Origin of the sequence: Providencia heimbachae ATCC 35613, from assembly GCF_001655055.1 — a bacterium.
Lineage (GTDB): Bacteria > Pseudomonadota > Gammaproteobacteria > Enterobacterales > Enterobacteriaceae > Providencia > Providencia heimbachae.
On record NZ_LXEW01000048.1, the window covers coordinates 1 to 57,671 of the forward strand.

The 57,671-nt window shown below is 37.6% G+C and carries 49 protein-coding genes and 3 pseudogenes (1 of these 52 running past the window's edge); 23 read left to right on the forward strand and 29 right to left on the reverse strand.

Annotation, left to right across the window (positions count from 1 at the left end; all coding sequences use genetic code 11):
* Positions 1 to 1,035: FKBP-type peptidyl-prolyl cis-trans isomerase (locus M998_RS19830; RefSeq protein ID WP_248846449.1), on the forward strand; the 1,035-nt coding region annotated here is incomplete at its 5' end.
* 229 nt (positions 1,036 to 1,264) lie between these two features.
* On the opposite strand, the gene M998_RS16860 is transcribed toward M998_RS19830, so the two are convergent.
* The 3 genes from M998_RS16860 to M998_RS16870 all read right to left on the reverse strand — a co-directional run bounded on the left by M998_RS16860 (position 1,265) and on the right by M998_RS16870 (position 3,817).
* Complete coding sequence (locus tag M998_RS16860) at positions 1,265 to 2,086, reverse strand: helix-turn-helix transcriptional regulator (protein ID WP_068909929.1); 822 nt, start codon at positions 2,084 to 2,086, stop codon at positions 1,265 to 1,267.
* Positions 2,087 to 2,982: 896 nt separating this feature from the next.
* Entirely contained in the window at positions 2,983 to 3,348 is a 366-nt protein-coding gene (locus M998_RS16865; protein ID WP_068445576.1) for a nitrous oxide-stimulated promoter family protein, read from the reverse strand.
* 256 nt (positions 3,349 to 3,604) lie between these two features.
* Positions 3,605 to 3,817 carry an HP1242/YdcH family protein gene (locus M998_RS16870; protein WP_068445574.1) on the reverse strand — a complete coding sequence of 71 codons (213 nt, stop codon included), beginning with the start codon at positions 3,815 to 3,817 and terminating at the stop codon, positions 3,605 to 3,607.
* A 267-nt stretch (positions 3,818 to 4,084) separates the two neighbouring features.
* Between M998_RS16870 and eco the strand changes: the two genes are divergently transcribed.
* Positions 4,085 to 4,561 (forward strand): serine protease inhibitor ecotin, encoded by a 477-nt coding sequence (eco, locus tag M998_RS16875; protein ID WP_068909930.1) that lies wholly within the window; start codon positions 4,085 to 4,087, stop codon positions 4,559 to 4,561.
* A 112-nt stretch (positions 4,562 to 4,673) separates the two neighbouring features.
* Here eco and M998_RS16880 read toward each other — a convergent pair whose 3' ends face one another.
* Positions 4,674 to 5,111, reverse strand: coding sequence for a universal stress protein (locus M998_RS16880; protein WP_068445568.1), 438 nt, complete (start codon positions 5,109 to 5,111; stop codon positions 4,674 to 4,676).
* Between the two features lie 311 nt (positions 5,112 to 5,422).
* Between M998_RS16880 and M998_RS16885 the strand changes: the two genes are divergently transcribed.
* From M998_RS16885 to M998_RS16925, 9 genes are all read left to right on the forward strand, one after another.
* Positions 5,423 to 6,352, forward strand: a complete 930-nt coding sequence (locus tag M998_RS16885; RefSeq protein WP_068445567.1) for a cation diffusion facilitator family transporter — start codon at positions 5,423 to 5,425, stop codon at positions 6,350 to 6,352.
* A 218-nt stretch (positions 6,353 to 6,570) separates the two neighbouring features.
* The gene (gene galE / locus M998_RS16890) at positions 6,571 to 7,596 is read left to right on the forward strand and encodes a UDP-glucose 4-epimerase GalE (protein WP_068909932.1); all 1,026 of its coding nucleotides are present in this window, start codon (positions 6,571 to 6,573) and stop codon (positions 7,594 to 7,596) included.
* A gap of 14 nt (positions 7,597 to 7,610) precedes the next feature.
* Positions 7,611 to 8,663: a UDP-glucose--hexose-1-phosphate uridylyltransferase gene (locus tag M998_RS16895; protein WP_068909934.1), complete on the forward strand. Its 1,053-nt coding sequence runs from the start codon at positions 7,611 to 7,613 to the stop codon at positions 8,661 to 8,663.
* Positions 8,664 to 8,735: 72 nt separating this feature from the next.
* Positions 8,736 to 9,896: a galactokinase gene (gene galK, locus M998_RS16900; protein WP_068909936.1), complete on the forward strand. Its 1,161-nt coding sequence runs from the start codon at positions 8,736 to 8,738 to the stop codon at positions 9,894 to 9,896.
* 153 nt (positions 9,897 to 10,049) lie between these two features.
* Complete coding sequence (locus M998_RS16905; RefSeq protein WP_068909938.1) at positions 10,050 to 11,090, forward strand: galactose-1-epimerase; 1,041 nt, start codon at positions 10,050 to 10,052, stop codon at positions 11,088 to 11,090.
* Positions 11,091 to 11,286: 196 nt separating this feature from the next.
* A complete protein-coding gene (locus M998_RS16910; RefSeq protein ID WP_068445556.1) occupies positions 11,287 to 12,285 on the forward strand; it encodes a substrate-binding domain-containing protein in 999 nt (332 codons plus the stop codon).
* A 245-nt stretch (positions 12,286 to 12,530) separates the two neighbouring features.
* Positions 12,531 to 14,162 (forward strand): sodium/sugar symporter, encoded by a 1,632-nt coding sequence (locus tag M998_RS16915; RefSeq protein WP_068909940.1) that lies wholly within the window; start codon positions 12,531 to 12,533, stop codon positions 14,160 to 14,162.
* Positions 14,163 to 14,474: 312 nt separating this feature from the next.
* Entirely contained in the window at positions 14,475 to 14,831 is a 357-nt protein-coding gene (locus tag M998_RS16920; RefSeq protein ID WP_068909942.1) for a type II toxin-antitoxin system RelE/ParE family toxin, read from the forward strand.
* Positions 14,831 to 15,130 (forward strand): helix-turn-helix domain-containing protein, encoded by a 300-nt coding sequence (locus M998_RS16925; protein WP_068909944.1) that lies wholly within the window; start codon positions 14,831 to 14,833, stop codon positions 15,128 to 15,130. The genes M998_RS16920 and M998_RS16925 overlap by 1 nt, the downstream gene beginning before the upstream one ends.
* Positions 15,131 to 15,212: 82 nt before the next feature.
* Here the strand turns inward: M998_RS16925 and M998_RS16930 are convergent, their stop codons facing one another.
* From M998_RS16930 to prpB, 3 genes are read right to left on the reverse strand one after another with little or no spacing between them, the layout of a single operon-like run.
* The gene (locus tag M998_RS16930) at positions 15,213 to 16,667 is read right to left on the reverse strand and encodes a bifunctional 2-methylcitrate dehydratase/aconitate hydratase (protein ID WP_068909946.1); all 1,455 of its coding nucleotides are present in this window, start codon (positions 16,665 to 16,667) and stop codon (positions 15,213 to 15,215) included.
* Positions 16,668 to 16,680: 13 nt separating this feature from the next.
* A complete protein-coding gene (prpC, locus tag M998_RS16935; RefSeq protein WP_068909947.1) occupies positions 16,681 to 17,844 on the reverse strand; it encodes a bifunctional 2-methylcitrate synthase/citrate synthase in 1,164 nt (387 codons plus the stop codon).
* Between the two features lie 55 nt (positions 17,845 to 17,899).
* Positions 17,900 to 18,790, reverse strand: a complete 891-nt coding sequence (prpB, locus tag M998_RS16940; RefSeq protein ID WP_068909949.1) for a methylisocitrate lyase — start codon at positions 18,788 to 18,790, stop codon at positions 17,900 to 17,902.
* A 297-nt stretch (positions 18,791 to 19,087) separates the two neighbouring features.
* On the opposite strand from prpB, the gene prpR reads away from it, so the two are divergent.
* Both prpR and M998_RS16950 read left to right on the forward strand, forming a co-directional pair.
* Positions 19,088 to 20,668: a propionate catabolism operon regulatory protein PrpR gene (prpR, locus tag M998_RS16945; protein WP_068909950.1), complete on the forward strand. Its 1,581-nt coding sequence runs from the start codon at positions 19,088 to 19,090 to the stop codon at positions 20,666 to 20,668.
* Positions 20,669 to 21,437: 769 nt separating this feature from the next.
* Positions 21,438 to 22,580 (forward strand): MFS transporter, encoded by a 1,143-nt coding sequence (locus M998_RS16950; RefSeq protein ID WP_068909952.1) that lies wholly within the window; start codon positions 21,438 to 21,440, stop codon positions 22,578 to 22,580.
* Positions 22,581 to 22,693: 113 nt separating this feature from the next.
* Here the strand turns inward: M998_RS16950 and M998_RS16955 are convergent, their stop codons facing one another.
* Positions 22,694 to 23,638, reverse strand: a complete 945-nt coding sequence (locus M998_RS16955; protein WP_068909954.1) for an ATP-grasp fold amidoligase family protein — start codon at positions 23,636 to 23,638, stop codon at positions 22,694 to 22,696.
* A 386-nt stretch (positions 23,639 to 24,024) separates the two neighbouring features.
* Here M998_RS16955 and M998_RS16960 point away from each other — a divergent pair, with 386 nt between their 5' ends.
* On the forward strand, positions 24,025 to 24,924 hold the full coding sequence (locus tag M998_RS16960) for a YncE family protein (protein WP_068445533.1): 900 nt from the start codon (positions 24,025 to 24,027) through the stop codon (positions 24,922 to 24,924).
* Position 24,925: 1 nt separating this feature from the next.
* Here the strand turns inward: M998_RS16960 and M998_RS16965 are convergent, their stop codons facing one another.
* On the reverse strand, positions 24,926 to 26,038 hold the full coding sequence (locus M998_RS16965; protein ID WP_231906742.1) for a fatty acid desaturase family protein: 1,113 nt from the start codon (positions 26,036 to 26,038) through the stop codon (positions 24,926 to 24,928).
* A 415-nt stretch (positions 26,039 to 26,453) separates the two neighbouring features.
* Here M998_RS16965 and M998_RS16970 point away from each other — a divergent pair, with 415 nt between their 5' ends.
* Entirely contained in the window at positions 26,454 to 26,780 is a 327-nt protein-coding gene (locus tag M998_RS16970) for a DUF1090 family protein (protein ID WP_068445529.1), read from the forward strand.
* A gap of 184 nt (positions 26,781 to 26,964) precedes the next feature.
* On the opposite strand, the pseudogene M998_RS16975 reads toward M998_RS16970, so the two are convergent.
* Positions 26,965 to 27,315, reverse strand: a pseudogene (locus M998_RS16975) (thiamine pyrophosphate-dependent enzyme); the annotation flags it as partial.
* A 112-nt stretch (positions 27,316 to 27,427) separates the two neighbouring features.
* Between M998_RS16975 and frmR the strand changes: the two are divergent.
* The 3 genes from frmR to fghA are packed head-to-tail and all read left to right on the forward strand — an operon-like array spanning position 27,428 to position 29,717.
* Positions 27,428 to 27,700, forward strand: a complete 273-nt coding sequence (gene frmR / locus M998_RS16980; protein ID WP_068445525.1) for a formaldehyde-responsive transcriptional repressor FrmR — start codon at positions 27,428 to 27,430, stop codon at positions 27,698 to 27,700.
* Positions 27,701 to 27,718: 18 nt separating this feature from the next.
* A complete protein-coding gene (locus tag M998_RS16985) occupies positions 27,719 to 28,831 on the forward strand; it encodes an S-(hydroxymethyl)glutathione dehydrogenase/class III alcohol dehydrogenase (protein ID WP_068445524.1) in 1,113 nt (370 codons plus the stop codon).
* Positions 28,832 to 28,886: 55 nt separating this feature from the next.
* Entirely contained in the window at positions 28,887 to 29,717 is an 831-nt protein-coding gene (gene fghA / locus M998_RS16990; RefSeq protein ID WP_068909957.1) for an S-formylglutathione hydrolase, read from the forward strand.
* A 37-nt stretch (positions 29,718 to 29,754) separates the two neighbouring features.
* On the opposite strand, the gene M998_RS16995 is transcribed toward fghA, so the two are convergent.
* From M998_RS16995 to hemP, 6 genes are all read right to left on the reverse strand, one after another.
* Positions 29,755 to 30,549, reverse strand: a complete 795-nt coding sequence (locus M998_RS16995) for a heme ABC transporter ATP-binding protein (protein ID WP_068909959.1) — start codon at positions 30,547 to 30,549, stop codon at positions 29,755 to 29,757.
* A 1-nt stretch (position 30,550) separates the two neighbouring features.
* Positions 30,551 to 31,552, reverse strand: coding sequence for a FecCD family ABC transporter permease (locus M998_RS17000; protein WP_068909961.1), 1,002 nt, complete (start codon positions 31,550 to 31,552; stop codon positions 30,551 to 30,553).
* The gene (locus M998_RS17005) at positions 31,549 to 32,370 is read right to left on the reverse strand and encodes a heme/hemin ABC transporter substrate-binding protein (protein ID WP_068909963.1); all 822 of its coding nucleotides are present in this window, start codon (positions 32,368 to 32,370) and stop codon (positions 31,549 to 31,551) included. The genes M998_RS17000 and M998_RS17005 overlap by 4 nt, the downstream gene beginning before the upstream one ends.
* A 15-nt stretch (positions 32,371 to 32,385) precedes the next feature.
* The gene (locus tag M998_RS17010; RefSeq protein ID WP_068909964.1) at positions 32,386 to 33,435 is read right to left on the reverse strand and encodes a hemin-degrading factor; all 1,050 of its coding nucleotides are present in this window, start codon (positions 33,433 to 33,435) and stop codon (positions 32,386 to 32,388) included.
* 25 nt (positions 33,436 to 33,460) lie between these two features.
* On the reverse strand, positions 33,461 to 35,479 hold the full coding sequence (locus tag M998_RS17015; protein ID WP_068909965.1) for a TonB-dependent hemoglobin/transferrin/lactoferrin family receptor: 2,019 nt from the start codon (positions 35,477 to 35,479) through the stop codon (positions 33,461 to 33,463).
* Positions 35,480 to 35,882: 403 nt separating this feature from the next.
* Entirely contained in the window at positions 35,883 to 36,023 is a 141-nt protein-coding gene (hemP, locus tag M998_RS19835; protein WP_231906756.1) for a hemin uptake protein HemP, read from the reverse strand.
* Between the two features lie 1,040 nt (positions 36,024 to 37,063).
* Here hemP and M998_RS17030 point away from each other — a divergent pair.
* The 4 genes from M998_RS17030 (at position 37,064) to M998_RS17045 (ending at position 41,453) form a co-directional block, all read left to right on the forward strand.
* A complete protein-coding gene (locus M998_RS17030) occupies positions 37,064 to 37,861 on the forward strand; it encodes a DUF3100 domain-containing protein (RefSeq protein WP_068909968.1) in 798 nt (265 codons plus the stop codon).
* A gap of 3 nt (positions 37,862 to 37,864) precedes the next feature.
* Positions 37,865 to 38,341: a hypothetical protein gene (locus tag M998_RS17035; protein ID WP_068909970.1), complete on the forward strand. Its 477-nt coding sequence runs from the start codon at positions 37,865 to 37,867 to the stop codon at positions 38,339 to 38,341.
* Positions 38,342 to 38,360: 19 nt separating this feature from the next.
* Entirely contained in the window at positions 38,361 to 39,686 is a 1,326-nt protein-coding gene (locus M998_RS17040) for an amidohydrolase (protein ID WP_068909972.1), read from the forward strand.
* 588 nt (positions 39,687 to 40,274) lie between these two features.
* Positions 40,275 to 41,453 (forward strand): M20 metallopeptidase family protein, encoded by a 1,179-nt coding sequence (locus M998_RS17045; RefSeq protein WP_068909974.1) that lies wholly within the window; start codon positions 40,275 to 40,277, stop codon positions 41,451 to 41,453.
* Between the two features lie 69 nt (positions 41,454 to 41,522).
* Here the strand turns inward: M998_RS17045 and M998_RS17050 are convergent, their stop codons facing one another.
* The 8 genes from M998_RS17050 to M998_RS17085 all read right to left on the reverse strand — a co-directional run bounded on the left by M998_RS17050 (position 41,523) and on the right by M998_RS17085 (position 49,914).
* Entirely contained in the window at positions 41,523 to 42,500 is a 978-nt protein-coding gene (locus M998_RS17050) for a LysR substrate-binding domain-containing protein (RefSeq protein ID WP_068909976.1), read from the reverse strand.
* Positions 42,501 to 42,908: 408 nt separating this feature from the next.
* Positions 42,909 to 43,898: an acetyltransferase gene (locus M998_RS17055; RefSeq protein ID WP_197713321.1), complete on the reverse strand. Its 990-nt coding sequence runs from the start codon at positions 43,896 to 43,898 to the stop codon at positions 42,909 to 42,911.
* Positions 43,899 to 44,002: 104 nt separating this feature from the next.
* A complete protein-coding gene (locus M998_RS20180; RefSeq protein WP_082787567.1) occupies positions 44,003 to 45,022 on the reverse strand; it encodes an FUSC family protein in 1,020 nt (339 codons plus the stop codon).
* A 357-nt stretch (positions 45,023 to 45,379) separates the two neighbouring features.
* Positions 45,380 to 45,808 (reverse strand): glutaredoxin-dependent arsenate reductase, encoded by a 429-nt coding sequence (gene arsC, locus M998_RS17065; protein ID WP_068909978.1) that lies wholly within the window; start codon positions 45,806 to 45,808, stop codon positions 45,380 to 45,382.
* Positions 45,809 to 45,882: 74 nt separating this feature from the next.
* On the reverse strand, positions 45,883 to 47,172 hold the full coding sequence (locus M998_RS17070) for an arsenic transporter (RefSeq protein ID WP_068909979.1): 1,290 nt from the start codon (positions 47,170 to 47,172) through the stop codon (positions 45,883 to 45,885).
* Between the two features lie 113 nt (positions 47,173 to 47,285).
* Positions 47,286 to 49,034, reverse strand: a complete 1,749-nt coding sequence (arsA, locus tag M998_RS17075; protein ID WP_068909981.1) for an arsenical pump-driving ATPase — start codon at positions 49,032 to 49,034, stop codon at positions 47,286 to 47,288.
* Between the two features lie 18 nt (positions 49,035 to 49,052).
* Positions 49,053 to 49,415: an arsenite efflux transporter metallochaperone ArsD gene (gene arsD / locus M998_RS20125; protein WP_068909982.1), complete on the reverse strand. Its 363-nt coding sequence runs from the start codon at positions 49,413 to 49,415 to the stop codon at positions 49,053 to 49,055.
* Positions 49,416 to 49,560: 145 nt separating this feature from the next.
* Positions 49,561 to 49,914: a metalloregulator ArsR/SmtB family transcription factor gene (locus M998_RS17085; RefSeq protein ID WP_068909984.1), complete on the reverse strand. Its 354-nt coding sequence runs from the start codon at positions 49,912 to 49,914 to the stop codon at positions 49,561 to 49,563.
* 246 nt (positions 49,915 to 50,160) lie between these two features.
* Here M998_RS17085 and M998_RS17090 point away from each other — a divergent pair.
* Positions 50,161 to 50,902, forward strand: a pseudogene (locus M998_RS17090) (DDE-type integrase/transposase/recombinase); the annotation flags it as partial.
* Between the two features lie 95 nt (positions 50,903 to 50,997).
* On the opposite strand, the gene M998_RS17095 reads toward M998_RS17090, so the two are convergent.
* From M998_RS17095 to M998_RS20220, 5 genes and pseudogenes are all read right to left on the reverse strand, one after another.
* Entirely contained in the window at positions 50,998 to 51,318 is a 321-nt protein-coding gene (locus tag M998_RS17095) for a RedY/HapK family protein (RefSeq protein ID WP_068909986.1), read from the reverse strand.
* A 993-nt stretch (positions 51,319 to 52,311) separates the two neighbouring features.
* Complete coding sequence (locus M998_RS17100) at positions 52,312 to 53,469, reverse strand: iron-containing alcohol dehydrogenase (protein WP_068445489.1); 1,158 nt, start codon at positions 53,467 to 53,469, stop codon at positions 52,312 to 52,314.
* Positions 53,470 to 54,721: 1,252 nt separating this feature from the next.
* A complete protein-coding gene (locus M998_RS17105) occupies positions 54,722 to 55,645 on the reverse strand; it encodes a nucleoside hydrolase (protein WP_068909987.1) in 924 nt (307 codons plus the stop codon).
* A 23-nt stretch (positions 55,646 to 55,668) separates the two neighbouring features.
* Entirely contained in the window at positions 55,669 to 56,856 is a 1,188-nt protein-coding gene (locus tag M998_RS17110; RefSeq protein WP_068909989.1) for a NupC/NupG family nucleoside CNT transporter, read from the reverse strand.
* Positions 56,857 to 57,593: 737 nt separating this feature from the next.
* Positions 57,594 to 57,671: pseudogene (locus tag M998_RS20220) on the reverse strand (hypothetical protein); its annotated part runs 93 nt beyond the window's last position; the annotation flags it as partial.

Sequence of the window (57,671 nt, forward strand, 5' to 3'; positions counted from 1 at the left end):
AGCGATACACAAGTTAAAACGTTAACTAATGATCTAACAAAGCAAATGGCGCTGCTCAAACAAAAAGAAACTGCATTATCTAAGTTAGACGCAGAGAAAAAAATGATTCAAGAGTCGTTAGCTGCTCAGAAATCTGATAAGCAACTACTGGAGTTAAAAAATACTCAGTTAGCTAAGCAAGCGGAAGAGCAGGAAAAAATCTTATCTAACCTTAAAAAAGATATTGCAATACAAACGAAAAAACAGTCTGAAGTTGAACAACAATTGGCTGAGGCAAATAAACAAATTAGCGCGTTAAAACTCAATACGGAGAAGCTGACCGTAGTGAGCACTAATTTTCAGACTCAAGCCTTAGAGCTTGAAAATTTGAAAAAACAGCTGAATGATAAAATTAACGCGGAATCAAAAACGCAAAAAGATCTGGCATTAGCGCAAGATAATTTGAAAAAATTGAAGGCTGAATTAGAGTCTAAGCCCGCTTTGCAGAATGATAATGCACTAAAATCTCAAATTATGGATTTGAATAAAACCATAGCGCGGCTTCAGCAGGAAAATGAAAGCTTAAAATCTAAACCAGCGAGTTCTAATAAAGGTTTAGCCGGCCGAGTTAATCCAAAAGCACCTTCAGCACAAGATTTAAAACAAATTGCTAATGAAAATAGTAAGCGCAATGAAAAAATTATCGAGCAAATTACGCAACAAAAATACAGTAAGCTTGATAGCAATACCTACTATAAAGTCTTACAAGCGGGCTCACCAATTACAAATGTGAAAAATAAAGATATCACCTTTATTATGAGGGAGCAGTTAACAGATGGTACCGTAACTGTAATGTACACGGATAAAAACCCAGTCACATTACCTTATAATGAATTACCGACACCACTTAATTCATTCATTGAAAAAGCCGGTGAGGGGGGGATGGTTAAAGTCTATATTAAACCAGAAGGTGGTTATGGTGTTCAGGGGATCCCTGGAGAAGTGCCTCCAAACTCAATGTCTATTATTGATTTGAAAATAATTAAAGCAAAGTAATTTAGATTCGAGTTAAAAAGGTCGTTTACTGAAAAGGTAAGCGGCTTTTTTTATACTTATAAATAGTGGTACTAGGGTAAACAGGAAGAGGTGAAGCTATTTTGAGTAAATGATTTTAACGCGGGTAAGGATTAAGATAGGATTTGTGGTTTTGCCTTTCTGCCAGTGTATAGAATTCTATAACTGACAGGGCATGTATTCTATATAAGCGATACAAACGATGTGGGGGTTAAGCGGCTACTCGCGATCTACTTGGAGTATAGCCAAATCGTTTTCGGTAACTCTGAGTAAAGTACGATTGGCTAGAGAAACCTGCTTCCATTGAAACCTCCACTATACTCATTGCGGTATTTATCAGTAATTGATGTGCATACATAATTCTTTTTTCACTAATCCATGAACGTGGAGAGGTTGAATAGACTGTATTAAACAATTCTTTAAAGGTTGTTAATCCCATTCCAAATGTTTTAGCAAATTCACTTAATTTCCATTCTTTTAGATAATTGTGTTCCATAAACGATTGTAAGCGCGCAGCTTGACGATTGCTTAATTGACGCAACTTAGCAAGTAACAAAGCACCTTGGTCGTTGTATGATAGTAATAACAATAGTTCTGAGATACGCAGTGATACGATAATATCAGGATAATTATTCGTCACGAATGATTTTAAACTTTTCTTGATATCATCCATTAAACAGCAAGGTACAAATTTAATTATGTCACCTTGATCTTGTTCTGCACGCTCAATTTCACTCAGTTGAGTACCGTGTTGATTAATGAACTCACGTAAAAAATCATCTTCTAATGGTAGCCAATAGAATTCACAGTCAGCAATATTATCCATAATTTTAAATGAGTATGATCCTTGCTTGTGATAGAGGATATCACCTTCATTTAATATTTCAGTTGCGGCTGGAGTTTCTAGTAGTAAAGAACCCTTTTCAATAATAATGATACCTTTTGACGGGAGGTCGAGAATTGAATGAGCGTTGTTTTTATCAATACGAATCTTCTTTATTACTTGGTTATTCAAACTGTTTTCATCTTGCATACTATCACCTTAATTAACTACACCATTATAAGTAAATTGATTAAATAATACTTAATATCACCTTATTGTTGCCTTTTGGTACAAAACGTCACTATGACTTGATGGTTGAAATTATATAAATCGATTACATTTGTGTCATAATTTAATTCAAAGTATTAATAAATGTTTCGAAATATACTTTTTACGTTGTTTTGGTATGTTTGTCGTGGTATTTCCGATGTTTTTAATGATTGCTTTTTTATAAAAAACCAAGTTCATCGATGTTTTGTGGTGTAATGAACTGGTTGTGTGTTTTTTTTTGGGTTTTAATATTTTAATAAAATTTACTTAAAATTAAGTTATTTTAATATTTCTAAGATAAGTCATCATTTTTGGTGAGTTAGGTACATTTATAGCTATGAAAATTATTGTTAATAAATTCGTTAAAAACACATATTATAAATATTATTTATGTATAAAGTGTTTAATAACGTCATCAATTTAAATTATTAATCTTATGGATTTATTTTATTGGTCAATTGGTGCAAAATTAGTGATAAATTGAGATGTAAATCTCATTTTTTAAACTATCAATAAAAATTATAGGTTTTGTAAATAAAATAAACATGGATTTTGGTAATTAGTTATATTGAGTTATTATTTTTTAGATATGTATAGATCCACAGGCTTAACCGTAACCTTATTGGCTTTTAGTCAAGAAAGGTTGGTTGGGCGCTAACTTTAGATCGATATTAGAAATTTTATAAATCAACAAGTTATCTGCTCAATATTAATAAGCCTATAATTGAGCATATAAACGAAGCCATGTTAAAGAACCTTAACAATGCTAATAGTGAGGTAATTGATATCTTGTATCGTCAGGGCTTGATTTTAAAAATATAATTATTTGTATTGATTTAGGGTGAGTCTTCAGTGCTAGGTATTTTCTTCCTAACTCTTGGTGGGAGTTCAGGTACCGGTTTTCTATCATCAAGTAAGTGGCGGATCGCGAGGATAGGATGGTGAATAAGCATTTTTGGGCCAGCCCAGCGCATGATAACCTTCATTTGCTCGCGCATCTTAGGTTGGTAACAATGAATTGGACATTGCTTACACGCGGGTTTCTGCTCGCCATAACGGCATTTCTCTAGTCGGTTAATGGCATAAGAATAGAGCTTTTGGTAATGATCGGGATTATCTATAGGTGCAGGATAGGCTTTTTCATAGATTTTTATCATTTTTTCGATAGTGATTATTTCTCGATGAATGCGTTTACCCGTCATACCTAGCCTTAATAAAGTAGCAAAACATATATTTAATATATATGTTTATTAAAACAATAGAAAGAGTGTGTTTATTCAAAAAGAGATATAAAACGTAAAATGGCATAAGAAAATACTTATGCCATGCTGAAAATTGGTCTAAATGTGCCTAAAATGAAAAAAATTAGATTTACAAGTACCTATAGAAGCACTAAGAGAGTGTGTAAAACAGTTGATAACATGCCTTGTATAGGTTGAAGCTTAGCTTGAATAATGGCTATTTACTCGCTTGCATTATTTTTTGCATTTCATCTTTTATATGCAGTTTTTCTTTTTTAAGCTTTGCAACATGTTCGTTATACCCAGCCCCAGATGGGCCTTCAAGCTTGCTAATTTCTTTATCTAACTGGTGGTGTTTTTCATATAGGGTTTGAAAACGGGGGTTTGTGGACATTAATTGTGAAACTAAATCTTGATCTGTAGATAACATACTACCTCCTCAGAATGTATTAAGCCTCAAAAACAGTATAACCACTGGAGACTCTAGATGCATTAAAATGGCGGGTAATTTACATAATTTTTATCAGATTTATGATCCTTATACTAAAATTAAGTATGATGCTGAAGTCTGAGGCTTAAAATCTATATTTTTGTAATTAAGAATCATCTGCAGTGAAAGTTATCGTGTAAATGACTTACTATGATATTAATAACCCGTGTTTTAATTGGATTTTTTTGAGTGATATAGGAATTTATAATGAAAAAAGCGATTTTATCTGTAATGGCTGCAGTATTAGTTTCATCATGCGCAGTAGCAACGGAAGGATTGGAAAAGATCGCACCCTATCCAAAAGCTGAAGAGGGTATGACTCGCCATGTAATTCAGTTGGCTAATCAACAAAATGAAAATGATTTTATGATTGAGCTTGTTATTGGCAAAACGATGAAAGCGGATTGTAACCGTCAATGGTTTATGGGCGATCTTGAGGCTAAAACCTTGGAAGGTTGGGGATACGATTTCTATAAATTAGAAGAGGTCAAAGGTCCTGCATCAACGATGATGGCTTGTTCAGAACCAGCTAAAGAGCGTTTTATCTCGACGCAATTAGGGGATGATGCTTTTATTCGTTACAACAGTAAGTTACCAATTGTTGTCTATACACCATCTGATATGGAAGTTAAATATCGTGTTTGGTCAACAAACGATAAGCTGGCTGATTCAATCAAAAAATAACTTTCTCTAGCGAGAATATTTAACAATAAAAATGCCGCAATATTATTTTTGAATTGCGGCATTTTTATTTGTATAAGTTGGCTTATATCGATATAAATTGAAACAGCAAGTTTTATCGAATAACAAATACTGAGGTTTTTGCGTGTCGGACAATCGCGGATGCAGTTGAGCCAAGAAGATAAGTTGAGGTACTTGGGTGATGTGAACCCACAACAATTAAATCAGCATCAATTTCTTGGGAATAACTTAATATCTCATCTTTAGCTGAACCAATACTTACTTTGCAGCTAATCCTATCATCCGCTATTTTTACATCCTTAATCACTTCTTCTAAGGCTCTCATTGCTAGAATTGAGCGTTCAGCAGAGTCTTTATTGCTTTCTGGTAACGCCGCTATTTCGATGCCAAAGAATAACTCCATACTTGGAATAACGGATATAAAGTGAATTTCTGAAGTACTGAGTTTTGCTATCTCTTCGACATGTTTGAGGATAACGAGGTTTAATTCATCTTCTAATAAATCAATAGGAACTAATATTTTTTTATACATAGCAGCCTCATTCATATGTGATTGATATTTATTATAGCTAGTAACTATTAATATACTATAAGTTATATTGGCTTCAATGGGGTATGAATGAATTAGCATTTATTGTTGTTTTTATAATGGTATAGTTAATTTAATCATATTAAGAGTAATGTTAAAAAGGGTAATTATTCTCAATCAAACTAATAATTTACAAATTATTATAAGACATTTAACAATGAATATGTCAAAGTGAATACTATTTGATTAACCTATTGATTTAAAAGCGTATGTTAAATGATAATTATTTTGTTTTTCATTAAAGAAAGCGGATTATGAATAAAAATAACCTCCCTAATCAAGGGCATCATGAATTTGAATTGCAGCAAGAAAAATTTGAGGCAGCGAAAAAAAGTACGCTGATTAGCGTCGCAGTAAATACGGTTTTATCCATTTGGCAAATAATCGTTGGTATTTTCTCGCACTCATCAGGGTTAATTGCTGATGGTATTCATACCTTATCTGATTTAATTGCTGATTTTGTTGTACTTATTGCTAATAAAAAAAGTCATAAAAAACCAGATGAAGATCATCCTTATGGCCATTTTCGTTATGAAAATGGGGCATCCTTAATTTTAGGGATTATTTTATTAATTGTTGGAGTGGGGATGGTGTGGTCTGCTATCCAAAAAATGTTACATCCTGAACTTATTCAGGAAGTTCATACTATCGCCTTAGTGGCAGCGCTCACGGCTCTAGTCGCCAAGGAAGGGTTGTTTCGTTATATGCTCCATGTAGCGAATAAAGTGAACTCAAGTATGTTGGTAGCCAATGCTTGGCATGCTCGCTCTGATGCGGCATCTTCTTTGGTTGTTGCCATTGGTATTATTGGAAGTCTATGCGGATTTCGTATTTTTGACCCGATAGCGGCATTAATCGTAGGTACTTTTGTTTTCAGGATGGGGTATAAGTTTACTTATCAGTCTATGCAAGATTTGATGGATAAAGGGGCGGATGAAGAAACCTTACAAGAAATTCGAGTTGTGCTTGATAGTATCAAAGAGATATCAGGTTATCATGATTTAAAAACGCGAAAATCGGGTGATTTTTATCTTGTTGATGTTCATTTAGAGTTAATAGGGAGTATGACTATTTTTGAAGGACATGATATCGCTGTTAATGTGCGTAAAAAATTGATGGAAAACCCTCAAATTCTTAATGTGATGACTCACTTAGATCCTTATGACAAAGATTGTCTTCATTAAAACCAATCGCTAAATTGATTAACCTAAATATTAAGTAGGGAAGCCTAAACTCGTGATAGTTTAGGTTTCCCTATTTACGCATCCCCCTTTTTAATTTTAGTGTAAACGTTTACACTAAGGCGAGTTTGATCACAGAACTATGCCTTAAGTCATTGCTATACTTCCTGTCATGATGATGAGTAACGGGAAAACGGGCTTAAAATAATTTAGGGGTGAATATGCGAAATGTTGAAGTGCTAGTCACAGGCGGACTTGGCTATATAGGCAGTCATACTTGCGTTCAAATGATAGCGGCAGGAATATCCCCCGTTATTCTGGATAATCTTTGTAATTCAAAGATGGAAGTATTGAATCGTATTGAAAAATTGGCTGGCTATCGCCCCACTTTTTATCATGGTGATGTTCGCGATGAGCAATGTTTAGCGACTATTTTTTCCGCACATCAAATTCAATCTGTTATTCACTTTGCAGGTTTGAAAGCGGTAGGGGAATCAGTTGAAAAACCAATTGAATATTATGATGTTAATGTCAACGGCACGCTTGTTTTAGTTCGATGTATGCAACAAGCAGGTGTAAAAAGCCTTATTTTTAGTTCTTCGGCGACGGTTTATGGTGAACCAGCAACCTTGCCTATCACTGAAGAATTTCCAACAGGGAATACTCAAAGCCCTTATGGAACCAGTAAATACATGGTTGAGCGTTGTTTATCAGACCTCTACCTAGCCGATAATTCATGGTCAATTTCATTACTACGCTATTTTAACCCTGTAGGGGCTCATTCGTCAGGCCTGATGGGTGAAGATCCCCAAGGTATTCCTAATAACCTGACCCCATACATTGCACAGGTTGCAGTAGGGCGGCGAGCAAAATTGGCGATATATGGAAACGATTACCCTACGATTGATGGAACCGGGGTACGTGATTATATCCATGTAATGGACTTGGCAGATGGCCATGTGCTCGCGCTTAATGTTGTTGGATTGCGCGCCGGGCTTCATGTCTATAATTTAGGCACAGGCAATGGAAGCAGTGTCTTACAAGTCCTTCAAGCATTTGAAAAAGCAACGAGTAAGCCAATTCCTTATGTATTTGAACCACGCCGGGCTGGCGATATCGCAGAGTATTGGTCAAGCCCTGAAAAAGCGGCTTCTGAGTTAGGATGGCGAGCGACTCGTTCAATAGAGGATATGGCCGTAGATACGTGGCGTTGGCAATTAAATAACCCAAATGGATATGAAAACTAAAGGAACTAAATGACATGAAAAAAATACAATTTAACCCATCTGATTGCCCTCATCGTCGCTATAACCCACTCACTGGTCAATGGGTACTGGTATCACCTCATCGTGCAAAACGTCCATGGAGTGGGCAGGATGAAAAAACTACGTTTTCAGCGTTGCCGCAATATGATGAGCATTGTTATTTATGTCCAACCAATAAGCGTGTTTCTGGCGAAGTAAATCCAGATTATCAGGGGACTTTTGTTTTTCAAAATGATTATTCGGCATTGTTACCTGAAGCTTGTGAACAACCAACAAATCAATCTGGTTTATTTCAAGCTCAAGCGGTTAGTGGCCTTAGCCGTGTGATTTGCTTTTCCCCTGATCACAGCAAAACACTTCCTGAATTATCATTATTGGAAATCGGGCAAGTGATTAACACTTGGCAGCAGCAAGTATCAGAGCTTAGCGAACGATTTTTATGGGTGCAAATATTTGAAAATAAAGGTGAGGCTATGGGGTGTTCACAACCGCATCCTCATGGGCAAATTTGGGCTAGTGATTTTTTACCTAATGAAATTGCGCGAAAAGACCATTTTTTAGCTGAATATTATCAGCAAAATGGCAGTAATTTATTGAATGATTATGTTAAGGCTGAAATGCAAGATGGCTCTCGCACCGTGGTTGAGACAGAGCATTGGATCGCCGTCGTACCTTACTGGGCAGCGTGGCCATTTGAAACCATGTTATTACCTAAACAGCATATTAAACGAATGGATGAGATGAATGAATCTATCCGTTCAGATCTTAGTGTGGCCCTAAAACAACTTACTTGTCGCTATGACAATCTATTTAATTGCGCATTTCCATACTCTATGGGATGGCATTTTGCACCTTTTTTCAATCAAAACAAAGATATTGAGCACTGGCAGCTCCATGCATTGTTTTATCCACCTTTATTGCGTTCGGCAACAGTGAAAAAATTTATGGTGGGGTATGAAATGCTCGCAGAAGTTCAGCGAGATTTGACGCCAGAGCAAGCAGCACAACGGTTACGTGATGTGAGTGATGTGCATTATAAGCAACAGTAATTTCGATAAAAAATTAATAATTACTCAATTTTTTATATTGCGAGAAGAATTTAAAATTTAGGGACGTATTAAATGGAAATCTTACAAAAGAGAGTGGCAAATGCTTTTCAACAAGCGTTTGGCTATCAAGCAAGTACTTATGTACAAGCCCCCGGACGCGTTAACCTTATTGGCGAACACACTGATTATAATGATGGTTTTGTATTGCCTTGTGCCATTGATTATCAAACGATGACAGCGGCAAAAAAACGTCATGACCGAATCATTAGAGTTGTTGCCGCAGATTATGATAATGACTGTGACGAATTTAGCTTGGATGAAGAAATTGTTTTTTTGCCGCAAAAAATGTGGGCGAATTATATTCGTGGCGTGATTAAATTTTTATTACAAAGAGGTTTTGAATTTGGTGGCTGTGATATCGCAGTGAGTGGTAATGTCCCACAAGGTGCAGGACTCAGCTCTTCCGCTTCTTTAGAGGTTGTGATTGGTCAAACGATTAAAGCGCTATATCAATTAGATATCAGTCAGCAAGATATTGCGCTGAATGGTCAGCAAGCTGAAAATCAATTTGTTGGGTGTAACTGCGGTATTATGGATCAACTGATTTCTGCAAGTGGTGATGAAGGGCATGCCTTGCTGATTGATTGTCGAAGTTTATCTGTTTTTCCAATCCCTGTACCTGATGATTTGGTTGTGATGATAATCAATTCAAATAAAAAACGAGGGTTGGTCGATAGCGAGTACAATACACGTCGTCAGCAGTGTGAAGCAGCGGCTAAGCTGTTTTCAGTTAAAGCGTTACGCGATATGACTTTTGAAGAGTTTAGTAAACAACAAAGTCGACTCGACACACTGGTTGCTAAGCGGGCGAAACATGTTATTACTGAAAATGAACGTACACTTGCCGCGGCTAAAGCCTTGACCGAAAATAACTTGATATTACTCAGTCAATTAATGGCTGAGTCGCATATTTCTATGCGAGATGATTTTGAAATTACGGTAAAAGAAATTGATATATTAGTCGATATCGTCAAATCTGTTTTAGGCAACCAAGGTGGTGTGCGTATGACGGGAGGCGGTTTTGGGGGTTGTGTTGTTGCGGTGATGAAGCAGCAGCTTGTTCAGTCTGTGATGGATGTGGTTGAGGCTCAGTACCAAGCGATGACAGGACTAAAGGCGGATATCTATGTGTGTCAGCCAAGCGCAGGGGCAGGCGTTATTATGCCAAATTAATCACTATGTTGTCCCCTTTATACTTTAAGTTGCATGGGGTTGGTTATGATTAGCGAGTTTAGTGTATCGTTTATTGACCCCCTACCTACATACAACTCGAGTTATCTTGGATATACATTATTAAAGGTCTATAACATCATTATTGGGAAGAATATGCAGTTTTCCAAAGCACAAAGTAACCCTTTGCGAACGCCGAAAGTGATTGCGCTCACAAATAAAAATGAGATGAAAATTATTTTGACAAGCCTAGGTGCTAGCTGGGTGAGCTGCATATTACCGCTCTCCACGGGTAAGCGGGATGTCATCTTAGGTGCACCAAATATGGCAACGCAAATGGAACAAGGCGTCTATTTAGGGGCAACCGTTGGTCGTGTCGCTAATCGTATCGCGAATGCTAAGTTCACTTTAGGTGACAAGGTGTATTCAGTGAGCAATAACCAAGGTGAGCATTGTTTGCACGGTGGAAAGGATAATTTTAGCTATCGAGTGTGGGCAATAAGCCAGCCTAATCCACAACAAGCTGTTTTTACTCTGGTTTCTTCAGATGGCGACCAAGGGTTTCCGGGCGAGCTAACGGTTGAAGTCCATTATGAATTAACGGATGATAATCAAGTTATTATTGATTATAAACATCAAGTTAATCAGCTATGTCCTGTAAATTTGACGAATCACACTTATTTTAATTTGGCTGGTGAAGAATCGGCGAGAACCGCATTAGAACATGATTTACAAATCCATGGGACACATTTTTTACCGACAAGTAAAGAGGGTATTCCAACGGGTGAATGGCGAGATGTGACGGACACTCATTTCGATTTTAGACAAAGTAAACGTATTGGTCGTGATTTTTTGCAAGATGAGGAACAACTGCAAGCGGGTGGTTATGATCATACATTAATATTTGATAAATCAGTGATTGATGGCCAGACCTCGGCAGCGTCGTTACTCTCTCCTGAGGGTGATGTACGGATGAATATCACCACGACAATGCCCTCAATGCAGTTGTATACCGGTAATTATCTTGTCGCCGTTCCGGGTAAAACAAAAGTATATACGCCTTTTTCCGGTGTTGCGTTTGAAACTCAGTTCCCGCCGGATGCGATTAATCATCCTGAATGGGGCGCGCAATACAGTGGTATTTCTCAACCGAATGAAATATATACCAGCCAAACTCGGTATCAATTTGTTTTTTAATTATTAATTTGTATATGGTTTATTGATTACCAAACACCGAAATATTACGGTGTTTGGTTTTTTTATATGTAGGAAAGGAAATCACAACAATTTAAATCTTGTTACTTGGATTTAATCCTCTATTTTTAGATTCTAACGCATTGTTTTTAAATGTGGTCTGTTGTTTAATAAGCCATCTTGGGTATTGGGGTACATAATGGCGACAATAAAAGATGTGGCAAGGGAAGCAGGGGTATCTGTTGCAACTGTTTCACGTGTGATTAATTTATCACCCAAAGCAAGCCAAGCTTCCATTGCATCCGTTCAAAAAGCGATGAATAAACTTGGTTACAGGCCAAATGCCGCAGCCCGAGCATTAGTTAACCAAAGCTCAAACACGATTGGCGTGCTAGTTAATGATGTTTCTGATCCTTTTTTTGGTGTAATGGTAAAAGCGGTTGATAGCGTCGCACATAAAAATGGTAAACATATTTTAATTTGTAATGGGTACCATAATGCGAAAGAAGAACGGCAATCGATTGAATTACTAATTAATAACCGTTGTGATGCCCTCGTTATTCATTCAAAAGCGTTGTCAGATGACGAATTAATTGCCTATGCAAAAGAAGTGCCTAGCATGGTGTTGATTAATCGACGTATTGAACAGATCGCTAATCGTTGTATTTCATTGAATAACTACAAGGGCGCTTACCTTGCGACGGAGCATCTTATTCGTCAAGGTCATACAAAAATTGCCTATATTTCCTCAAACCATGAAATTGAAGATGCGGTGCAGCGCTTATTAGGTTACCGAGATGCATTGAAAAATAATGGCATTGAGTTACCTGAGAGTTATGTGGAATATGGCATGCCTTATGGTGAAGGCGGCGAACAGGCTATGACCAAATTATTGATCAAATCATTGGATATCACCGCTGTTGTTGGTTACAACGATTTTATGGCCGCAGGTGCGATCGCAGTTTTAGATGAAAACGAAATCCATTCTCCAGAGCAGGTTTCTGTTATCGGTTTCGATGACGTCTTAATCGCTCGCTATATTCATCCTCGCTTAACAACAATTCGCTATCCAATTCAAATGATGGCAGAGCGTGCAACTCAGTTAGCACTGGCATTAGCGCGTAAAGAAAGTATACCCGATGAAAATTTAGTTTACTCACCTACACTGGTTCAGCGCAATTCGGTTCGTCCTCTATAGCTTTTTAATTGCCATGTAAACGTTATCATTATTTTGTGATGACGTTCAATTATTTGATAACTATTTTATAAGATCACGAAATATCGATATCCATTTTATCGGGATATAGTGAGGCTTTACCCTTTTTTGACCTATTTAATTAAAAAGTGTTAAATAATTAGTGGAAATATGTGATTCAAGTAACGGCTAAAGCTAGTGGTAACGTTTACACTAACGTCGTTATCATTTGGCGAAGGAATTTTATTATGCAGACAGAAGGTATTGGATTAAGCACGCTAGATTATGGGGTTTTTACCCTGTATGTGCTTATCATCATCACCGTCGGGCTTTGGGTATCCCGAGAAAAAAATGGGCAGAAAAAAGGGACGAAAGATTATTTCCTTGCAGGAAAAACCTTGCCTTGGTGGGCAATTGGTTCCTCATTAATTGCAGCGAATATTTCTGCTGAGCAATTTATTGGCATGTCAGGTTCCGGTTTTTCAATCGGGCTTGCTATCGCATCCTATGAATGGATGGCGGCACTCACATTGATAATCGTGGCAAAATATTTTATGCCAGTATTTATCGATAAAGGTATTTTTACTATTCCTGAATTTGTTGAAAAACGCTTTAACCGAACATTAAAAACAATTTTGGCGGTATTCTGGTTAGCATTATTTATTTTTGTTAACTTAACCTCTGTGTTGTATCTAGGGTCTCTTGCTCTGCAAACTATCCTTGGCATTCCAATGCATTATGCAATTTTTGGTTTGGCTTTGTTTGCCGTAGTATATTCCCTTTATGGGGGTCTATCTGCCGTAGCATGGACAGACGTTGTTCAAGTTTTCTTCTTAATACTTGGTGGCTTCTTAACCACTATCATGGCGGTGAGTTATATCGGCGGTGATGCAGGGCTTTTTGCAGGTATGTCTCGTATGGCGAGTGAGGCGCCAGCTCACTTCGAAATGATTTTAAGTCAGGATAATCCACAGTTTAATAACTTACCGGGTATTGCGGTATTAATCGGTGGCTTATGGGTAGCAAACCTCTATTATTGGGGTTTTAACCAATATATTATTCAACGCGCTCTTGCCGCTAAATCTATTGGTGAAGCACAAAAAGGGTTGGTTTTTGCTGCATTCTTGAAATTAATTGTGCCGATCCTTGTGGTTGTTCCGGGTATTGCCGCTTATGTTATCGTTTCTGACCCTGTGTTACTTGCTGGTTTAGGCTCTATGGCACATGAGCATATGCCAACATTAGCTCAGGCAGACAAAGCTTACCCTTGGCTAACGCAATTCTTACCTGTTGGCGCGAAAGGTATCGTATTTGCAGCCTTGGCGGCAGCTATCGTGTCTTCGCTGGCTTCGATGCTGAACTCCGTTGCAACTATTTTTACAATGGATATTTATAAAGAATATATTGCGCCTGCAACGGAAGATCATAAATTAGTTAATGTTGGTCGGATCAGTGCTGTTGTCGCCTTGATTGTGGCATGTTTTATCGCACCATTATTGGGTAATATCGGTCAGGCATTCCAATATATTCAAGAATATACAGGGCTCGTTAGCCCAGGTATCTTAGCGGTATTCTTGTTAGGGTTATTTTGGAAAAAAACCAATGCAAAAGGGGCGATTATCGGTGTGTTACTTTCCATCCCATTTGCACTATTCCTGAAAGTAATGCCTTTAGGCATGCCATTCCTTGATCAAATGATGTACACCTTCTTCTTTACCGCAGTTGTTATTGGTCTAATCAGCCTGACAACGGCGAAAGAAGATGATAGCAAAGGCGCAATCATTTTAACCGCAGAAACATTCAAAACGTCATCGGGGTTTAATATTGCATCCTATGCCATTATGGTCATTCTATGTGTGCTGTATGCCTTGCTGTGGTAATTAGTTAGTATGAATCAACCATAATTTAGAATGATAACAAAAGGCAGATATAGCAATATATCTGCCTTTACTGTCTATATAATCCTAATCGATTAATAGGCTAACTTGTTTATTTAATTAATCCTTTCGAAGCACTTCGCAAATAATAAATTTCAGTGATTACCTTTAATTTAACGTGGTTATGATGCCTGTCTGCAATAGACCGTTCTTCAAGGCTTAACGATGTGAATCGTTCATGTTTGAAGATTTAATTCATTTGATTTTATAACCTGTAGGTTATAAAGTGCATTATAACTTCGAGGTTATAATTTGTTGACATGGAAGATAACAACAAGGCCACTTTTTGAAGCTTGGTTTGAAGAACAAAACGAAGCCGTACAAGAGGAGACACTGTCCGTCTTGAATATTTTACGGGAGTACGGCCCTTATATTGGTCGTCCGCAAGTAGATACATTAAAGGACTCTAAGTATAGAAATATGAAGGAGTTAAGAATTCAGGTGGGTGGTCATCCGATACGAATTTGCTTTGTATTTGACCCTATGAGGAAGGGCGTAATATTGTGTGCGGGTAATAAAAAAGGTCATGATGAAAAACGATTTTATAGCAAACTAATTAGACTTGCAGATATGGAGTATTCGATTTATTTAAAGGGGATATATAAAATATAATGGGAACTTTAGAGGAACTACTGGCTAAACGCTCGCCTGAGAGCTTAAAGCGCATTGAAGCGCGAGTGGAAGAACTCCGTCGTGAGATAACGTTATCTAAAATGCGAGAAGAGTTAAATATCTCACAAGTACAATTGGCTGAATCACTTGGGATTAAGCAGCCCGCAGTGGTTAAGATGGAAAAATTGGGGAATGATCCCAAACTGTCGACGATTAAGCGTTACGTAAAGGCATTAGGGGGCGAATTATCACTTGATGTCACTCTATCAAATGGTAAAAAACTTGAGCTTCATCTATAAATTGGCGATGCGGAGTCTACTTGATAAATAATTCAGGAGGTAAATATCCTCCTGAATTATTTTATGTGTCTAGTTGATTAAATTAAATAACAAATAAATCCAAATATTCATTTACGGGTATATTTTCGAATAAAGGTTTGTCTAAAGAAGCACAAAGAATACGAATTTGTTGAGCCTCAGGGAACTGGCGCGCTAAATTGATCCTGAATTTTTTCAATAATAGGGGCATCCCTTCTTGACGACGTCGTTTATGGCCAACAGGGTATTCAATCACAACTTCATCAAGTACTTGACCATCTTTCAGCTTTATCGTCAGCCCGTTGCTAATTGAACGTTTTTCAGGGTCGTGGTAATCAAGGGTGAAATGAGTATCTTCATAGCAGTGCATTTTTGCACGTAGTACATCAATACGTTCATCATTGGCAATGTTGTCTTCATAATCTGCCGCAGTAAGACGCCCAAAAATAAGCGGAATAGCAACCATATATTGAATGCAGTGGTCACGATCAGCCGGGTTTTGCAATGGACCAGTTTTATCAATAATACGAATGCAGGCTTCATGGGTTCTAATCGAAATAGACTCAATATCCTCTGCACTCTTGCCCATGGATTGTAATTTTTCAAATAGCTGTAATGCCGCTTCAACGGCAGTTTGCGAGTGGAATTCGGCGGGAAATGAAATTTTAAACAGCACATTTTCCATCACATAAGCGCCATACGGCCGCTGAAATTGGAAAGCTTGACCATTAAATAAAGCGTCATAGAATCCCCATGTTTTAGCTGTCAATGCGGTGGGATAACCCATTTCTCCTTTTTGTGCCATCAATGCTAGCCTAACCGCTCGTGATGTAGCATCGCCCGCCGCCCATGATTTGCGAGAGCCTGTATTTGGCGTATGACGATAAGTCCGTAGGCTATGTCCATCAACCCAAGCCAGGGAGACAGCATTGAGAATTTGTTCTCTCTCTAACCCTAACATTTGTGCCACAACAGCCGTTGAGGCTACTTTCACCAATATTACATGGTCAAGGCCAACTTTATTAAACGCATTTTCGAGCGCGATACACCCTTGAATTTCATGGGCTTTGATCATAGCAGTGAGGACATCACGGATCACTAAGGGTTTTTTACCTTTCGCTAGGTTTTCACGAGAAAGCCAATCCGCAGTGGCTAAAATTCCCCCTAAATTATCAGATGGGTGCCCCCATTCTGCGGCAAGCCAAGTATCGTTGAAGTCGAGCCAGCGGCACATTGTGCCGATATTAAAGGCCGCTTGTACGGGATCTAATTGGAATTGAGTTCCCGGCACTTTGGCACCATTAGGGACAATCGTCCCTGTAACAATAGGGCCTAATAATTTTTTACAAGCAGGGTATTCTAATGATTCCATTCCACAACCAAGGGTATCAAGTAAACAATAATAGGCGGTGTCATAAGCGAGGTCTGAAACTATTGGGTATTGGGTAACATAATCAACGATATCGCTGATAACTTTGTCAAATTCAATACGCGGCGAATTAATGGTTTGAGTTGTCATTATTTTACCTTTATTAACGCTGTTCTAATGGGATAAACAGTTTATTTTCCGGGCCAATATAATTAGCGGATGGGCGAATAATTTTGTTATCTTGTCGTTGTTCAATGATATGTGCCGACCAACCTGCCGTTCGTGCCATAACAAATAACGGGGTAAACATGGCGGTAGGGATCCCCATCAAGTGATATGCCACCGCTGAAAACCAATCTAAATTTGGAAACAGACCTTTTTCGCGTTTCATCACGGATTCAATGCAATTAGCAACCGTATATAAATGACGGTTTGCACTTTGTTCTGAAAGTTGTAGTGCGACGGATTTAATGATTGGGTGACGAGGATCGGCGAGGGTATACACAGGGTGGCCAAAGCCAATAATGACCTCTGAATTTTTAACGCGGGAAATAATATCTTGTTCGGCTTCATCCATTGAGGCATAACGTTGTTGTATTTCTAAGGAAACCTCGTTAGCTCCCCCATGTTTAGGACCACGTAAAGCGGCAATTGCGCCGGTCATTGCTGAGTAAAAATCAGTGCCTGTACCAGCGATAACTCGGGCTGCGAAAGTTGACGCATTGAACTCATGTTCCGCATATAAAATAGCGGCGATATGCATAAACTTTTCCCATTGTGCTGGCGGCTTTTTGCCATGCAATAAGTGTAAAAAATGCGCGCCAATGGAGTCATCATCGGTCTGAGTTTCAATGCGGTTACCATGGTGACTGAAGTGATACCAGTACAGTAAGATAGAGCCAAGAGATGCGAGTAATCTGTCCGAAATTTCTTTAGCTCCTGACAAGGGATGGGCATCTTTTTCAGGTAAAACACAACCCATAATTGAAACGCCGGTGCGCAATACATCCATGGGGTGTGCATTAGCGGGGATAGATTCAAGAGTTTGTTTAACGTTGGCTGGTAAGCCACGTAATGATTTTAATTTTTCTTTATAAGCGCTTAATTCTGTTTGGGTAGGTAGCTTATCGTGAATAAGCAAGTGAGCAACTTCTTCATATTCACATTGTGTGGCGAGGTCATGAATATCATAGCCGCGATAATGAAGGTCATTACCGTTTTTCCCTACCGTACAGAGGGCGGAATTTCCTGCGGTTACACCGGATAGCGCTACTGATTTTTTGGGTTTAAATGGCGTTGATTCTGTACCTTTAAGTTGTTCATTCATCATAAGTTCCTTGTAGGGGAGAGGTGATTACAACTTGCTTTAATTTTTATGGGTATCACTTGTTTTTTTGTTGTGCAAATAGCGCATCAAGCTTTTGTTCGTAATCGTAATAATGGATGCTTTGATACAGTTCTTCGCGAGTTTGCATCAGTGACACAACGTTTTGCTGAGTACCATCTTGGCGAATAGCGTTATAGACTTGTTCAGCCGCTTTATTCATGGCGCGGAAGGCGGAGAGTGGGTAAAGCGCAATCGCGATACCCACACTGCGTAGTTCATCTAAGCTAAATAATGGAGTTTGACCAAATTCGGTTAAATTGGCGAGTACGGGAACGGGTGCATTGTTGGCAAAACGTTGGTACATCGCAAGTTCAGTAATCGCTTCAGGAAATAGCATATCAGCACCCGCTTCAATATAGGCATGGGCTCTTTTCAAAGCCGCATCGATACCTTCTACCGCTAATGCATCGGTTCGTGCCATGATGACAAAATTATCATCGGTTCTAGCATCGACAGCGGCTTTGATACGATCAACCATTTCTTGCGTTGAAATAATTGCTTTGTTTGGTCGATGACCACAACGTTTTGCGCCAACCTGATCTTCGAGGTGTAACCCTGCAGCACCTGCTTTGCTCATGGATTTAACAGTGCGTGCAATATTAAAAGCAGAAGGGCCAAAACCAATATCTGCATCAACCATCAAGGGTAAGTCGCATACATCGGTAATTCGGCGAATATCAATTAAGACATCCTCTAATGTAGAAATACCAAGATCGGGCAGACCAAGTGATCCCGCTGCAACACCGCCACCAGAAAGATATATCGCTTTGTATCCGGCTTGCTGGGCAAGTAGCGCATGATTGGCGTTGATCGTGCCGACGAGTTGCAGTGGTGATTCATTTTTTACTGCATCCCTAAATTTTTGCCCCGCTGTTATTTGTGGCATAACGCCTCCTCTATTTGTTACTCATATGTAGCGAATTATTTATAACTATGGTTAGCAATTGCCATGCCAGCCTGAATAGAAACGATAAATTAAAAATAAATCATTAAATATCAATTAAATATATTAAAAATAAAATTTGTGACGGAGAGGGCATTTTGCAACAAGTACGCTACACAGTTTCATTGAAACAAATTAATGTTAAGTGAAACGGTATTTGCAACGGAAGATGAAACGGCGTGATAGTGGGTGCAGGAAAAGGCGATAACACCAATTCGATTGAACTTGTTTGAGGTAAAGATGGAAAAACCGATAATTTGGACGGTCTCTGTATCGAGGCTATATACCCTTTTTCGGGATATTAGCCCTGAGTTTAGTGCGCAAGCGGAAATTACACCGCTGAATATTGGCTTTGAACAAGCTTCTGAAGAGGTGCGTCGCCGTCTCAAGGATGGGCATTGTGATGCTATTATCAGTGCAGGCTCCAATGGCGCATACTTAAAAAGTCATGTTTCAGTACCGGTTATTATCGTTAAAGTCAGTGGGTTCGATGTGATGCAAGCACTGGCTAAGGCGAGAGAAATAAGCAATAAAGTCGCTATTATTAATTATCAAAAAATCATCCCTTCATTAGCAGAATTTCAAAATAATTTTGGTTTGCGCATTGAACAGCGAAGTTATGTCACTGCAGAAGATGCCCGTGCCCAATTAAAAGCACTAAAAGCAATGGGAATTCATGTGGTTGTTGGTGCTGGGTTGATCACCGACTTAGCTGAAGAAATGGGCATGACGGGTATTTTTATTTATTCAACTGAGACCATTCGGCAGGCATTCTCCGATGCGATTGAGCTTAGCCGTATGTCCCACCATCAAAAAAATAATATTCAAGCGGCCTACCAGCCAGCTCATCCTGCTAAAGTTCGTCATACCATTAATGATTTAATTGGGATGTCTGCTGCAATGGAACGCGTACGTCAAACAATTATGCTATATGCGCGTTCTGATGCAACGGTCTTAATACAAGGGAATAGCGGAACAGGTAAAGAGATGGTGGCACAAGCGATCCACCATGAGTTTACCTTATTTAATCAACATAAACGCAGTAAACAGCAAATGCCATTTGTAGCAGTCAACTGCGGGGCTATCCCTGAAACATTATTGGAAGCTGAATTATTTGGTTATGAAGAAGGAGCTTTTACAGGATCACGAAGAGGTGGGCGAGCAGGGTTATTTGAAATGGCAAATGGCGGAACCCTATTTCTCGATGAAATAGGTGAAATGCCTATTGCATTACAAACCCGTTTATTAAGGGTATTAGAAGAGCGTTCTGTTGTTCGCATCGGTGGATATCGACCATTGCAAGTTAATGTCAGAGTTATTTGTGCAACGCATTGCGATCTCGACAACTGGGTAAAAGAAGGGCGTTTTCGTGCTGATTTATTTTACCGATTGGGTGTGCTCAGAATGCAAGTTCCCGCATTGCATGAGCGGGGGGATGATATTTTTATTTTAGCAGAACGATTACTTAAATTAGCGTTTTCTAGACTCGAACTGCCACTTCCAGCGTTTCGTGTTCAACAATTATTACAGTGTCGGCATTTTTTCAATCAGTATCAATGGCCAGGTAATGTCAGAGAACTCAGAAATTTGATGGAAAGGGTTGCCTTATTTTGTAGCGCATATACCGATAAAACCATCAGTGATGATATGCTAATGAACCTTTCTCCCGAAAGACAAAAAAACACCATAGATGATAATAAAGTAGAACAAATCGAAGAGCCTTTGGAAGAAATTATGGCGCGTTTTGGTGGTAATAAGCAAGCCGCTGCCCAATATTTAGGTGTTAGTAGGACTACGCTGTGGCGTCGCCTTAAAACATAATTCCCCGTCATACTTTGTGCTGTCGAGGGTGTTGGCTACGTTCGTCTCCCCGAGTCACATACTGATGTATGCTCCCCGGAGTCATCTCTCTTGCCGCCTACCGACAACACAAATTATTTAGGGGAATGAATTGAGTCTACTTTGTGCTGTCGGGGTGTTGGGTATGCTCGTCTTCCTGAGTCACATACTGATGTATGCTCCCCGTTGTCGCCTTACTTGCCGCCTACCGACAACACAAATTATTTAGGGGGGCTCCCAAACTATTTGAGGGCGTAATTACGTTATTAAATAATATTCAAATATAAAGAAATTTCCGAAATAAAATTTCAGATAAATTATTTTGTCATTAATTACTTTTGATTGAATTTAATCTAACTTAAGTTGTATCAAAAAGTAACGATGTTACAATTCCATTTAACTAGTCTAACAAATTGTTTTGTAATGATAATTTTATTTAAGTTGATCTTTTTTAATTTACGTTCCACACCGAAAATTATGTGATTTTTCTCACATAAATAAATTTGTTAGTCACCATTAGATTTTCTCATTTTAACTTCGTGAATGAAGGGGCTATATTGCGCTCCAATTAGCCTTATCTACATTTGTGACTTGAGCTATTTTAGGTATATATATTATTTTCCCACTGCACTAATCGCCGAAATGTATCCGTTTAAAGGGTGCAAGTTTGTCGCATTTTACGATGTAGTTGCAGCGCATATTATTTATTTTTTTAGTTGGAGAGTGGGACGTGAATCAGTCCACGACTATAATGCGCAAACGCGACAATACATTCGTTCCTGTTGCCGGTTTAACGCTATTTGCTATTGCATCGGGTTATTTGATGAGCTTAATCCCATTATCAATGGGAAGCTTTAATATTGATACTGGCTATGCGGGTTGGTTGGCGAGTGCCTACTATATTGGCTTATTAATTGGTTCTATGTTAATTGAACCGGTGATTGCTAAAATTGGCCACCGACTTGCCTTTATTGGTTTTTTATTAATGTTATCGGCAACGGTAGTCGTATTACCGTGGACACCAACTATTGAAGCATGGCTCCCAAATAGGCTTATCGCAGGTATTGCCGTTGCGGGTATTTTTGTGGTGGTTGAGTCATGGCTATTAATTGGTGACAACCAAAAAGAACGCGCCAAACGTCTTAGTTTCTATATGACATCTTTATATGGTGGAACCACACTAGGACAGCTCGCGATAGGCTTTATTGGTACTCAAGGCATCTATCCTTTTGTTGTCGTTTTAGGTTTACTGTTAATCGCAGTACTTCCGCCATTATTGTTTCGTGAAGGTCAGCCGGAAAGTGGAACGCATCAAAAGTTATCACTGAAAAAAATTGCACGCTTAAGCAAACCTGCAATGATTGGTTGTATGGTTTCCGGTATTTTAATGGGAACTATTTATGGATTAATGCCACTGTCATTAAAGAAAGATCAATTTTCAATTGATCAAGTCGGTGTTTTAATGGCATCCATTATTCTTGGTGGCATGATTATACAGCCTATTATTAGTAAATTATCTGTCATCATGAGCAAAACCTTATTGTTGGCAATGGTGTCTCTGCTTGGTGTTTTTGCGATGGGTATCATCTATATTTCAAGTGATTATTTAGTGATGATTGTTGCATTAGCCTTGTTGGGCATGTCTTCTTTTGCACTTTACCCAATCGCGATTACGTTAGCATGCGATAACCTTGATTCATCTTATATTGTTGCAGCAACTCAAGTGATGTTATTTAGTTATAGTGTGGGTTCAGCGATGGGACCATTAGCTGCGGGTACCTTCCTAACGCAACATAATGGGTTAGTGAATTTTTTCTTTATCGTGCTGATTGTCACTGCGATTTATATGCTTATTGCGAGCTTGCGCCGCAAAGCGAGTGTGCTGGCGAATTAGTTAAAAGATTCTAAGTTAGTCAATAAAATAAAGCCGACATATCACTGTTAGCGAAACAGAAATATGGCGGCTTTTTCATGCTTAATAAGGACTAAAGTGTCTTAATTTTTAAGCTATTTCTTTTTGTTAATCGATGCTGTTGCAAGTTTAGGCTTAATTTGCTTGATTGGCGCTGTACTTGTGATCCTTTGTTCCCATAGCTCACCCATTTTAAAGTCCCATGATAATGGTGAAATCACAGTACGACCTGCATTAGGAGCAAAGGTCAACTCACTAAAATAGAGCATGTTATCATCAGACATTAAAAAATCAGCCCGGCAATAGTCAAAAGGAGTGACCAATATTTGTGCTAAGCGCAGCATTTCTTGGAATAATGGGGGCTCTGGCACAGGGTCTAACATATTTGGATAGTCAAAGGTAACGGGTTGCAGCTGCCAGTTGGTATCATAGATATTGATAAACTCAGTACCTTTGTCATCAACATAATCAATCTCGATATAGACGGGCTTTCCTGAAAAACAGTGGATACGGCAGGTTTCTGGAACGTGCTTTCTATTTTTATGCGTAAATAAGTCTATATATTCTTCACAAATAATACGTGGCGGAATATCTTTATAGTGTCTTTCTCGTGTAATGAAATAAAGATTTTTTATTAAATGAGATGATAATTTGTCTTTAGCTTTTTGTAGATCAAAGTGCGATTTATTTAAACAAATAATACTGCTACCACTATCATGGCTACACTTTAATACGAAGCGTTGAGGCAGTTTATCAATATTGATTTCATTTGCGTTATTATAAGCGGCTAAAATTGGTACTAAATATTCATTGCCGATAGTTCTTGATACATAATCCCTCACGCTAATTTTATCAGCTAGCTGAGTATAAAGCGGATTTTTATCGTAGATCATTCTAAAATTAACTTTTTCATTAAAGCTTTTTGGTACATCAAAATTAGGTTTGTAGCCTAGTTTTTTTGTAAATTTATTAGATAGATAGAGTTTATCACTAATAACAAGTGCGCGTAGTTTTTTGAGAAAATACTCTAGTTTTTTCATGAGTTTAGAAACCATTCAAAGTAAATTATGAGTGCTTATTAGGATATAGTTATTATTGATAGATTATATTTCTACTATTTTAAATAAAAAGTAAATGAATATGCTTTATCAGATTAAATATTGTTTAACCTTTATTTAATTACAGACCATTTAATTAAACGAAAAGTAAACAGTAATTAAAATAAAAAAATAAATAAAAATATATCAATAATCTAATCAATTGTTTTATAAATTTGTTTATTAATGATAATTTAACTTAAAATATGCTTTCTATTTTATATTGCAATCGTAGCGTAAGGTCGGTATTTAAACCTTAATTAAATATTTAGCCAATGAGTTGCTCATAAACTATATTTAATAGTATGTAAATAAACTATGAGGCTGATATGACTAAAAACACTGCAACATCTTACCCTTACCTCTTGCTTCTTGACGTCATAAATCCCGCAATAACTCAGCTCAATAAAGCCAATTTTGCTACCGTCAATATTATTGATGACTTAGGCGGAACACCTGACGGTATCGCGGTAGATCACATTAATCATTTGATTTACTGGAGCAATATGGGAGATGACTTTGAGGCTGATGATGGCTCTATCAATGTGATGAGTTTTGAGGGGAGTGGCCGAAGGATGTTAATCGGTCATGGGCAAGTACGGACACCTAAGCAGCTTTTGTTAGATAGTGATAATGCCCGTTTATATTGGTGTGATCGAGAAGGGGGTAAGGTGTGTTCTTGTAGGACGGATGGTAGCGATCTACAAACGCATGTGGAAAGGCCGAGGGGCGGGGCTGATAGGGTTGATATCTCAAATCAATGTGTAGGAATAGCATTAGACGAAGATAAAAAGTGGTTATATTGGACGCAAAAAGGGCCATCCAAAGGAAATAAAGGTCAGTTATTTCGAGTACCTTTAGTTATGCCACCACATGAATTAGCCAGTGATCGTGAAGATATTCAATTATTACTCGATAAGCTACCTGAGCCAATTGACCTATTACTTGATCAAGATGCGCGTATTCTTTATTGGACGGATAGAGGCGCAGAGCCAAATGGTAATAGCTTGAACAGTGCATCTGTCGTGGATGATGGGCTGATTGATTACCGTGTTATTAGCCGAGGCTTCAAAGAAACCATAGGCTTAGATTATGATAAAACAGAAAATATCATGTATGTGGCTGATTTAAACGGTGGCATTTACCGAGTGACATTAATTGATGGTAAATGGAAAAAAATACACCAAGGTAAAGGCTATACCGGGATTGCATTATTTTCTGGTAGCTAAGCTAATGCTGCGCCGGTGGCTCTCCCATTTTTCGTAAGAAGCGAATTTGAGCTTTAACCAGTTCATTATAATTGATGCATCGATAGGGCATATTGTGCGCTTTGGCGAGTTGAGAAACAATCTTAGCGAGAGCGGGATAATGACGATGATGCCAATTTGGAAATAAGTGGTGGGTTAAATGATAGTTTAGCCCTCCCGTTAAGCGCCATAGAGAGTTGGGGGACGGTAGCCAATCACAAGCGGTGACAAAATTGTGATGATACCAACCGTGCTTGATTAATTTATCGTCAGGAGCGGTGAAAAATTCGGTTTCAGCCCAATGTGTGCCTAAGAGTAAATAAATAACAAATAATGACGCGACCATTTGGCTAATGATGTAAGTTAGAAAAATGGTCATGAAACTGATGCCATTTATATGAGCAATAATTAATGGCAGACCTAGCATCAATGTCAAATGACCTATTTTACTGGCCAGAAAGAGTCCCCAACCTAATTTGCCTGTGAGTATATTTTTTGTTTTTATGGGGGTTTTTCCTGTTCTATCTGACCAGTCAAAAACTAATGCAATCCACGTTAGTGATAATGAAGCGACAAATGGCCAATAGATATGTTGGAATTTCATGAATGGCCGCCATTTTTGGAACGGGGTTTGTCGGAAAATACCGTTTTCTTCCGTATCCAGATCATAATGCTCAATGTTGGCGTAGTGGTGGTGAAAATATACATGGCGGGCTCGCCAAAATTCCGGTTCTAACCCTAAAGGTAATGTGACGATCCGACCAAAAATCCGGTTTTTCCAACTGGCTTTAAATAACGTATTGTGACAGGCATCATGCTGACCAATAACGTTTAAAAACATAATGAGTAAAACAAAAGAGAAATAACTTAGGAAGTAAACAATGGTAGACGAGGTATAGAGTGTTGGTAGGTAACAAAAAATGGCAATGACAAATAGACTGATAATGACGGTCAAATCTAAAGTACTTGCATATACATGGTCTTGTTTTTTTTGAAGATAATCACGACTGGCTTGCTTGAGAGCAAGATGAAAGTTTTGCTCATTAGTATCAGCATATTGAAGTTCGTATTCGAGGGAACGCATATTTTTTCTCATCAGCGATAATCTTACAAATTAAGAGTGAAGATTATATCGATGAGTGTGCAATTAGCGCAAAATAATTAATGCTTGTTTGTTTTATTTAAACTTATTCTTAGGCTGGAAGGGATAATGATTTTACTCAAAACGCGTTATTTTTCATGAGAATTTTTATTGCCATGAAAAAGGTAAAGCAGAGATAACTCAAAAGTGATAGGTAACATCCATGTAAATCAATCCGTTAATTACAAGATAACAATTAAAATTGTTTCTGTCTGTAATAAATTATATATAAAAGTAATTACGCTTATAGGGGGTTATATAAACACATTTAATGTGTACATAAGCCAAATTAAGACCTTGCCTATAGTGTTGGCTATAATAAAATGATGGAATATAAAAATAATAAATTATTTTATATTAGGATTAATAAATGAAAAGTATTTTTTTTATGGTTTTAGCCATTATTATATTTCCATTATCTTCTCAAGCGGGATCAAAATATCAAGGTTGTGATAATAAAATCTACCAGCTAGAAAAACAACTGAGTTATGCTAAAAGATATGGTAATAAATACAGAGTAGCTGGTTTAGAGCGGGCTATTGCCAATGCTCAAGGGCACTGCTATGACCATTATTCAGGTGCAACAGGGGCAACAAGACTTAACAGTCATTATTATCTTGATGAAACAAAACAATTAGAGAAAGAAATTGATTTGCTTAAAGATGAAATTGAGCGCCTAAAAGATTTAAATAAATAGCCCAAATTTAAAATGTGAAAATAGGACATAGCTTACGATTAAATTTAGTTCGATCTAAATGAAAAATTATCGGTAATTTTTATATTGTTGAATGTTTTTATTAAAAATAAAAACATTAGGGACGAACTAAAGTAAAAACAAAAGTAGTGTGGCGTGTTAATAGCCGCACTACTTTATTTATTATTTAAAAAAGTTTTTTCTGTGGTGGTCCTGAAAAATTCATTTTTCCAATATTATCCATTAATACTTCCACCACAACAGGTTGTTTTAAAGCAATTGCTTGTTGAAGCGTAGATTTAAAATCAGAAGTTTTTGTGATTGTTAATGCGGTAATCCCCATGGATTGAGCAAGTTGGCTAAATGATGGGGTAAGTAACTCATTATAGTATTGGCGATCTGAAAAATATTTTTCTTGAATGCCTCGCATCACACCGTACCCTTTATCATTCATAATGATCAAAACAATGGGTAATTGTTCTTGTGCCATTGTTGCCAATTCTCCAATGCCTAGCATTAACCCTCCATCTCCAACTAACCGCATTGATCGTTCAAAGAAAAACCCGTATTTAGCGCTTAGTTAACTTGATTCTGTACAAAATATCTAACCAATACTATACTCACCCTATGTATACGAAAGAGGCTTTGCGATGCCACATTCACCGAAAGAAAAAAAAGCAGTATTAACTCGCGTCAGGAAATTAAAAGGGCAGCTTTTAGCCTTAGAAACCGCATTAGAAAATGAAGCAGAATGTGGGGCGGTATTGCAGCAGATTGCGGCTATTCGTGGGGCGGTTAATGGCTTAATGGCCGGTGTCCTCGAAAGTCATTTACGCGAAGGATTACAAGCCTCAGCGGATACACAAAACCAGAGAGATTCCGTTGATGATGCTATTTCTCTTATTCGAACCTATTTGCGTTAAACACGAAAAGGAACCAACATGAAATCACGTGCAGCCGTTGCATTTGGACCGGGTCAGCCACTCAAGATCGTTGAAATTGATGTTATGCCGCCTAAAGCCGGAGAAGTCTTGGTTAAAATCAGCCATACCGGTGTATGCCATACAGATGCCTTTACATTATCTGGGGATGATCCTGAAGGGTTATTTCCTGTTGTATTAGGACATGAAGGTGCAGGTGTGGTGGTTGAAGTTGGGGAAGGCGTGACCAGTGTTAGCGTTGGTGACCATGTGATCCCGCTATATACCGCAGAATGTGGCAAATGCGTATTTTGTGAATCCGGTAAAACTAACCTTTGTGTTTCTGTGCGTGCGACCCAAGGTAAAGGTGTCATGCCTGATGGTACAACCCGTTTCTCTTATAATGGTCAGCCAGTTTATCACTATATGGGCTGCTCAACTTTTAGTGAATATACCGTTGTTGCAGAAGTCTCATTGGCAAAAATCAATCCTGAAGCTAATCATGAAGAAGTTTGCTTATTAGGCTGTGGTGTAACAACCGGTATTGGCGCTGTTCATAATACCGCTAAAGTACAAGCCGGTGATTCTGTCGCTGTCTTTGGGCTTGGTGGTATTGGTCTTGCGGTGATCCAAGGCGCGAGACAAGCCAAAGCAGGGCGTATTATCGCAATTGATACTAATCCTTCTAAGTTTGAGCTAGCACGTCAATTTGGCGCAACAGAATGTTTGAATCCAAAAGATTTTGATAAACCGATTCAACAAGTGCTCATTGAAATGACGGAATGGGGTGTTGACCACACATTTGAGTGTATTGGTAATGTGAATGTCATGAGAGCTGCGCTAGAAAGTGCGCACCGTGGTTGGGGACAATCAATTATTATTGGTGTCGCAGGCGCCGGGCAAGAAATTTCAACGCGTCCATTCCAATTAGTCACCGGACGTTCATGGCGCGGTACGGCATTTGGCGGCGTGAAAGGGCGTAGCCAATTACCGGGTATGGTCGAAGATGCAATGAAAGGGGATATCGAATTAGCGCCATTTGTTACTCACACCTTACCACTGGATAGCATTAATGAAGCTTTTGATTTAATGCATGAAGGTAAATCGATTCGCACAGTTATTCATTACGAATAAATATCAAAGGCTTGCGATCGCAGGCCTTTATTCGCTTTTCGAATCAGGAGGTTAAATGGAAAGGATTGAACGCCATGCGTGTTTTAGCGGCTGGCAAGATGTGTATCAACATCAATCAGAGGTGTTAGGCTGTACAATGAAATTCGCTGCCTATTTACCACCTCAAGCAGAAAAAAATCATTGCCCAGTGATTTATTGGCTATCAGGATTAACCTGTAATGAGCAAAACTTCATCACTAAAGCAGGCGCGCAGCAATTTGCGGCTCAGCACGGTATTATTTTAATCGTGCCTGACACCAGTCCTCGTGGTGAGCAAGTTGCAGATGATGAAGCTTACGATCTTGGTCAGGGAGCCGGTTTTTACCTCAATGCAACTCAAGCACCGTGGAACCGCCATTATCATATGTATGATTATATCGTTTCTGAGCTGCCTAGCTTGGTCGAAGCCAATTTACCTGCGTCAAATAAGCGGGCAATTTCTGGGCATTCGATGGGTGGACACGGTGCTTTGATGATAGGACTGCGTAATGCTGCTCGCTATTGCAGTTTATCTGCTTTTGCACCCATTGTTGCCCCTTCTCAAGTACCTTGGGGGCAAAAAGCTTTCAGTGCATATTTAGGGGAAGAGACTGCAACGTGGCAGGAGTATGACTCGGTGCATTTACTCGATAACGCAACAGCAATCCCACCTATTTTAGTCGATGTTGGGACGGGCGATGCGTTTTATCACGATCAATTAAAACCCGAGTTACTTTCTGATGTGTGTGATAAGCAACAGCATAATTATACCTTAAATCTACGTGATGGATACGACCACAGTTATTATTTTATCAGTAGCTTTATTGGTGAGCACATTGCATTTCATGCACAGCATTTGAAAGGTTAGTGATGAAAATTCCCCCAAAACTGGGGGAATACTATAACTAGTGGCGTAAATAGACGTGAGGGGTATCGTTTTCGGGATGCTGGCTTACGGCTAAATCGGCTTTATACCAACGGGTTAAGTTCTCCGTTGTTAATACTTGCGCTGGGCTTCCATTTGCCACTAGTTTCCCTTCGTGGATCAAATACACACTATCTGCATATAACGCCGTAAGATTAAGATCGTGCAACACACAGCACACCCCTAATGGACGCTCGCGTGAAAGTTGATGCAGTAAACGTAAACTGTGTTGTTGATGATATAAATCGAGTGCGGACGTGGGTTCATCAAGGAATAAACACGCAGGGCTGATTTCAGGTTGCCATAATTGAGCCAATACTCGCGCTAATTGCACCCGTTGTTGTTCCCCTCCCGAAAGCTGCCGGTAATCACATTGACGTAATGAGTGGCAATTGGTTTGTGCCAAAGCTTCTTCAATTGCTTTTTGCTTATGCTCTGACCCATAAGGCGTACGCCCCATGGCAACCACATCTTCTACGGTAAAGGCAAATTGAAGATGGCTATGTTGTTTCATCACGGCCCGTTTTTTTGCCAGCGCGTTGTTATCCCATTGCAAAATGGAACGACCCTCTAAAAGGCATTCACCTTGGGAAGGGGGAACATAGCCGGTTAATAGCTTTAATAAACTGGATTTCCCTGCGCCATTGGGGCCAATAATCACGGCCATCTCATGCTGCTTAATGGAAAAGCTAATATCATCAATTAATGTTTTATTATTGATGTGATAGCTGAGGTTTCGCGCTTCTAACAGTGTGGATTGGTTGAGTTCCATCATGTTAAATCCTGCCAGCGGGTTGACGAAGGATCAACCACAAAAAGTAAGGGCCACCGATTAACCCAGTGAGTAGACCAACTGGAATTTCAGCGGGGGCAACCACGATCCGAGCGAGAGTATCAGCCACTAATAATAGCGTAGCACCAACAATTGCCGAGCCCGGAATTAACCAGCGATGATCAGGGCCTAATGTCATGCGAATTAAATGAGGCACAACCAAACCAACAAAGCCGATAACACCGCTCATTGCAACGGCGCAGCCGACTAACATTGCACTGAGAAACAACAAAATAAATTTAGTGCGCTCAACATTCAAACCAAGATAATGCGCATCCTCATCACCTAACTGTAAAATGTTTAGCTTGTTACCTTGCCATAGACAAATAAAGCAGACCGGAAGAATGACGGAAGCGGCTATCGTCAGGGATGTCCAATCAACATTGCCGAGTGTTCCCATCATCCATAAACTAAACGTCCGCAATTGTTGGTCGTTACTGACATAGCTCAATACCCCAATAAACGACATACAGAGTGCATTGATGGCGATACCTGCCAGTAATAAGCGCGCCAAATTGCCATTAGAGGTGCGATTAAGACTAAAGATGATCAATGAAACGACTAAACTTCCGACAAATGCAGCGCCAATATGACCATAGTTTTGCAAAACGCTAGGTAAAGATAACGAAAAGACAATAAAGGCAGCGACACACAACGCCGCGCCACTGCTGATACCGAGCAAGCTTGGATCCGCAAGGGGATTACGAAATAACCCCTGCATTATCGCGCCGGATACGGCAAGGGCTAACCCGACTAAAATGGCTAATAAAATACGTGGAAGACGGATATTTAACCAAATTTGCCAGTCTGGGTCTGTGGCAGAAGCCTGCCACAGTGTGTTAATGGATAAGTGCATTGCGCCAGCATTAGAGGCAATCAATGTGATGACGCACAACACTAAAAATAGGATGAAAATAACAATCAGTGGATGTTTAAAACGCATCATTGGGACTTTTCTAATGCCTCACGTAGCTGTTGCATCACTTTTGGCGTACCTAAACTGAAACTTAGCATGCCCACATCATCTACGACGACTAATGCTTTGTTTTTCCCCGCCGGTGTCATCGACATTCCGGGTAATTTCCAAACCTTATCAATACCACCGAGGGATTTAATCCCTTCTTCCGTGAAGATAATCAAATCAGGCTGGCTTGAGAGCAACCCTTCTTGTGACAGGGCGCGATAACTATCAAAATTCGCCATGGCATTTTTTGCTCCTGTCGCTCTTATTAGGCTATCAGCCGCGGTTTTTTGGCCAGCGGCAAGGGGCAATACGCCACCATGACTCATGATAAATAAAACTTTTTTATCAATGGGAGCGGTGTTGACCTTAGCAAGCTCTTGGTTGAATTGCTTTACCAGCGCTTGTCCTTGTTCTTTTTTTCCGACAGCGTTAGCTACCGTGGTAATTTTTTCAGGAATGGCTTCTAAGGCGGGTTTACCGGTCACCTTGATAATCTTTACACCACTTTTTTCTATCTGTGACAGTGCAACAGACGGTTTTGCTAGCTCACTCGCAAGCACTAAAGTTGGGCGCATGGATAAAACACCTTCTGCATTTAACATTCGCATATAGCCAACGTCAGGGAGAGAAAGTGCTTGTTCAGGGTGAAGGCTCGTACTGTCTCGGGCAACCAGCTGTTTCTCTGCACCGAGTTCATACACGATTTCCGTTACATCACCACCGAGGGTGACAATGCGTTGTGCTGAGTATGCACTTATCGACATCATCAGCGTTACTGTCATTAGAAGCCATTGTTTCATATTGATTTACCTAGATTAAATGTGTGGTAATGCCATCACTTGATCGCGCCATTGCTCTTGCTCTGGTGTGCCTTCAGTGCGTTGACCATACATTTGCACAATTTGGTTTCCTGCTTTATCAAATACTTCCAGACTGGTGACAAAGCCGTCATCTGTGGGTTTACGTGTGACCCAACATTCCGCAATATCATTTTCAATCATATGTAGGGTGAAATCAGGATTAAAAATATTCAGCCATTTCAGATCAGAACCTTCACTTTGATAAGGCATGATACGCTTGATTTGCCCGGTGAAAATTTGCACACAACCGCGGTTTCCAACAAAAATCATAATTTCATTTTGGTCATTAAACGCGGTATGAACCAATTGATTGAAAGAATCAGTAGGCACTTGCCATGCAAGGTCATCACTGACGGCACTAAATACTTGCTGGCGGCTTAGATTATTTTTCTTCAATAAGATAAAGAATTGGTGCACGTCTGTCATATTGCGCCATTCTTGCTCCAACTGCTGTTTAAGTTCATCGCTAACAGGTTGAGAGGTAAAGGGTTGTGCTGCTTCAAGTTGTAATGAAGGGTTGTCTACTGCGGCATATTGTTCAATCAGTGCATTCCATGCAGCAAGATCGGTTTCATCAGTAGTATAAACCTTGTGCAGGGCATCACCTTGTTTATCAAAGAATTGAATGCTGTGACGTTCACCATTTTTAGCTTCTTCACTGAGGGTAAACACAGAATCCCAATGAGAGAAAAACATTCTCAAGTCCAGTGCTCGTGGGTTTAAAATCAATCCACCGTGGGAACTAAACCTTGCATTCTCATAGCGTCCTACTTGCTCATGTACCACGTATTCATTGCGTGTAATGGCTTTGACTTGGCCTACAGTACCCAATGCGGTCAGTAATGTCGGGGCATCAACATTCAGACGCTTTGCTTTATCACGACCAACGCGGCTATGCAGTAACTCAGCTTCGGATACCTCTAAGTATGCAGCAAGATCACGAGCGTATTTTGCTTTATTGTCTGTTTTTGCCTGTTGGTAACGCTCGAAAAGTATTGAATTCACGGTTATCTCCTTAATTTAATGTGAATTACCATTGGAAGCTGACTAGCAGCTTGGCATTACGTCCATCTTGTGGAATGCCTTGTGATGAGTAATATTCTTTGTCGAAGGCATTGCCTAAGACAACACTAGTACCCAAGCCTTTAAGTTGTCCTTGGCCTTCATAGCTGACATAAAAATCATGTACTGCATATCCGGCTTGTTTTTCTGCTTTTGTTGCTTTATTGAAATCAGTATGGCGAGTAAATTCACCTAACCAACCCACGGAAAATCCACTGTCCGCGACAGGGACAGATAAATTACTGGTCACAGAATCGGGCTTGATTGAGGTGATAGACTCACCAGTGTATTCATTTTTACCTTCGGTGTGGTTATAAGCGAGATTCCAATTGAAGAAATCGGTTTTATAATCCATTGATGCATCCCAGCCCCAAATTTTGGCACGTTTGGTATTGATTGAGGTGGTGTAGTTGTTACTTAAGTCGATCTTATCTTCGTGCACATAAGTATCGATATAATCTTTGGCCTTGGTATCAAAATAACTGGCTTTGAATTGCAAGTTATCCCGAGCCATCAATAAATCATCAAAACGTAAACCAAAGCCATACTCAGCCGTGCGGGTTGTTTCTGGTTTTAGGTTTGGGTTTGGGCGCCAGCGATTGAAATAATAAGGTGGTTTGACTGGAAAATGGATAGCATCGTTATACATTTCCATCATTGATGGGGCTCGGAACGCTTCCGAGTACGAGGCAAATAGCATTGACCATTCGGTTGGCGTAATGCTTACTGCCCCTTTAGATGACCATTTTCCTTGTTTTGTGTCCTCATTTCCTTCAGCACTTGATTTATAGTGGTCATAGCGGGTACCCAAAATAAAGGAAACGGGTAAATCTTTCAGGGTAATTTCATCCTGTAAAAAACCTGAAGCAAAGGTGATATCGGCATCTGGAAATTGTGTCGTGGCAGCATAAGGTGTTTGTTTTTGCTTATAAGCCTCACTGCCATACGTTAAGTTATGCGCAGCAACCGGCAAATCATAGAAATTGCTCCGGTTATCGATCTTCATTCCGTAAGTTTTTTGGGTTCGACCTTCGTATTGGGTACCGACCCCTTTAGCGGTGATATTGACATCAGAATAATACGGGGTAACTTTGAAATTCAACCAGTTCTGAGACTCAGGGTTGAGCTGATAAGTCATTTGAACGTCGCGCTGACGAGTGGTGCGATTGACATTTAAATTGTTTTTATTGCTGAAGATTTCTTGTGGATTTTTCGGTTCATTGGCATCGTTATTGTAGTAGCGCATCTGCCCTGAAAGTTGTTGTGCATCATCCAGCTGCCATGTTCCCTTAGCGAGTAAATTAGATATGGTTTCCTTGTTATCCATATCATCGCCATTACTAAGGCGGATATCACCCACTTCTTTAGTGACAAAGCTGAAGAGGCCATCAAGTTTTTCCGTTCGACCAAAAGCAGTACCACCAAAACCAAAACTATGATCGCCCGTTGCTGCTTGGGTAAAGACGCGAGCACCGCTATTTTCGCCATCACGTAGCAAGTCTTTTGCGTCAACGGTTTCCCATGCCACGACACCGCCCATTGCACCACTGCCGTACAACAGTGCAGAAGGACCACGAATAATTTCAACTTGCTTAATCAATGCAGGGTCAAGAAATGTACCATTAATGTGTCCGGTATCCGTTCCTTGGCGAACGCCATCCACTAAGGTCAAAATACCGTTCTTATCAAAACCACGCATATAGATATCTTGTCCATTGACACGGCTGGTACCCGTCACACCGATACCGGGTACTTTACGCAAGATATCGTTTACTGTGCCTGCCGTTTTGGTTTCAGGTGAATTGTTTTTGATCACCGTCACCATCATGGGGGCATTGAAGCTATCTCTTTCATTCCCAGTTGCATATACCGTCATCACATCATGGCGATTTTTTTCAGGGGCAGGGAGAGCGGTTTCTGCATGTGCACTTGTTATGATTGAAACAATGGCACTGGTCAGCACAGACACGCGTAAAACATAAGACATAATAGTTACACTCCATAAAAATTTGCCAACTCATTTTTTAGTGATACACAGTAATGAATTGATGCGTATTGTTATTTTCATTTTTTATTAGTGATGGTTAGATCACGCAATAGAGTTAAAACTAAAGGGAAAAAATACGCGTAAAACGCAAAATTGGTTTTTGATTATGGAGGTGAGCACAATTATTAATGATTAGGGCATTATCATTAATAGCGGTGTACTGCTCCCACCCTGAGCTTTGGGAGTTGTTTATTGTTCTTTTATTGCAAAAGGCAATCATCGAAGCAGACAACAGTTTAAGCTCCATAAGAAACCATTCCCTTATGTACTCGTTTAAGCTGGCTGCCTTAAGATAGACCTAGGTGGCTTGCTGGATAAATTGTGAATTCGTTAGTTCGTCACGCTATTTGGTTAAAATCAATTTACCTGCGCGAGTTTGTCGCAATTGATAGGTTTCACCGCGATGTTGTATTTCAACTTTACCTGCCGGACCTAATAATTTTTGACTCTCAATCACGTCTGTTTTAACCGTTAACTTGGTCATTTCGACCTCATTCGCAACAAGTTGCTTTGTCATATTAGTTACCACACCAACATTGTTGATAATAAAAATGATACTGAGAATCATTATCTTTAAAATGATAATTGATAGCAAGTGATTTTCACAATAGAGCAACAAAAGGGATATGCGAAAAGGTGTAGATAGGCGACTTATTCAAGGGGAACATCAATATATGTGTTCATATTATTGTTAATAATAAGTTGCGATTATATTCTTATATTGAATAAACAGTCAGATATATATGCTTTTTTCTATTCTTTTCGTGGTCTAAGTGCTTTCGTTATTTGGCGTCCATAGTGGAGCTCTATATGATGAATATTAGTAAAATAAAAATTTAAGTTAATAGGATTGAATATTCGTTTTCAATTAAAGTTAGAGGAGAAAAATACAGTTATTGAATACAAATGACACTTTATAATTACCTATAGGCTAGTGAATACTCAAAATTGAGACCTATGTCAAAAATCATATATTTTAAAATTAAATTATAATATATCAATTATTTTTGATAAATTTTGTTGGGTTATTAGTTAGAGTTAAAAACTTTAAAAAAAATAAAATTGAATTTTTATATTGTTTTATTTTTTATATTTAGCGATAGAGGCTGATTTAAATTTAATTTTTGTAATTATATAAAAAAACAAAATGCATTATCAATATTATATTAATAATGAAAACGAGATAAAGATCACGCTATTAACGTATTTGATGGGTTTCTCTTTTATTTCAATGAAATATCAGTAATTTTTATGAAAAAAAAGAAATATTGAATATAAGGAATTTCGTAATCCAATGAAAAATAATAAAAATAAATTATTCTCATAGTGATTTTTACGTATTTTTACTTTGATATGTTAATAAATGCTAATTTATTGATTTTATCCATGCTTTTTAGGCATGGTTGAGAGATTTTCGGAATATTGTCAGGGAAATAGTTTAATGGATAGTATGAATACGAAAATGATTCATTTTTATTATAAATACAAAAACGCTTAAAAATAATTCCAATAAAAGGTAACACTATGGGTATATTAAAAGATAGTAAGTTGCTTTTGGTTAGCTTATTTATCATTCTTCTTTCTGAAGCAATAGGGCAAATTAAAATCAGCTTGGTAATGATTTTTCCAATGCTTTATTCTATGTTGATGGGTGGTATTATTAGCTTTCCAAAATTCAAAATTCTCAACGAAAAAAATATGGCACATGCAACCTCAATTATGAGTGTTGCTTTAGTGATCCTAATCGCCAAATTAAGTACATCCGTTGGGGCTTCTTGGGAAAAAATTATTCAAGCAGGTGGGGCGCTCATTCTACAAGAAGTTGGGCATTTTATTGGTACGATCATTCTCGGTCTACCATTGGCGATTATGCTAGGTATGGGGCGTGAAGCTGTTGGTGCCACATACTCTGTTGGTCGTGAGCCGAATATCGCTATTATCGAAGCTAAATATGGGCTAAGTTCCCCAGAAGGTCGTGGTGTCATGGCAATGTATATTTGCGGCACCTTATATGGCGCGGTGTGGATGGGAATTCTGGCTAGTGTTATTGCAGGCCTAGATATTCTTAGCCCACTGGCTCTGGCTATGGGGGCGGGTGTTGGAAGTGGCTCGATGTTGGCGGCAGCCGTTTCTCCTTTACTTGAGCTTTATCCTGATCAGGCAGCGGATATTCAAGCCTTCTCCTCTTCAGCAAACTTGATGTCTTCAGTATTAGGTCTGTACATCTACATTTTCTTTTCCTTACCTTTTGCCTCTTTCTTATATAACAAGCTAAAAAGAAAACGTGCAACGGCAGCTTCAGAGTTAAATAAGGATAACTAAATCATGAAAAAGATGGCAGAAATTGCGATAATTATTATTCTCGTTGTATTCTTCACTTCACTCGGTGATGCTATTGGCGGTTCATTATATGGTCGTGGTGATTTTGGACAGGTATTTAGCGATACATTGCTCGCCATGGCGTTGTTAGGCGGAATGTCATTTGTGGCATATTTAATCGCGCAAATCCCACCATTAGGTAAATTACCTGTTATTTTTTGGGTTTCCCTAATAGCAGCAGGTTTGTGTTCACCACTGTTCCCTTATGACAAAGAAATGATAGCGATGACAGGAAAAGTTTCAATTGCGGTTATCAGTACAACCGTACTCGCATTTGCCGGACTTTCACTGGGCAAAGATATCGATAAATTTAAAGCTATTTCTTGGCGGATCATCCCTGTATCACTGGCCGTATTTACTGGAACATTCTTATTCGCTGCACTTATTGGTCAAGTGACTCTCTCATGGAGTGGCGTTATTTAAATCAGAGGAAGCATTAACCATGACAATAACCAAAGACCAATTGAAAGCGAAAGTTTGCAATGCAATTGCATCTCATAAAAGCGATATTATAAGACTGGCAAAAGATATTTGGGCAGAGCCTGAGCTAGGTTATAAAGAAGCCAAAACAGCAAAAAAAGTTGAAGCAGCATTTTCTGCATTAGGCGTTAACTACCGTAATCAGCTTGCTCTGACCGGTGTTAAAGCTCGCCTTAAAGGTGGAAAAGGCAGTAAACATAGTATTGCAGTGATTGGTGAGCTTGATGCCATTATTTGTGCGGAACACCCTGATGCAGATGATCTGACTGGTGCTGCTCATTGTTGTGGGCACAATGCACAAATTGCAAATATGATGGCAGTGACTATTGGTCTGGTTAAGTCAGGAGCAATGGAATATCTCGCAGGGGATGTGGTTCCTTTTGCTGTTCCCGCTGAGGAGTATGTGGAATTGGCATATCGCAATAAGCTGATTGAGCAAGGTAAAATTAGCTTTATCGGGGGGAAACCTGAGCTCATTTCCCTCGGTGAGTTTGACGATGTGGATATGGCAATGCAAATCCATTTAACCAGTGTTAAACCTGAACGCGATAACGGCTTTATCGAAATGTCTACAACCACTAACGGGTTTGTTGGCAAGCTGATTAACTACAAAGGAAAATCATCCCATGCCGCGGCTGCACCACACATGGGCGTTAATGCTCTAAATGCGGCAATGATGGGAATTATGGGGGTGAATGCCATTCGCGAAACCTTCAAAGAGAAAGATTATATCCGCTTCCATCCTATTATTACGCAAGGTGGTGATTTAGTGAATGTCACACCGAGTGATGTACGTATGGAAAGTTATGTGCGAGCCTCAAATGTCCCTGCGATGATTGATGCCAATGAGCGTATTACTCGAGCGCTTGTTGCTGGAGCAATGTCTGTCGGTGCTGAAGTGGAAGTCAAAGATTTACCAGGTTATCTTCCACTTTATAATAATGACAAGCTAAATGATCTCTTACAACAAAATGCGCATGACCTGATTGGAGAGGAAAATGTTTGGGTTGCTGAACATATGACAGGTAGTACAGATACAGGTGACCTTTCGCACATTATGCCTGTAAGTCATCCATGGATTGGTGCAATTCGTGGCGGTTTGCATGGCAAGGATTATGTGGTTTTTGATGATGACATGGCTTACATTCGACCTGCCCAAATGATGGCTATGACCATTATCGATCTCCTGTTTGATGATGCGACTGGTGCTGAAACATTGATGGCAAGCTACAAGCCATTGATGAGTAAAGAAGAGTACCTCTCATTTATTCGTTCATTTAAGAATTAATTGTAATATAAACCTTAATACTGCGTTAAAATATGCAGTATTAAGGTGTCATTTCGATGGGGTAATTGGCGAGTCATTATTTTTCCAAATAGACTTTACCTCTAAATAAAAATACATTTTTTCCAAATTTGCTATTTTGGTTAAATTACACCCATATTTATCAGCGAAATTGTCTCTGCTATTTGGCTGATAAATAACTTATATAAACGGTTACAAACTTAATTGCTCATAATGGGAGAAAATAAGCAATATAATCAGTTGAAATTTTGGTGTTTTATCTCATATTTTAATTTTATTAAGATGCCATCCTAATTATTCATGCGTCATGAAATACTGATATGGTATAAGTACGATCTTCATCACGCTTACTTTTTTAATATTAACGTTAAAATATGTTTTTGAAATTAATAATGAAGAATGGCCGATAATAAAGATTAATCAATTTTGGAAATCTGGTCATATTGAAGAATAAAATACACTTAATACTTTGCTATACAATATCACTTATTAACATCAATGATATTTTCGCTTACATCAGGGATTCTTTACCAGTACTTAAACCGCTTTCTGTATACGAGATATAATGTAATGACAAATCAATATAATGTTAGCGAAAAACTTTTTGCTCTAGAAACATTCAGCAAAAAAATACGTCAAGATTTACATAAAATTCCTGAGATCTCAGGCCAAGAGTTTAAAACGTCACAATACTGTCGAGAACTGATGCAAAGCTTTGGCTATAAGATTCGCCAGTTTGAAGGATACACGGGCTTTACAGCTGAATTAATTGTTGATCCCGCAAAACGTTTAGTTGCATACCGTACCGACATAGACGGTTTAGAAATGCCTGATTTGACTTGTAATGAGCATAGCTCGATTCATGAAAATTGTGCCCATAACTGTGGGCATGATACTCACATGACAATAGCGTTAACAGCCGCAAAATACTTGAGTGAAAATAGCGTGGAGCTTACTCATAACATCCGTTTCATTTTTCAAATGGCGGAAGAAGATATGCGAGTTCCGGGCGCAAACAAAATGGTCGAAATGGGTTGTATGGACGGTGTAGATGAAGTTTATGGTCTACACAATGATGCCGCGTTTGAAACGGGATTTATCAAATTTAATTCGAGTGTAATGTCATCTTACGGTTCCGCATGGACCTTAGATGTTCACGGTATTTCTGCTCATGGTTCAACGCCACACAAAGGGCTGGATGCAATCCGTGAAGCAACGCGTATTATTGATTATATGGACTATATTGTCGCAAAAAAAACAGATCCTTTCAGTCCTGCCGTATTTGGTTGTGGAATGATCAATGGTGGAACAATACCTAATGCACTCGCTGATCATGTCCAGGCTCGTGGAACTATTCGTTCAATGGATGAAGAAACAGATAAAATTTTAAAAGCTAGTTTTCAAGAGATTGTTGCTCGTAGTGAAGCCGGTGGTTTCAAAACGACACTTGAAGCTAGTGGTTACCCTGCGGTTATCAATCATCCTCAAGCAGCAAAAGTTATTTATGATGCCGCTGCTATATTCCTACCTGTAGAAAATATTGACGCAAATGGGAAGCCTATGACGGGGAGTGAGGATTTTAGTTATATGATTAATGCGACTAAAGATAAATTAGGCGCAATGTACTTTTTAGGTAGCGGTAATAAAGCGAAAGGGATCAATAACTACCTACACGCTAACCCTTATTTTGTTGATGATGATTGCTTGCTTATTGGCGCACAAATTTTTATTAATATCGCCACTCGTTAAATTAAACATAAAATACACAGCAAATTTAAAGCCGAGTAACGGATGTTATTCGGCTTTTTCATTAGTATATTAAAGCTCAGGTAAGTTGGTATAAAGATGAATACGGTCATTTTTATCAACCGGCACCCATAAACTTGGTTGGTGAATATAATTTAAGTCAAGGTGAGGGGCATAGCAGGAAATAAAATCATACATATAATCTTTCAGGTGCATATGCCGATTAATGCAAATATGAGTATAACTTGGTTTTACTAAGTTACTGATATCAATGCAATGTAAGGTGCTACTATCTTCTTTGGGATCAAAAGCAACCGATGAAATAATACCAATTCCTGTGCCTCGTTTTACATAAAATTTAATAATTTCAGTATCGACAGCGGTTAATACGACATTTGGTGTCAAATTATTTTGATAAAATACTTGATCTAATTTCGAGCGACCAGTAAAACCGAATACATAGGTAATTAGGGGGTAATGGGCTAATTCCTCGATCGTCAACTGTTCATGCTGTGCTAATGGATGATCGAGTGGAACAATGACACTCCGAGACCACTGATAACAGGGCATTGTTAGCAAATCATCATAGAGATGCATAGATTCAGTGGCGATAGCAAAATCGACATCGCCATTATTGACCATCTCAGCTAACTGAGCAGGAGCACCTTGATGAAAATGCAGGGAAATATTTGGGTAACGTGCGTTAAAGCGTTCAATTACTTTTGGTAATTTATAGCGAATTTGGGTATGAGTTGTTGCAATATGAAGATTTTGTTTTGTCATCGTATCTTCATGAGAAACGATACTTTTAATTTTATCGAATTGAGCAAGAATATCACAAGCAACATGATGGACTTTTTCACCAATCGGGCTGAGTGATAATAAGTTATTATTTTTCCGATTGAACAAAGAAACGTTAAGCTCATCTTCTAATATCTTAAGCTGTTTACTCACAGTAGGTTGTGAGGTGTACAGTTTTTCAGCAGCATTTGTGATATTGAAATCACTCTTGACCACTTCAACAAAACTTTTAAGCTGACTAATATTCATTACGTATTTATCCAGTTTAAAATGGATTAAAAATATTCATAAAAAGATATAAATATTATACAAGATACTGACATCACGTTCAGTTAATTATATCATATAGTCATAAACTGAATCTTCTCATTATCACGATAAATTGTCTCGAGGAAACAAAATACCAATTGTATAATGGCGCTATCTCGTCATTAACTTAACTAAATAATAAACTGAATGGTAGATACATTAATATACAAAAAAACATTAAAAAAATTTATATGTAAGTGGCGAATTTTAATGCATTAAATATGAATGAATTTACTAATTATTTGATTGTCATATAATAAATTTAGAATAAATTACGGGAAATTAATAAAGAGATATTGTTAAATAACTAGAAAGCTACAAATTAGTTATAGAATGATTATGTTGATGTTATTTTTTATGATTTAAAACAGGGTCAATAAACCAGTGAATAATTGAGTTTGAAGCCAACAAAAGCGTGATCGCGATGGTCGATAATGTGAGTATAATAACCAGTGGTAAAGTTATTTGTATATCAAAAAACTTCAAGCTTTGTAATAAAATAAAGCAAATAATTGGATGAATTAAATAAATACCCAGTGCATTATTTGATGTTTTTGCATATTTATCCGTGGATAAAGCAAAGTAGATTATTATTAATCCTAATGAAATACCGATTAAAAAGCTAAAAATATAAATAAAAAATTGAGAAATAAATATATTTTCATTGTCTATGCTAGTAATGAAATCACTAATTTTTGTTTGATAGTAAAGAGCTGATATGGTTAAGATAAAAATACATAAAATGATAAAAAGAGAGGATTTTCTCAAAGAAAATATATTTTTTTCATTAATGAAATAAGCCATTATGAAAAATGGAAAGTAGTGAATAATAGCAAAAAATGTGGATATCTTGGCGGAGTAATCTTTTGTTAAGTAAGCAATTAGCAAAGATAGCGTCAGAATGATAAACAAACAAAATTTACTATTTTTAATATATGAAGGGAATAATAAAAAAATAGCCTGCCAAATAGGCGTTGCTAAAAAAAACCATACCCCATGTTGTGGAAAAAGAAGATATGTATTTAAATCTAACTGACCTGAAAAATAAAGTGGAATTGCATCTATTGTTTGAAATGTGAAATAAATGATTAAAGGCGGAATTAAATGGTTCCGCCAACTTTTCCATGTCGTGTTTTTAGTTATAAATGCAACTATAAATACAAACATAGGAATTAATGTTAGATCGAATATACGAATAAGCAATGAAAAATCATGTTCATCATTTAAGTTGAGATAAAAATTAAAAACAATAAGAGAGCTTAATATGAGCTTTAATGTAGGCCAGTATGGCTGGTTACGGTTTTTTGCACTCCACATTAAATTAATCTGGTTATTCATATATTGCCCTGTCTATATGGAAAACTATTTTATAATGGTATATTTTTAATTCACATAGATAACGCACTTGTGTAGATAGCGTTATAATCAATTTTAGACATTCGTTATACGTTGTTTTTAGCATGATTGTTTTTTTTCATCATTAGCTTAATGCAATAGCTACATACAATTGCGAATGCTCCGCCGATCAAGGTTTCCATCACTCTTTCAGGTAAAAGATGATAATCAACATGATTAAAGTAAATTGACATTTCGATTAATGATAAGACCAGTCCTGTAAGACAAAATGTGCCAAACACGTTGTTCTTTTTGTTATTACTAATGGGGATCAAAAAAGCAAATATAAGTATTAATGTAAAGCCAATATAGGGCATAAAACTAATCAAATTAAAGGAAAAATAGAGAAGTAAAACAACCACGAGTGTACCGATAATTCGGTCTCGAGTTAGTTTAACGATATTGGTTAGTTTAGGATTTAAAACAAAAATGTAGGTTAGTGGTGCCCAGAAAAAATGGTCAATATTAATTGCTCTAGAGACTAAAACGCATAAAAGTAGCCCAACAGAATAGATCAGAGATTGAAATATGAGGTTATAAGATAACTTATCTCTTTTTAGTGAAATATATTTTTTTATTTGGAATATCGTGATTTTTTTGCGGCTACTGATGGCGTAGCAAAACGCGATTGTTATGATAGTCCCTATCAGCAGACCCGTTACAAGGCCATCGAAGCTCGATTTATTAAGTGTTGCGCCTATGATATAGAAAATCATAAAGTACTTAATTGACATATCTAATGATGAGTCAATATTGTAATACTGGTAATAAATAAAAGGTGATATGAAAAGGATGACAAAAAATAGGTAATTAAAGCCGAAAAGATAACCAAGGGTAGAGCCTACAAAGACAAAAATAGAGCATAGTAACGAGTAAGTGATATTTTTATATTGACTAGCTTTATTGAAGATCGTATAGCCATGTAAGGTCGACAGTGAGCTCCATAATGTTGCATCAATGCCAGCAATAGAGTAGGTAATAATAAAGCTCATAATAAGACATAATGTTAAATAAAAACTCTCTGCGACTTTAATCATATTCTCACCCAATGGGACAATGTGCAGCATATATTGATAAAAAATGAATTTACCTTATTTACAACCAATAAAATGTGCTAATTTCGATTAATAACATGTTATTTACTCCGGAAATTTCATTCGCTATCAACACCATTATTGTAAAGATGACCTTCAGTTACGTTGATAATATCAGAAGAATCATTAACGATGAAATCCTAGCGCCATTATAGCGATAATGGTTTCGTTAGAAAGATGTAAAACCGATATAATAACAGTTATTTCGCAACAGGTAATAGAGCTTGTAAGCAATAGGATAATTGAATAAGCGGGGGAGGTTATTATTAACGAGTTATTATGAAAGCCAGAAGGGAAAAATACCGTGTCTCTTCTGGCGATTTTAAGTAATTATTTAATGATCCGTTTACCTTCAGCACTAATCACGGGTTCCCCATCCTCTTTAATAAACGCACCTTTCTGGGGTAAAGGTAAAATATCTAAAACAACCTCAGAAGGGCGACAAAGTTTTGTACCTAATTCCGTCACCACAATTGGGCGATTAATCAAAATAGGATGTTCCAACATAAAATCGATTAACTGATCGTCGCTCCATTGGATACTATCCAACTTAAGTGTTTCATAGGGTTCAACATTCTTTCGCAGTAATTCGCGTACAGTAATACCCATATCGACAATTAACTTTAGTAATTCTGTACGGCTTGGTGGATTATCTAAATAATGAATCACGATCGGCTCAATACCGCTGTTATGGATCAGTTCAAGGGTATTACGGGATGTGCCACAAGAAGGATTATGATAAATGGTGATGGAATGCATATTGACCTCTAAGTAACTTTTAGTAATAAAAGTAAAGCGACATAATCATCGATGTCGCTTAATTTAATGTATATCTATACGGTTAATGATAAACGTAAAGCGAGTGCTATTAAGGTCACAAATAGTACTGGGAGCGTCATAACGATCCCGACCTTGAAATAATAGCCCCAGGTAATGGTTAAATTTTTCTGAGATAAAACATGCAGCCATAATAGAGTCGCGAGACTGCCGATCGGTGTGATTTTAGGACCGAGGTCGCTACCAATAATATTAGCGTAAATCATTGCTTCTTTAATGAGCCCCGTCGCATCACTTCCATCAATAGATAGCGCACCGATAAGCACTGTTGGCATATTGTTCATGATGGATGACAAAATAGCGGTTAAGAACCCTGTACCGAGAGTGGCAGCCCATAGGCCTTGCTCAGCGAAGTAATTCAAAATTTGAGAGATATAGTGAGTCAACCCGGCATTACGTAGGCCATAGACCACTAAATACATCCCGAGTGAAAAAATAACGATTTGCCATGGTGCGCCACGAATGACTTTCTTCGTATCGATAACGCGACCTTTTTTGGCCACGATGTACAGAATGATGGCACCTACTGCCGCAACCAAACTCACTGGGACGCCAAGATGATTAAGCCCAAAAAAGCCAATCAGAAGGAGAACCAAAACAATCCATCCGGCCTTAAAGGTTGGCAAGTCACGGATCGCGTCTTTTGGTGATTTCAATAGCCCGATATCGTAGGTTTGTGGGATATCTTTACGAAAGAATAGATGAAGCATGACCAGTGTTGCACCGATGGCGGCAATATCGACCGGGATCATAATAGCGGCATAATGGGTAAAGCCGATGTTGAAAAAATCAGCTGAAACGATATTAACCAGATTAGAGACAACCAGTGGCAAGCTTGCCGTATCGGCGATAAAACCCGCAGCCATGACAAATGCTAGCGTCGCCCCTCGACTGAAGCCTAAAGCCAGCAGCATTGCCATCACGATCGGTGTTAAAATGAGCGCTGCGCCGTCATTAGCGAAAAGAGCAGCGACTACGGCACCAAGAAGGATAATATAGGTAAATAGTTTCCTCCCATTTCCTCCTCCCCAACGCGCAACGTGTAGTGCTGCCCATTCAAAAAAACCAGACTCATCGAGCAATAGGCTGATAATAATCACCGCAACAAAGGCGGCGGTAGCATTCCAGACTATCTGCCAGACAACAGGAATATCACCAAGATGAACAACGCCAAACAACAAAGCTAAAATGGCACCAAAACAGGCACTCCAACCAATGCCGAGCCCTTTAGGTTGCCAAATAACTAAAATAATGGTCAGAACAAAAATAGCACCGGCCAACCACATAGAAACCTCCGTTTAGGCTGATGTTATTCCCTATATTGTTCAAGTTGCAGACAGCCCGCCTGCACCTTGAGTTATTTTGGGTCTATAACGTCTGCCAATTATTGTTATTAAATTTACTTTGCCAGTTTGTTTAAGCGTTCAATCCCAACAGGCTCTTCTTCCTGCAATGGGATTAATGCTAGTCGAGCGGCGTACTTTTCTTTCACCAAATTGATTTGCTTAATTTCTTGCACTGCGCGGTGACGTAATAAAGGCGAGTCTGTTCCAGTAGCCACAAGGCTGTTATTAATTAGCCATGCCCAAGGTTCAATACCCGCGCGACGTAAATCTTCTTGCAAATTGGCAGCTTCTAATACAGGGGTAGTTTCTGGTAGCGTCACGAGCAATATTTTGGTTCGTTGAGGATCTTGTAGCTGCATCATAGGAGTAACATAGTGACTATTACTCCCCATTTTTTGGGTAATCTCACGATGGTAAGCACCGGTGGCGTCAAGTAGGAGTAAAGTATGCCCGGTTGGCGCTGTATCCATAATGACAAATCGTTTACCTGCATCACGAATAACACGGGAAAAGGCCTGAAATACGGCAATTTCTTCAGTACAGGGGGAGCGAAGATCTTCTTCTAACAGTGCTCGACCTTGGGCATCTAAATTTTTACCTTTACTTTCCAGCACACTTTGGCGATAACGCTCGGTTTCAGCTTCAGGATCGATACGGCTGACTTCTAGATGGGGTAATTTACCATGTAGGGTATTTTCCAAATGCGCAGCTGGATCTGAAGTAGTTAAATGAACATCTAGACCTTTTTCTGCAAGTTTGACCGCCACGGCAGCCGCTAATGTTGTTTTACCTACGCCACCTTTACCCATTAACATCACTAAGCCATGCTTATCTTTAGCAATGTGTTCAACAAGTGCGGAAAGTGGGTCGATGGAGGGGATTGCCAAAGCTTGATATTCTTCAGCGCAGAGCGGTACATTAGTTTTAAATAAATTACGCAATGCATCAATACCGACCAGATTAACCGGTTGAAGGATAATGCGATCTTGGGGGAGTGAAGCCACAGAAGAAGGGATATTAACTAAGGCAAACTGCTCGCGCTGATAAATGGCTTGAGCCAATTTATCATTTTGTATGGCAGTTTCTGGCAAAATACCATTAATAACTAAATATTGATTCTTGATACCAAGCTGAGAAAGTTCGTTATAAGTCCTAGCGACTTCGATTAATGTCGATTTTTGAGCACGGGCAACCAGTATTAACCGAGTTTTATTGGCGTTGCCTAATTCAGCAACCGCTTGTGCGTAGCGTTCGCGCTGTTTCGCGAGTCCAGACAAGGGCCCCAGACAGGATGAACCTTCAGGATTTTCCTCAATAAAATTACTCCAGGCTCCAGGTAACTGTAAGAGACGGATTGTATGTCCGGTAGGTGCTGTATCGAAAATAATATGATCGAAATCCACTAATAAGCGGGCATCCGTGAGTAAATCCGTGAACTCATCAAACGCTGCGATTTCAGTGGTACAGGCTCCTGAAAGCTGTTCTTCAATCCCACGAACAACGTCATCAGGCAAAATGCCTCTGACAGGGTCAACAATACGTTCACGATAGACCTGAGCGGCAGCCTGTGGGTCGATTTCTAATGCGAAGAGGCCTGAAACTGATGCTATCTTGGTAATGTGATTCCCAATTGTTTGATTAAAAACTTGTCCCACGTTGGAGGCGGGATCGGTGCTAACTAAAAGGACTCGTTTACCTTTATCAGCTAAAGAAATTGCCGTTGAACAGGATATGGATGTTTTTCCTACGCCACCTTTACCCGTAAAAAATAGAAAAGGAGGTATATTTTGTAAAAATTTCATAGTGATACCTTTATATTTTCAACAGCAAGAGTCATTTCCGTTACAACAAGCTTGAATAGAGTTAATTTTTGGCGCTAAAGATAAATTACACCAACGGGCCATATCTTCTCGAGTTGGATAACGACCTGCCATAACGAAAGCACCATCAACAAGAATCAGAGGTAAACCCTCAGCTCCGGAATTTTGAAGAAAGTTTTTAACTAGTTCATTTTCAACAAACGCCATCGGTTGTTGAGCAAGGTTAAAACGCGTTAACGTGACACCTTGCTGTTTAACCCAATCGACATCGGCAGAAAAATTGACTAATGACTGATCAATATCAGTTCCGCATACACCGGTACTGCAACACAGTGCTGGGTCGTAAACAGTAATGGTTTTCATATTAGATTCCTTATAGATTGAATCATTAAATATTGAGAGCTCCGATTTGCTCTAATTTATAAGTTGTTATATGTCACATTTTAATTAAATTCTGGGTAAAATTCTTTATCATATTCGAAAATTCACATATGTTAAGGTAAATTTTTTATAGGCAAGCCGCTTTATTCATCGTTGAGACAGAGGCATTTTTTAAACCTTTAGAGAGTATTTTTATATTGTGTTCTTGACTTTGGTATGCTTGTTCAATGATTGCACCTGCCCACATAGGTATGTTATGTGACAGGCGATAGTGAATCCATTTGCCTGCGCGACGATCGAGAAGAATACCGTTCTCCCTAAGCATTGTTAGGTGGCGTGATATCTTGGGTTGAGGTAATTCCAGAGTTTCACATAGCTCGCAAACGCACAGTTCTGTTGCTTCCTTAAGAAGTAAAACAATAGTCAAACGAGTCTCATCAGAGAGGCATTTAAATAGTTGTAACGGTGTTAACTGGCTCATCACAAATACCTTTAGTTTAGTTACTGACAATAATACGACCTTTTTTATCGCTGTCAATGATCATATTCGATTTTTCGAATGTATTTGCGTGTTAGGTTTAATTGTTTTGTTGGCTGAACCGCTATTTGGATTGGATAGTATTATATTGTTACGAATTTTTTACTGTATTTATATTTCCCTTTCGTCCGGCGATATCTTCCCAAACACTGTAGTGGCATAGTTAATTTGGTCACCAAGTCAGAGGTGATATTATCACTTCATAAACAGATAGGTGAAATTTATGGTAAAACGGATAAGATGCCTTCAATAGAGCAGATTAGGCTTCGAGCTTTAGTACGGAAAGCCCATGAAAACAGTCACGGCTCTGCTGGGGCTCGTACTATTGCAGACATTGTATCGAATACAAAGCAGGTTTCTTTAATGCGTTATAGTGCAACTAAGCTGATGAAATTACTTGGTTTAGTGAGTTGTCAAATCCCGAAATATCGGTATAAAAAAGCAGTGCAGGAATATGTGGAAATACCGAATCATTTAGCACGCCAATTTGCAGTGACAGAGCCAAATCAAGTTTTGGCAGGTGATGTTGTCCACTCGCCCTAAAATAGACAGTTAACAGGAAAAGCGTTATCAATGGTTTTTGAATCAAGAGGTAAGCCCACAAATATCCTTTTTCATTCAGGTCAAGGAAGCCATTATACAAGCCGAGTCTACCGCCAATTATTATGGCGTTATCAAATAAACCAAAGTTTATCTCGTGAGGTAATTGTTGGGATAATGCGCCAATGGAACGTTTTTTAGAAGCTTAAAAACAGAGTGGGTGCTTATGATAGGCTATCGAAACTTTGTGGAAGCTCAGCACCAAATAATCAGATATATGATTGGATATTACAGTCAACTCTGACCCCATCAATATAATGGTGGATTAACGCCCAATGAGTCGGAACGATTATATTGGAAAAACTCTAAAACCGTGACCAATTTTTATTGACCACTTCACTTGTATTGGGCGTTTTAAATAAGCATAAAAGGTTATAAACTGATCCCCTTAAACTTCCAGACTTTTATCATTTCAATTATTAAGTCTTACGATAGAATTTTTTTCGTTAGAATAAAATTCACATCTTCAGTGAATGCGTTGAATTGATTAATAATTTTTTGCATCTGCTCAGTTTGAATATCATTTAAGAAAGCTTCTTCAGAGCTAATATGGATTACTTCAAAGTAAGCCCATGGTGATGGTTTATCTTGACCAAGCATACTGATCCCTTTGAATACTTCGAACGATGAAATGCTGCTTAGCTTGTTTACTGCTGGTAAATCTGATTCTTTTGCCCACTGTAAGTATTGTGCTTCATTGGTTTCAGACTTCAGGTTAAAGAATACAATTAGTGTTTTAGTTGACATATAGTGTTTCCTCTGACGATATAGTGGTTTATTTCGCTGCTTGGCTTTGACTATTTTCTGGGTTAATACATAACAAAGCTAATTTGAAGTGGCCAATTAATATTGACTACTTCAAATGTCTATTTGTAATAGCCTCTCTGATTAAATCGAGAGTGCTCGCTCGTTATATCAATAGTGCCATTTGAAAACTGATTTGATGATATTAATACCAATAACTCTGGACTTATTCATGTAATGTTACTCCCAGATTAACGCAGTTAGTGAAATTATAGCATCGACTACATTAATGGATAATCATCCAACGTATCTTTATAAATCATAATGTATATGTCAAATAGGTCATACAAGAGTGATAATTGTTTAAATGACATAAGCTCACTGAACTTCTATTTAATCTTGTTTTTATATTATGTTTTCATAATAACGACTCGTTATTACTACTTAACGTATCTACTCTACATTATCGCGTCATCACACTAACAATATTTACTTCTCAGCCTATATTAATATGCGTAATTACAATAAAAACATTAATCATAATTATTTCTGTTAGTCTATTGAATAATAAATATTTAATTCATGAAAAGGACTGATAATAAAATGATAAAAATCCCGTACTGTTCTTTGTTAATTTGATTGTTTCTACCTATAAATATTAATGTTAAATCATTCCTTTTAAAATAAATTTTTTTTCATATCAAGATCATATTAACTATCAATTTTGGACCAAAGTAAGAAACATTGAAGGCATCGGAGCACTCACCACAAATAAAAGAGAAGCTATATATAATAGATGCATTCAATTTTTCTATTGCATATGAATTTCAAATTAAAATATCAAGCCTAAAATAAATAGTATTTATGATATTGCCTCAAAGTTTTATTGAAGATAATTTCGTTACCTCATTTGGTTATTTCTATAATTAAAAAATACAATACATTATATATGTGATACGAAATTTTTGATAAAAAGTGAACTTTTCAATAGTGCCCTTATAGCGCGTTGGCATATACTCGGCGGCTAACATCAAGGGTAATATCTTCATGTTCCCCTAACCTAATCATATTGTGCGCTTCTAAATTTTTTACCAATGGCTCAATCACATCTTGAGTGAGTTCATAATCCCTTAAGCGTGTTGCAATTTGCATTGTTTCGAAAAAGTCTCTTGTATAATCAATTGCTTTAATAGCTTTTTCTTGTGTAGTACCTGAAGTAATTCCCCAGACTTTTTCTGCATATTGAACTAGTTTTTCCTGTTTTTGCGGTAATTTTTCAGTCAACATTGCAGGTAATATAATCGCTAATGTTTGAGCATGGTCAATACCATATAATGCTGTAATTTCATGGCCTAGCATATGAGTTGACCAGTCTTGTGGGACACCTACACCGATTAGACCATTTAATGATAATGTTGCGATCCACATTAAATTGGCTCGAATATCGTAATTATGTGGATTTTTTAACGCCTTAGGCCCAATTTCAATTAATGTTTTCAATAAGCCTTCTGCAAACGCATCTTGCACATAAGCATTTACTGGGTAAGTCAAGTATTGTTCAATAACATGAACAAAAGAGTCAATAACCCCATTACTAATCTGTCGGGCAGGTAATGTATAAGTTTTTGCTGGATCAAGAATGGAAAACTGAGGGTATATATGGTCGCTCATAAAAGCCAACTTAGATTTTAAGTTTTCTCGTGTAATAACCGCTCCTTTATTCATTTCAGATCCAGTTGCAGGTAGGGTGAGGACGGTGCCAAAAGGGAGCGCTGACTTAATAACAGAGCCATTACTCATGATAATTTCCCATTTATCACCAGCGTAATTTACAGCAGCAGAGACAAACTTCACGCCATCAATAACAGAGCCGCCACCAACAGCGAGTAAATAGTTGAAACCTTCTTTTTCTATTTTATCTACCGCTTTAATTAGTGTTTCATAGCGAGGATTAGCTTCGATACCACCAAATAGATCAAACTGATGTGAACCTAAAGCTTTCTCAACCTCATTTAACGTTCCTGTTTTTCTTGCACTTTCGCCACCAAATAAGATAAGAACTTTCGCATTTTCAGGTACAAGCTTACTAAGTTCGCTGATTTTATTTTCACCAAAAATAATACGAGTAGGATTATAAAATTCGAAATTATTCATATGTTGCCTCACTTTAGAAAAAATAAGTACAATAATTCTATGTATAACAATAAAAAATTAGCTTAATCTTGGCTGATTTTTTTTCTATAAATTTAGTTCTCTCATATACTTTTCCCTATACCAACTAAGGTATTTTTAGGAGAAAGACACAACTTATTAATTAATATGAGTTTATTTTTATTAATGTATAATCACTCCTATTTTGTAACACTGACATTATAATTTTTTTTGCTCGCATAAATTACTTTGGCATATTTATGGGAGCTATACTTGCAATTGAAGAACGTTATAAATTAAGCGAAAGTTATAATTATTCCTAACTAGACGCTTTTTTATTCGACCGATTTTTTTCATATCTTCAATAAAATAGATAGCATATCGATTAAAAGAAATTATTACGCAACGATAAACACTTCATTGAAAGACAACTGATGATTCGTGAGTACCTAGGCTATTCTCGCTAACATACTCACCAAAAATTAAGTAGCGATTGATTTTTTCATTATCCCCATTACTCATTATTTAAATTTCATCTTTAACAGAACCTGATAAGAAAATCGATAAATGGTAATAAAATAATTTGTAATATCCACTCCCCTCCGAAAATAGAATGGGATAAACCAATGTAATCATTATTATGATGAGATAATTTAGATTATATATGTTAAGAAGAAATAACAAATCATTATTATGACAATAATATATCAAATAAGAATAAATAGATAAAACAACAAGTTTTTATTTAATCATTCATTTGAGTTATAATCTAAATTAAGTTTGTAGTGTTTATATTATTGAAGTAATTTTCATCCTGTCGGGCTCTATCGTAATAATAAATTAATTTATTAAGATAGCGCTTTTACAGTGTGAGCCTCCTTGTATTTACCATCGAAAAACGTTACTACAATTATTTAATCAAATAAAATATAGTTCAATAGTTTATTTTGGAAGAGAGACAAAGACAAAAGATAATTTTCTATTGTCTTTGTTTGAAATAATTTCTTGAAAAATGGTTAATAGCTGCTGATGTTTTCTAACAGTGTAAACATGTAGCGGCTCGTTTTTATCATATATATGCTCTGCTATTGTAGATGCATCATACAATAACGTTGACGATCGAAATTTTATCACTGCATTCTGCAGTTTTTTGTAATGGTAATAATAGAGAATCTATAATACTTACTCTATTTATTTTAAAATTTTCTTTATTTGAATCAAATGTAAGCCGAGATTCTGAGTGATACTCTTTATCTCAAAGAGTTATAATACGTTCTGTAATTAAAGATATTAATTTCGATGCATCGACATCAGTAATGATTTTGCATTTAGGTTCATTATGTATAGTTTCCGCCCCATGATTAGTTAAAGTAGATGTGTAAGCAAAACTATGACCAAATAATCTATTGGATTCATATTCGATAGTAACTGAACCGTCAACACCTGAAAAAATCTCAGGTTTAATAAGGTATGCAATAACGCAAGGATCATGAAGGAAGGGATCAAACTCTGCATATCTTCGGCACATTTCAGCAACAGTCTGAGCGATGTGACCACCTTTTTCCAAAAGACTGCACAAACCAGCCCTTATATCGGCTTTACTTGTTACATCCAAACCAAGCATAGTAATATGTCGTGCACTATCAAAAACGATATGAGCAGCATGGGGATCTACATAAAAATTAAATTCAGCAGCTGGCGTTATATTTCCCTGCGTAAATGCAGCACCTCCCATAACTACAATATCTTTTATATTATCAACTAATTTTGGTTCTTTGATGATAGCTATTGCGATATTAGTGAGAGAAGCCATTGTACATAATGTTATTTCACCTGGATTTGACATTACCTCATCAATAATAAAGTCCACCGCGTGACCAGAATAATTTTGATAATCTGACATGGGTAGGGGTACTCCAGCTAGACCATCAGCACCATGAACATGAGTTTTATTTCCACTTTTTGCCATTAATGGACGCTCACAACCTTTCGCTAGAGGAATATCCTGCCTATTTGCTAATACAAGTAATTGTCGTGCATTATTGTGAACCTTTTCTAATTCTACATTCCCTGCAACTGTAGTTAGCCCTATTAGTTTTATTTCAGGTGAAGCTAGAGCTAAAAAAATAGCAACAGCATCATCTACTCCAGGGTCACAGTCTATTATTATTTTATGCATTTTATTATTCCTTGATTTATATTTTATACAAAAATACCAACAATAGTCGCTGATAAACAACTGACTAAAGTTGAACCAATAATCAACCTAAAACTATTTGATGCAATCATTTTTCCATGCTCTCTGCTTATACTTGTAACGCAACCTATAATCATTCCGATAGATCCAAAATTTGCAAATGAAATTAAAAATATGGATATAATTGCATCTGTTCGTGGTGTAATATTTGTTATTTTCATGTAGTCAATCATAGCAACAAACTCATTCGATAAAATTTTCGTTGCAATAATTGTTCCGAAAGTAATACTTTCATCCCATGAACTACCTAAAATAAAAGCTAAAGGTGAAAAAATATAACCTATAATTTCTTGAAAACTAATTCCTAATAAATTCAAAAAAATATCATTCAACATACTAATTAAGGCGACAAAACCAAGAATTATAGGAACAATTGCAAGAATAAGTTTGAAGGCATCCTGCATGTGATCTGTCAACACTTCAAAGAATGAGCCTCTTTCAGCTTTATTTTCTCCCAAAGAACAAGCTTCAATATTTGTAGGTTCACTTGGGTTAATAATAGAAACAATAATAAAAGTACTAAAAAAATTGAGACTAACACCTATAAAAACATAGCGTGGCTCAATCATTTGTGTATATGCACCCAACAATGCAATATCCACCGTAGAAATGGTACACGCAGCAATAGTATACATTTGTGCCTTGGATAACGTTGGGATGTAATCTTTAATTGATACATAAGCAGGCATCATCCCTACAATTACAGCACTAATAGCAGTGAAAGATTCTAATTTTCCAACTTTAGATATTTTATTAATTAGAAAACCGATAGTATTAATAATTAAATCTAAAGCACCAATGTATTTAAATACTCCAATTATAGAACAAATGAAAACCAAAGGTAAAAGAGCTACAACAATAAAAACCATAGAAGTTTTACTGCTTATATCACCAAAAACAAAATCAATCCCCTTATTAGAATAATTAATTATATAATGAATACCCGATGCTATACCATCAAGAGTAGCTAGACCAATTGTGGTATTTAGCATGATAGAAGCGACAATAAACTCCAATGCTAACAATATTAGTATCGATGGAAGCTTATGTTTTATGTTTTTTTTACTAAAACTAAGCAAATATGCTATAAAAAAAACAAAAAACAGACTAAACAAAAATATAAAATATTTCATAAATATCACCATGTTAATAGGTTTTAACCATGATTAGCTGATTTAATATCTCCTTAAACTACTAGTTAAAAATAACAGAAAATTAAGTTTAAATTTCATGATGAAATTTTTTGGTTAAAATCTTAACTTTTGCTATTTATATTTAATCTATGATTGTTAAAATATTTACATTGATAATTCGAAACCCTAATAGATAAAAATAATAATCCAAATAAACACGCTTTGCTTGTATTTTTAAATGTATAATTCTTAAAGTGTGAATTACTTCTCATTTATATACTATGCTTTATCTGGGCTAATCCATCTTAATAAATAAACCAGAATTTTAATTATCCTATAATCCTGTTCAATATCTCATTGTTATTACAGTATTAACCTTTCATGATTCTATAATATTCTCTTTACCATAAGGCTTGAAAGTTTTGCTATTTTACATATATGAATATATTTTATCTAAATTCCATGAATATACACTTTATAGCAACAACATAGTTATTACCGTAATTAATAATAAAGTCCGTTACCAATCACTTTATTTATTTCTAATAATATGAATGCAGCTAGTGTATAATAAAGCTTTATTACTTATTTATTCTACTTATTCCAAATAAGAATAAGCAATACTCTAACTCGATATATCTGCATTATTTTAAAATAAAAATGATATACTTTATAAAATTAACCAATTAAAAGTGATAAATGAAAAAATATTGATTTTATATCTAGAATAAAAGCAATTATATCAAGTATAGTGTCCACGCCCCATTAATTAAGACATACCAACTTAGAGTTTCCAACTGTTTACGATAGGCCTC

What these genes read in the sequence shown, in the direction of transcription:
- M998_RS16860 (WP_068909929.1), bottom strand. Translation starts at nt 2,086, where the DNA reads ATGCAAGATGAAAACAGTTTGAATAACCAAGTAATAAAGAAGATTCGT.
- M998_RS16865 (WP_068445576.1), bottom strand. Translation starts at nt 3,348, where the DNA reads ATGACGGGTAAACGCATTCATCGAGAAATAATCACTATCGAAAAAATG.
- M998_RS16870 (WP_068445574.1), bottom strand. Translation starts at nt 3,817, where the DNA reads ATGTTATCTACAGATCAAGATTTAGTTTCACAATTAATGTCCACAAAC.
- eco (WP_068909930.1), top strand. Translation starts at nt 4,085, where the DNA reads ATGAAAAAAGCGATTTTATCTGTAATGGCTGCAGTATTAGTTTCATCA.
- M998_RS16880 (WP_068445568.1), bottom strand. Translation starts at nt 5,111, where the DNA reads ATGTATAAAAAAATATTAGTTCCTATTGATTTATTAGAAGATGAATTA.
- M998_RS16885 (WP_068445567.1), top strand. Translation starts at nt 5,423, where the DNA reads ATGAATAAAAATAACCTCCCTAATCAAGGGCATCATGAATTTGAATTG.
- galE (WP_068909932.1), top strand. Translation starts at nt 6,571, where the DNA reads ATGCGAAATGTTGAAGTGCTAGTCACAGGCGGACTTGGCTATATAGGC.
- M998_RS16895 (WP_068909934.1), top strand. Translation starts at nt 7,611, where the DNA reads ATGAAAAAAATACAATTTAACCCATCTGATTGCCCTCATCGTCGCTAT.
- galK (WP_068909936.1), top strand. Translation starts at nt 8,736, where the DNA reads ATGGAAATCTTACAAAAGAGAGTGGCAAATGCTTTTCAACAAGCGTTT.
- M998_RS16905 (WP_068909938.1), top strand. Translation starts at nt 10,050, where the DNA reads ATGCAGTTTTCCAAAGCACAAAGTAACCCTTTGCGAACGCCGAAAGTG.
- M998_RS16910 (WP_068445556.1), top strand. Translation starts at nt 11,287, where the DNA reads ATGGCGACAATAAAAGATGTGGCAAGGGAAGCAGGGGTATCTGTTGCA.
- M998_RS16915 (WP_068909940.1), top strand. Translation starts at nt 12,531, where the DNA reads ATGCAGACAGAAGGTATTGGATTAAGCACGCTAGATTATGGGGTTTTT.
- M998_RS16925 (WP_068909944.1), top strand. Translation starts at nt 14,831, where the DNA reads ATGGGAACTTTAGAGGAACTACTGGCTAAACGCTCGCCTGAGAGCTTA.
- M998_RS16930 (WP_068909946.1), bottom strand. Translation starts at nt 16,667, where the DNA reads ATGACAACTCAAACCATTAATTCGCCGCGTATTGAATTTGACAAAGTT.
- prpC (WP_068909947.1), bottom strand. Translation starts at nt 17,844, where the DNA reads ATGAATGAACAACTTAAAGGTACAGAATCAACGCCATTTAAACCCAAA.
- prpB (WP_068909949.1), bottom strand. Translation starts at nt 18,790, where the DNA reads ATGCCACAAATAACAGCGGGGCAAAAATTTAGGGATGCAGTAAAAAAT.
- prpR (WP_068909950.1), top strand. Translation starts at nt 19,088, where the DNA reads ATGGAAAAACCGATAATTTGGACGGTCTCTGTATCGAGGCTATATACC.
- M998_RS16950 (WP_068909952.1), top strand. Translation starts at nt 21,438, where the DNA reads ATGCGCAAACGCGACAATACATTCGTTCCTGTTGCCGGTTTAACGCTA.
- M998_RS16955 (WP_068909954.1), bottom strand. Translation starts at nt 23,638, where the DNA reads ATGAAAAAACTAGAGTATTTTCTCAAAAAACTACGCGCACTTGTTATT.
- M998_RS16960 (WP_068445533.1), top strand. Translation starts at nt 24,025, where the DNA reads ATGACTAAAAACACTGCAACATCTTACCCTTACCTCTTGCTTCTTGAC.
- M998_RS16965 (WP_231906742.1), bottom strand. Translation starts at nt 26,038, where the DNA reads ATGAGAAAAAATATGCGTTCCCTCGAATACGAACTTCAATATGCTGAT.
- M998_RS16970 (WP_068445529.1), top strand. Translation starts at nt 26,454, where the DNA reads ATGAAAAGTATTTTTTTTATGGTTTTAGCCATTATTATATTTCCATTA.
- frmR (WP_068445525.1), top strand. Translation starts at nt 27,428, where the DNA reads ATGCCACATTCACCGAAAGAAAAAAAAGCAGTATTAACTCGCGTCAGG.
- M998_RS16985 (WP_068445524.1), top strand. Translation starts at nt 27,719, where the DNA reads ATGAAATCACGTGCAGCCGTTGCATTTGGACCGGGTCAGCCACTCAAG.
- fghA (WP_068909957.1), top strand. Translation starts at nt 28,887, where the DNA reads ATGGAAAGGATTGAACGCCATGCGTGTTTTAGCGGCTGGCAAGATGTG.
- M998_RS16995 (WP_068909959.1), bottom strand. Translation starts at nt 30,549, where the DNA reads ATGATGGAACTCAACCAATCCACACTGTTAGAAGCGCGAAACCTCAGC.
- M998_RS17000 (WP_068909961.1), bottom strand. Translation starts at nt 31,552, where the DNA reads ATGATGCGTTTTAAACATCCACTGATTGTTATTTTCATCCTATTTTTA.
- M998_RS17005 (WP_068909963.1), bottom strand. Translation starts at nt 32,370, where the DNA reads ATGAAACAATGGCTTCTAATGACAGTAACGCTGATGATGTCGATAAGT.
- M998_RS17015 (WP_068909965.1), bottom strand. Translation starts at nt 35,479, where the DNA reads ATGTCTTATGTTTTACGCGTGTCTGTGCTGACCAGTGCCATTGTTTCA.
- hemP (WP_231906756.1), bottom strand. Translation starts at nt 36,023, where the DNA reads ATGACCAAGTTAACGGTTAAAACAGACGTGATTGAGAGTCAAAAATTA.
- M998_RS17030 (WP_068909968.1), top strand. Translation starts at nt 37,064, where the DNA reads ATGGGTATATTAAAAGATAGTAAGTTGCTTTTGGTTAGCTTATTTATC.
- M998_RS17035 (WP_068909970.1), top strand. Translation starts at nt 37,865, where the DNA reads ATGAAAAAGATGGCAGAAATTGCGATAATTATTATTCTCGTTGTATTC.
- M998_RS17040 (WP_068909972.1), top strand. Translation starts at nt 38,361, where the DNA reads ATGACAATAACCAAAGACCAATTGAAAGCGAAAGTTTGCAATGCAATT.
- M998_RS17045 (WP_068909974.1), top strand. Translation starts at nt 40,275, where the DNA reads ATGACAAATCAATATAATGTTAGCGAAAAACTTTTTGCTCTAGAAACA.
- M998_RS17050 (WP_068909976.1), bottom strand. Translation starts at nt 42,500, where the DNA reads ATGAATATTAGTCAGCTTAAAAGTTTTGTTGAAGTGGTCAAGAGTGAT.
- M998_RS17055 (WP_197713321.1), bottom strand. Translation starts at nt 43,898, where the DNA reads ATGAATAACCAGATTAATTTAATGTGGAGTGCAAAAAACCGTAACCAG.
- M998_RS20180 (WP_082787567.1), bottom strand. Translation starts at nt 45,022, where the DNA reads ATGCTGCACATTGTCCCATTGGGTGAGAATATGATTAAAGTCGCAGAG.
- arsC (WP_068909978.1), bottom strand. Translation starts at nt 45,808, where the DNA reads ATGCATTCCATCACCATTTATCATAATCCTTCTTGTGGCACATCCCGT.
- M998_RS17070 (WP_068909979.1), bottom strand. Translation starts at nt 47,172, where the DNA reads ATGTGGTTGGCCGGTGCTATTTTTGTTCTGACCATTATTTTAGTTATT.
- arsA (WP_068909981.1), bottom strand. Translation starts at nt 49,034, where the DNA reads ATGAAATTTTTACAAAATATACCTCCTTTTCTATTTTTTACGGGTAAA.
- arsD (WP_068909982.1), bottom strand. Translation starts at nt 49,415, where the DNA reads ATGAAAACCATTACTGTTTACGACCCAGCACTGTGTTGCAGTACCGGT.
- M998_RS17085 (WP_068909984.1), bottom strand. Translation starts at nt 49,914, where the DNA reads ATGAGCCAGTTAACACCGTTACAACTATTTAAATGCCTCTCTGATGAG.
- M998_RS17095 (WP_068909986.1), bottom strand. Translation starts at nt 51,318, where the DNA reads ATGTCAACTAAAACACTAATTGTATTCTTTAACCTGAAGTCTGAAACC.
- M998_RS17100 (WP_068445489.1), bottom strand. Translation starts at nt 53,469, where the DNA reads ATGAATAATTTCGAATTTTATAATCCTACTCGTATTATTTTTGGTGAA.
- M998_RS17105 (WP_068909987.1), bottom strand. Translation starts at nt 55,645, where the DNA reads ATGCATAAAATAATAATAGACTGTGACCCTGGAGTAGATGATGCTGTT.
- M998_RS17110 (WP_068909989.1), bottom strand. Translation starts at nt 56,856, where the DNA reads ATGAAATATTTTATATTTTTGTTTAGTCTGTTTTTTGTTTTTTTTATA.